This window comes from Jeotgalibaca caeni, assembly GCF_028863945.1.
Classification (GTDB): domain Bacteria; phylum Bacillota; class Bacilli; order Lactobacillales; family Aerococcaceae; genus Jeotgalibaca; species Jeotgalibaca caeni.
Window position 1 is genome coordinate 1 of the sequence record NZ_JARBEA010000014.1, and the last position, 50024, is coordinate 50024.

Genomic DNA, 50024 nt, shown 5'->3' on the forward strand with positions numbered 1-50024 from the left:
TATTGAACCGCCGTATACGGATCCGTACGTACGGTGGTGTGAGAGGTCGGAGCCGTGAGGCTCCTCCTACTCGATTTATCTAAGTTCGATGAAGTGAAGGTGAAAACCAACTCCCACTTTAACGAACTAGAGCAAGTTCGTTAAAGTGAGCATCCAAAGAGCTCGCCACTTGTTCGAACTCAATCCAGTTCCTCCATCAATGCGGCGGCCTGCTCACGAATAAGGGCATTTTCATCAACTAAGAATAGCTGAATGAGTGTTCGTACGTCTGGAGGTAAGCACAAGCGGAAGAATAAGACTTGCGTCTCTAAGGCTTCTACGGCTGCCTGCCTTACCGATTCTTCTGGGTGTCGAGCGAAGCGATTCAGCCATTCCAAGTACCATACTTTATTTTCGGTTGCTTCCAGATGTAAAAATAGTTCCGCTATCCGCTCCGCATCTTCCGCCAATAAAAAACTATGTTCGGCTTCCCAACGAGTCATTTTCCCTTCTAGTGGCACTTCTACCAGCCCAGCTTCCAACTGCTCTAACAAACGAGTGAAATTGGGCGCCACGGTTTGCCAGTTATCTGTTTCAATATCCAAATGCCGGATAGCGGGTTCGCCTTTTTCATCCAGTGCAGAATAGTCAAAGGCAAAGAGTTGGTTCCCATTCACGCTAAAAATAATGAAGTAATCCGGTAAATCGGGTACTTGATGCTGGAAAAGGCTATAGGGCGTATGATGGTGGAGACCTAAAACATAGTGCAATAAAGCAAAATCCAATCCGTCTGAAGTAGGTTCTTCCGTCGCAATCCGCATATTTTGAAGATATCCGCCATTTTGATGCTGGATGAGATCTAGATAACTTTTAGGCAAGTCTGCCGTTGTGAAACGCGCCGTGATGGGTTGTGGCGCATCATCAATCGGGAAATTTTTTTCTATAGTTCGTTCGATCAAATACATAAGATGCCTCCTGAAAAAAAATTAATCAAAAAATTTCGACATTTTTATCAATACCATCTATAATAGATAGAGTGCTTCATTTGAAAGCCTTTACTAAAATATTGTGAAACATTATTGAATTCTTAAGCAAAATGAAGCTGAAATTTAACCGAAAAAGATATATAATTGTAATAATATTAACACGCGTTTGACATCGAATTTTTCATGATGAAGAGTACAATAGGTACGCAGTTAAGAAAGAAAGGGGGGACAAAGGTGCCAGAGCAAATTATTTACATTTATTACGACACAGTAGGAAACAACGTGTTGAGCAAGGGTATCGTCAATCAAAACAAAAAGACGCTTTGGAAACGCATCCCCAATAATTTATTATTAATTAAAGAACAAGCCTCAGTCGGAGTCTATGACAACTACACGGGTTTCCGCGTGGTAAAAGGGCAAGAAGAAGTGAAGCAATTTTTGGATAGCGGCATTGGCCAACCCTCACAGCTAGGTGCTTGGATTGATTTTTCAAGTGTGGATATGCTCCATCAGCTGACCCCCGTCGAGATTTCGGAAATTTTATATCTCGCCCATGCACACAATTATTTGCATTCTCCCTTCTATTATAAGTTACAGAACAATTATATCTATCTATCTTTGCCAAATAATTTCACTAAAATTTATTATCGATACTTAGAAGAGTTTTTAGATCAGTTTGCTGAATCCATTACCCAACGGATGCAGAACAAGGTGAACGAGAAGAAACGGTTCTTCCAAAAAGATCGCGTCATTGCGCCGTTTGATGTTGACAATCAATCAGATTTGGTTCCGATTTTCAGAGAAGGAGTCTGCTTGTCTTTCCGACAAATGAAAATCGAAAACGATGTTTACCGCGTTCCAATTTTTGTATGTGAAGATCAATTGTCTTTGCTAGAGAATCCTTTTGGAGAAGAGAAACAAATGGGTACGTTGAGCTACGATGCAACGCAAGAACGTTGGCATTTGGAATATCAATTCGAATAGAGTCACAACCAAAAATGGTTTCTGACTCTTTTTTTATATTGTGAACATCGGTTGTTGTGGTACAATAGCGGATGAAAAAAGAGCTGAATATATGTAGTTCGAACCTAAGGAGAAAATATATGAAAGTATTTTTAATATATGGTGGAAAAAGTGCAGAACATGATATATCTATTTTAACTGCTCACTCCATTGTAAAAGAGATTTATTATAACTATTATGATGTCGTTCCCGTTTATATAACACAAGCAGGCGTATGGCTTCAGGGTCAAACACTGACAGAACCAATCGCAGAGTCCGAATATTTGCGCCTGGAAGCCGGTTCTGAAATGAAGATGGCTCAAGAGGCTGGACAAACGTCTACTGGGATAGTGATTACACCTGCGGACATCAAAGCTGAAGATGCAGTGGTGTTCCCTGTACTTCATGGACCAAACGGAGAAGACGGCACGGTTCAAGGTCTATTCGAAGTGCTGGACATGCCGTATGTTGGTTGTGGTGTTCTAGCCAGTGCAACTGGGATGGACAAGATTACCAGTAAACATCTATTCCAGCAAGCAGGTTTGCCGCAAGTTCCTTACGTCCCGGTGTTCCACTTTGACTGGGAAAACAACCAAGAAGTGATTTTCATGCGTTGCGAAGGTTCTTTGATTTATCCGATGTACGTGAAACCAGCGAATATGGGTTCCAGCGTAGGCATCTCAAAAGCTACCAATCGGGAAGAATTAATCGAAGCCATCAATCAAGCCTTCCGTTATGATCACCGCATTGTAGTTGAACAAGGCGTGGAAGCACGTGAGATTGAAGTGGCGATTCTTGGAAACACAGATATTCATACCTCTGTGCCAGGAGAAATCATCAAGACGCAAGACTTCTATGACTACGAAGAAAAATACTTGAAAAATGACGTAGAGTTACAAATCCCGGCTGACCTTCCAGATGCTTTAGTGGAGAAACTGCAACAATATGCTGCCGGTGCGTTTCGTGCATTGGCAGGAAGTGGTTTAAGTCGTTGTGATTTCTTCGTTACGAGCAGCAACGAGATCTACATCAATGAAGTAAACACCATGCCTGGTTTCACCAAGTTCTCCATGTACCCATTATTGTGGGAATACACGGGTCTGAAATACAGTGATTTGGTAGAAGAATTAATTCAACTCGCGCTGAAACGCCATCGAGGTAAAATCACCTATACAGAAGTAAAATAAAAGAGGCGGGAGCAATCCCAGCCTCTTTCCATTCGTTGAAAGGAATGAAGGACATGAAGCCCATTCGCATCATAGATATTGTGAAAGCAGTAAGAGCGATTGATTACAGCTCGCCTAATCGATTTGCAGAAGTAGAATCAGTCGTGTTTGATTCGCGGGAAGCGACACCGAATAGTTTGTTTGTACCCTTAAAAGGAGAAACAGACGGACACGATTACATCCAATCGGCAATTGCTAAAGGTGCCATTGCCACATTATGGAGCCGCCCAGAATCGGAAGCTCCTGAAGGAATTGCTGTTATATTAGTGGATGATACGCTGGAAGCTCTGCAAGATTTAGCGAAAGCATACTTAGAAGACATCCAACCAAAAGTTGTAGCGATCACCGGAAGTAACGGAAAAACAACAACAAAAGACATGACAGCGGCTGTTCTGAGCGCCCGTTACCGCGTCCACAAAACAGCTGGCAATTATAACAATGAGATTGGTTTACCGATTACCATTTTGAATATGCCCGAAGATACTGAAATTTTAGTTTTGGAAATGGGGATGTCTGGTGCTGGTGAAATTTCACTACTAAGCCGTCTGGCACAACCAGATGTTGCCGCGATTACAATTATTGGCGAGAGCCACTTGGAGTATCTTGGAAGCAGACGAAACATTGCGAAAGCAAAACTGGAAATACTGGAAGGGTTGAAGGCAGATGGCTTGTTCATCTACCCGATCAACGAACCGTTGATTCGCGAAGAAATGCCGATTGATGGAGCCTATGCGAAGGAAACATTTGGTGTTGATAAGACCGCGACGATTTTCGCTTATGCTATTGAATCCAGTAAGGAGCGGACTTCCTTCAAGGTAAATGTGGACGATACAGCAACGCTCGACATCCCAGTGATTGGTACGTATAATGTTCAAAATGCCTTGATCGCCGTAGCGATTGCCCGTCACTTTAACCTTTCTATGATTGAAGTAAAAGGATATCTGGAAAACTTCAAGCTAAGTGAGAATCGCAACCAGTGGCTAGCAGGCGTGAATGGTGCTCAAGTCCTAAACGATGCCTATAATGCTAGCCCTACATCCATGACGGCAGTAGTAGAAGCGTTCGTCCAACTGGAAAAAGAAGGACGCCGCATGGTATTGCTGGGAGATATTCGGGAATTGGGAGAGAAGTCGCAAGAGTTGCACGCGAGCCTCGCATCATCCTTGAAGCCAGAGGAGCTAGACGTTGTTTATTTGTACGGGGAAGAAATGACTGCCCTATACGAAGCGTTGAAAGGTACATTTGAAGCCGAACGTCTACATCATTTTGCTGGAGACAAGGCGCCTCTCGTTGCGACCTTAAAAGAGAGTTTGCAAAAAAATGACCAAATTTTGATAAAATCAAGTTTTGGGACAGATTTGCTTTCTGTGGTAAAAGAGCTTATAAAATAAAGGAAAGGTGCCTCGTATATGAAAATACGGGCGCCTTTTTAAGTGTTTTCATTAATAAGTTGAAAGCTAAGATTTTTATTTTTATGAAAATAGTGTATACTAGTTAAATAAATTTTAGAAGAATAGAAACGACTACTCATTTTCTTTGTTCGCGCTCCATTTGTTTTTAGTATGAATAGAAAAGGAGGATTTTCTTATGCAAGAATTAATCCAATTTAAGAATGTAAACAAGTATTACGGTGAATATCATGCCTTACGTGACATTAATTTAACGTTTCATAAAGGAGAAGTGGCGGTTGTAATCGGGCCATCTGGTTCTGGGAAGAGTACGATGCTGCGCTGTATCAATGGGTTGGAATCAATCAACGAAGGCCAATTGATAGTAAACGGAACAGATCTGCATGCAAAAGACACGAATTTGACTGAAATTCGCAAGCACGTTGGAATGGTCTTCCAGCACTTTAACCTTTATCCGCATATGATGGTATTGGAGAATGTAACGTTGGCACCGATCAAGGTATTGAAAAAGGATCCTGCTGAAGCACGAAAAACAGCTGAATTCTTCTTGGACAAAGTAAATATGCTAGACAAAAAAGATGCCTATCCAGCACAACTTTCTGGCGGACAGAAGCAACGGATTGCGATTGCGCGTGGATTGGCGATGAATCCAGAAATCCTGTTGTTTGACGAGCCAACGAGTGCGCTCGATCCAGAGACCATCGATGATGTACTGGATGTTATGAAGAAACTAGCTAAAGAAGGCATGACGATGATTGTGGTCACGCATGAAATGGGCTTCGCACGTGAAGTTGGAGACCGGATTATCTTTATGGCAGAAGGTCAAGTCATTGAAGACCGAGAAGCGGTAGCCTTCTATGAAGGTGCCAAAGACCCAAGAGCTAAACAATTCTTGAGTAAGATTATTCATCAGGGATAAGGAGGAAGCGAGATGAAACGAATTAAATTATTCTTCCTTAGCTTTTTCACGCTGTTTCTCCTTGCTGCTTGTGCAGGGCCGAATCTAGCCGAATTAGACATTACCCAACGTATCGAAGAATCAGAGAGCCCAAAAATTGTGTGGGGTGTAAAGGCCGATACGAACTTATTTGGTCTCTATAATATTGAAGCAGGGGAAATTCAAGGCTTCGATATTGATATTGCCAAAGCATTGACGGAAGAAATCACCGGTGACGCAGCGAATGCTTCCTTTGTTGAGGTAACATCAAAAACACGGATTCCTTTGATTAAGAATGGGAATATCGATGCGATTATTGCTACCATGACGATTTCCGAAGAACGGATGAAGCAAGTGCTGTTTTCTGAAGTGTACTTTGCTGCGGGGCAATCGCTGCTCGTAGAAGAGGGTAGTGATCTTCAAGGAGTAGAGGATCTTACTAGTGAAGACACGGTAATCGCGGTAAAAGGATCCACCTCGGCGATCAACATCCGTGAACACAGTCCAGAAGCTACCATTATTGAATTAGAAAATTATTCTGAAGCATTTACGGCGTTGCAATCCGGTCAAGGTGATGCCATGACAACCGACAATGCTATTTTGTTGGGGATCATTGACGAAAATCCGGGATACCGTTTAGCAGGTGCACCGTTTACGGATGAACCGTACGGCATCGCGATTAATCATAGACAGGAGAACTTCCAGGCTCAAGTCAATGAGGCGTTATCGACAATCATTGAGAACGGAACCTATGCCGAAATCTTCCATAAATGGTTCCCAGAAGAAGAGCTGCCTGACTTGGGTTGGGCAGCTCCAAAAGAGTCTGCGGAATAATGACGATTGAAAGAGGTGAATGACATGGTAGATGTACTTGTCAATTATTCAGATATTCTCTTGGAAGGATTTATCAATACCATGATTGCCAGTGTGATTGCGCTCTTCTTGAGCATAGTCATTGGTACATTATTTGGTATTTTCCAAGTCTCCCAAAGTAAAGTATTACAACAAATTGCTCGTATCTACGTTCAATTGTTTTTGAATCTGCCGTTATTGGTCATTGTATTATTTTTCTATATTGTATTTCCCATGTACGTGATGAGCGTGAACGGCTTCACTGCTGGAATCATCGGGCTGACTATTTACACGTCCGCTTTCATTGCGGAAACGGTACGTGCCGGTATTCAGGGCGTGCCAACTGGGCAAATGGAAGCTGGTCTATCTACTGGCTTCACTTATTGGGAAACGATGCGCTACATCGTCTTGCCCCAAGCACTTAAAATTGTTATTCCACCATTGGGCAATCAATTCATCAACTTGGTGAAAAACTCATCGATCCTTGCTGTTGTAGCAGGACTGGACTTGATGTATTACGGAGACTTAATTGCCAGTGAAACGTTTAATACATTTGATACATATATCGTGATAGCGTTGTTCTATTTAGTGATTACTCTGCCATTAACATACTTCATGCAGTACTTAGAACGCCGTCTCGCAACGAACCGTTAGGAGGGAACGTATGGACTTTATTGGCGCATACTCGTGGATGAACATCCGCTTTTTATTAGAAGGATTATTTTTAACCTTGCAAGTAGCTTTGGTTTCAGGCGTGCTGAGTTTCTTAATTGGCGCGGTTTTAGGACTATTGCGTTATCTGCAGTTACCCGTTTTTTCTAAAATAGTTGGTGGACTTATTGATGTGATCCGCAATCTGCCGCTGCTCTTAATTATTTTCTTTACCTATTTCGCACTACCACAAATTGGCGTGCGTTTATCTATCTTTTGGTCTTCAGTAGCAGCGTTGACAATTTTTGAATCAGCCATGTTGTCAGAAATTATCCGCGGTGGATTGAACTCTATTCCGAAAGGCCAAACCGAAGCAGGGCTTTCAACCGGTCTTACTTATGGTCAGACACTCTGGTATATCATCATCCCACAAGCATTGCGCGCGATGGTACCGCCCATTGTCAGCCAGCTCGTTTCCCTAATCAAAGATACATCCTTAGCAACCATCATAACCTTGCCGGAACTGACCCATCACACACGAATTGTCTACGGACAAGATACGAATTATGTGATCCCGATGTTCTTACTGATGGCTTTCTTCTATTGGGTGGTCTGTTATTCACTTTCCCGATTCTCCCAACGCTTGGAACAAACACTATAGGAAAATGGCTATCAAAATGTAAAAAGTGCAATATAATTTATCTTTTTTCAAAATAAAAGGCTATAAAGTTTGTAAATAATTGAAAAGCATGGTATGATTACAGATGTTAAAAATTAGAGGAATAACAGAGGGTTTTTCTTTATAAAGAAAGAAACCAATAAACTTACGATTCGCCCGAACAGTGAATCATTTGTAGATAATAAATTGACATTCACCAATTAGAGGATTAGAAAGATTATGCTTATTTTGAGTAAATAATCTTTTTACGATTTTACAGAGGTTAAGAAATGAACTCTCTAATGTTTCTCAAAAATTAGGAGGAAACATGAAATTTACTGAATTGGGACTAGCTCCTGAACTACTAAAATCCGTTGAAGCGATGGGTTTTGAAGAAGCAACACCGATCCAAGAACAAACAATTCCATTGGCACTAGAGGGCAGAGACGTAATCGGCCAAGCACAAACAGGTACTGGTAAAACAGCTGCATTTGGTTTGCCAATGCTCCAAAAAATCGACACGAACAAACGTTCGATTCAAGGGCTTGTTATTGCACCTACGCGTGAATTAGCAATCCAAACTCAAGAAGAACTATACCGTCTCGGACGCGACAAACGTGTAACTGCACAAGTTGTATACGGTGGAGCAGACATCAGCCGTCAAATCCGTGCACTTAAAAACAATCCACATATCGTAGTTGGTACACCAGGACGTATGTTGGACTTAATCCGTCGTAAAGCATTGAACTTGAACAATGTAGAAACATTGGTCTTGGACGAAGCAGATGAAATGCTAAACATGGGCTTCTTGGAAGACATCGAAGCAATCATCAGCGAAACGAAAAAAGAAGGCCGTCAAACGCTTCTATTCTCTGCTACGATGCCTCCAGCAATTAAACGCATTGGCGTTCAATTCATGGAAAACCCTGAACACGTACAAATTAAATCATCGCAAATGACTGCGAACTTGATTGACCAGTACTTTGTAAAATGTAAAGACTTCGAAAAATTCGATAACATGACTCGTTTGTTCGATGTTCAAAACCCAGAATTGACTATTATCTTCGGACGTACCAAACGTCGCGTTGATGAGTTGGCAAAAGGTTTGGAACTACGTGGATACCGTGCAGAAGGTATTCATGGCGACTTGACGCAGAAAAAACGTATGAGCGTATTGAATGACTTCAAGACTGGTGGCTTGGATATTCTTGTAGCGACTGACGTTGCTGCTCGTGGATTGGATATTAGTGGTGTTACACACGTGTACAACTACGATATTCCACAAGACCCAGAAAGCTATGTTCACCGTATCGGCCGTACCGGTCGTGCAGGGAACGAAGGAATGTCCGTTACATTTGTAACTCCAAACGAAATGGACTACTTGCGTACAATTGAAAAATTGACTCGCACTCCAATGACTCCACTACGTCCGCCTTCTGATGAAGAAGCAATGCTTGGACAAATGAAGAACGCAGTGGATTCAATCGAAAGCATGGTTTCTGATATCCAAGTGGATAAATTTGAACGTGCGACCCAACACTTGTTGGACAAATACACACCTGAAGAATTGGCTGCTGCATTCGTGAAGAGCCAATCCAAAGATGCGACCGATATTCCGGTTAACATCACTCCTGAGCGCCCACTACCAAACCGTAACAAAGGCGGCGGTGGCGGCTACAAAGGAAAAGGCGGCGGTGGCGGCTACAAAGGCAAGAGCGGACGTTCCGGCGACCGTCGTGGCCAAAGTAGCGGCGGAGACCGTAACTTCAAACGTTCACGTAACGCTGAAGGCAGTGCTGGTGGCGGCGGAAAACGTCGTGATGACCGCAAACGCTCCGGTAGCAAAGGTGGAAAACCTGGTTTTACCATCCGTAACAACGACTAATACGTAATAGAAGGAGGCCTCGACATTGTCGAAGCCTCCTTTTTTGTTGGCGTGGGATGGTTTTGGACAAGTCAGGGGTAAAAAAGTAGTCCACTTGTCCAAAAATGTCAAAAATGGACAAGTGAGAGCTAAAATAACAGTCTACTTGTCCAAAATTAGTAAAAATGGACAAGTGAGGTTAAAAATTCCATCTCACTTGTCCAAAGTGTAGTTGTTCTCCTTTTTAAGCGGGTATTGTGCTTCCGTTTTCTCCGTTTTCCCACAGCCTTGCTAGGCAGAAGGATATCAAACAGTGAGAAATACAAGTTTCCGCTGTAAAGAGAGCGGGGATGAAAAATCCTAAATAAAAATAAACGAAATGATTTGAAAATTTTCCTTTCGTTGCGTTACCTGTTTTTTTCTGCAATAATAGGCGCAATGAAATGCAAAAGAGGGACTGAATAGAGTGAAAAAAGGAATTCAATTGATCTGCCTGCTCTTTGCAGGAACGGTTCTTTCTAGTTGCGACGAACCAAATGAGTCGACGTCGGTCGTTCAAACGATAGCGCCACTTGTCGCCGAGGAAGAGGAATTCGCCATTTGGATGGTGACCGATCCGCACTACTTGGCGCCTGAATTGTTTGACGATGGGGAAGCTTTTAGAAGAATGCAAGCTACCTCAGCGGGGAAAGACCTAGCCCGCATGCCCCAGATCATGGAGGCGTTAGTATGGGAAGCGGCCAAGGAGCAGCCGGATCTATTAATTGTCAGCGGCGACTTAACCTTTAACGGTGAGTATCAAAGTATGAAAGAAATGGCGGACTTTTTCCGTCAGATTGAAGAAAACGGTACGCAAGTCAGTGTCATTCCGGGAAATCATGACATCCATAGTGGATGGGCACGTAAATTTGAAGGCGAAGAAATGGAGCCTGTTGAACAGGTAACTCCGGATGATTTCAAGACGCTCTTTGCTGATTATGGGTATGACCTTGCTGTATGGGAAGATCCACATTCACTGAGCTATGTGATGGAACCGAAAGAAGGCTACCCGTTCTTGATGATTGACACCAATCGCTATCCGGATACGAAGAGTACCGAGGCTCCTTTAGCAGAGGGAGCGATCAAAGAAGAAACATTTGCGTGGCTCGATGAGTATTATCAAACAAAGCCAGCCATTACTGAGGCATATATGATCGGACATCACCCGCTCCTCAACCACAGTGGTTCGGAGGGGGGACGCTTTTCTTTGGAGAACAGCGAGGAAGCCTTGGCGTTCTTTACTGGAAAAGGAGTACGAACTGGATTCGCTGGACATATCCATGCGCAAAATATCTCAGCAGAAGATTCCTTCCATGAAATAGTGACGGGAGCATTGTCCATTTACCCGAACAGTATCGGCACGATGCGCTTAAACGAAGAAGGGTTGAGCTACGAACGAAAGAAACTCGATGTTTCAGGATGGGCCAAAGAAACGAATCAGCCGGATCCTGCTTTGCTGGATTATTTACAAACGACATATGACCTCTTCAAAAATGACGGAGAAACGTTAGCACTTGGGATGATGTTTGAAGAGCAATGGTATGAAGAGGCGTATGAAACGGCAGTCACAGAATTTGTTGGGGAGTTAAATGTGCGCTACTTTGCTGGTGAGGACTTCGTAACAGATGAGAATGACGTACAAGCATTACTAGAGCACCCAGGCTACCAGATTATTCAAGAAAACAGCAAGACGTTCCTGAAGCGATATACGACGCAGCTCTTGGAAGATGAGAATCTGGATGACCGCACCATCTTCATTCCAAACAACTCTGCGCAAGAATGACACTTCTTGTTGTTTTTGGTAAAATAAAAGAAGTGAAAGAGGAGGGGAAGGACGAGATGATTATCGGAATTGGGCTGGATGTGACGGAACTAGACCGCATCACGCTGGCATATACCAGAAAAGCTGCCTTCGCCGAACGAGTTTTGACCGAGAAGGAGCAAGCGATTTTTCATCAGCTGACCGGAACTCGGCAGATGGAATTCCTCGCCGGCCGGTTTGCCGCGAAAGAAGCATTTTCCAAGGCATACGGTACAGGGATCGGCAAACTGTCCTTTCAGGACATGGAAATTTTGCCCGGGGAAAAAGGGAAGCCGGAAGTAACCCATTCGCCATTTGATGGAAATGTTTGGGTATCCATCTCCCACTCTTCAAATATTGTAGTTGCACAAGTCATTTTGGAAAAATAAGGGGATTTTGACACATGGTACGAGGCGTACACCGACCAACTGTCGCAACCATTGATTTAGGGGCGATTAAAGAGAATATTCAACAAATTCGCAGACAAATTCAACCGCATAAGAAGCTCTTGGCTGTCGTAAAGGCAGATGGGTACGGGCATGGTGCCGTTCCAGTTGCCAATGCTGCCAAGGAAGCAGGCGTGGACGGTTTTTGTGTAGCGATTCTAGATGAAGCTCTGGAGCTGCGCGAGAGTGGTTTCACGGAAGACTTCTTATTGGTAATGGGTCTGACGGAAGTGCGGGATGTTGCATTGATGGCGGATCAAAACATCAGTGTTACCGTATCGTCACTAGATTGGCTGGAGGATGCCTTACCGCTACTCGCATTAAGGAAGACCAATCGGCCGTTACGCATTCACCTAGCTGTTGATACAGGGATGGGGCGCATCGGTTTACGTACAAAGGAAGAGATTCAGCGGTTTGAAGCGTTCTGCAGCGAGCAAGAGGAATTACACTTTGAAGGAATTTTTACGCATTTTGCGACAGCCGATGGAGAAGACAATGACCAAGTCGAACGGCAATACGCGATGTTTAAGGAAATCGTTCAGGGGTTAAAAGAGCGTCCTGAAATAGTCCACCTAGCGAATTCTGCCATGACGTTGTGGCATGAAGATTTCGAAACCGATGCGGTCCGCATTGGTATTGCGATGTATGGGTACAACCCCTCTGATCAAACCTTGCAGGTTCCATACCCACTGAAGCCTGCTTTCACCTTGCGGACAGAATTGAGTTATGTGAAGCAAATGCGGGCAGGGGATACGATTAGTTACGGAGCTCGCTACCGCGCCTATGAAGGAGAATGGTTAGCCACGTTGCCGATTGGTTATGCAGACGGCTTGCGTCGTGACTTAGGGGGACAAACCTTTCTTGTTGAAGGACACCGTTGTCCCGTTCGCGGTGTGATTTGTATGGATCAATGCATGATTAGTTTACCTCATGCATTTCCGATTGGAACGAAGGTGACCATTCTAGGGGAAGACCATGGTGAAGTGAACAGTCCTTCTGCGATGGCAGTGGAAATTGGCACAATCGGCTATGAAATTTTGTGCGGAATCAGCCAGCGCGTGCCGCGTGTCTACATCGATTCAAGAAATGACGAATCATAGCCTGCTACTCAGGCTTTTTTCACAGAGGGGTGTCCGATGTTAAAGATCATGATTGTAGAAGACGACCAGACAATTGCTTCCGTTTTGGCAAGAGAATTGGAAAAGTGGAATTATGAGCCGGTAGTCACTGAGAATTTTACGCAAGTGATGGAGACCTTTCATCAGGAAATGCCCCAACTTGTATTGATGGATATTCAGTTGCCGGCGTTCAACGGGTACTATTGGTGTCAATAAATCCGTAAAGTTTCGCAAGTGCCCATTATATTTGTCTCCAGTCGCAGCGAAAACATGGATATTGTCATGGCTATTCAAATGGGCGGGGACGATTACATCCAGAAACCATTCGATTTGACGGTAGCTTTGGCAAAAATTCAAGCGCTTCTTAGACGCACGTATGATTTTAATGATACGGATAATTATTTGCTAGTAGGGGAAGTGGTCTTGAAGCCGGGAGAATCGAAGCTATTATTTCAAGACGAAGAGATTGATTTGACTCGCAATGAATTGAAAGTGTTGGAATTGCTTTTTCAACAGAAGAAGACCTTTGTTTCTCGTGAGGAGATTATGGTGCGTTTGTGGGAAGATGAGTCATTTATTGATGACAACACCTTGGCTGTTTTGATTGCTCGGTTGCGTAAGAAGTTGAATCAAATTGGTTTGGAGCACTTTATTGTTACGAAGAAAGGGCTTGGCTACTCGATTCAGGAGGACGAATCATGAAGCAGGACCGTAGAGTCATTATCCGAGCGTTTTTACGGAGTATGCGTCCAGCGTTTACGATTTATGGGGTAGCGCTGTTCAGTTTCGGTATGATTGCTTTCTTGACGCGCTTTCCATTTGATTACTTTTGGTATAGTGTGTTTGTTTTCAGTGTCATTTGTGCGATTTATAGTGGGTTTCAGGGATATGGTTATTATGGCCGGTACCGGGACATTGAACGGTTGCCACTGACACAGATTACCGAAATAGAAAATTTTCCAGAAGGGCATGATCCCAGCGATCAGCTCTACCAAGATAAATTAGTAGAGTTAGCCGAGCTGTATTATCGCGATATGCAGAAAAACCGGGAAGCTCAGCAAGAGCAGCTGGATTATTTCACCTTGTGGCTGCACCAAATTAAAACACCGATTGCGGCGATGAGCTTACTCAATCAAGGAATGCCGGATTCAAAACAGAAAAGGCAGTTCGAACAAGAGTTGATTCGAGTTGAAGACTACACGCATATGGCGCTGAGTTATTTGAAGCTGACCGAACACAGCCAAGAACTGGATGTGGAAACAGTTGAGATTGATCGGGTTCTTCGCAGAGTCATCAAGAAATATGCGGTTCTCTTTATCTATAATCAGATTCAACTGGATTACCAGCCAACAGGTCTTCAAGTGGTGAGCGATGAGAAATGGTTGGAAGTGCTGTTTGAACTGATTTTGTCGAACAGCTTGAAGTATGCACCGAAAGGGAAAATACGAATCTTCGCTCAAGGACAGACCTTGGTGATGGAAGACAGCGGGATGGGGATTCGCGCAGAAGACTTGCCTAAAATTTTCGAAAAAGGGTATAGTGGAATGAATGGGCGGCTGAAAGAGAAGTCGACCGGTCTCGGGCTTTTCCTTTCGCGTAAAATTTGTCAGCGGTTGGGGCACGATATTCATGTGGAGTCCGAATTAAATAAATATACAAAAGTATCCTTTGATTTATCACGCAAAGAGGTACCCTTATTCGACTAAAAGTGGAATCTTACAAAAGTGTAAGGTTCTACTTTTTGTTTGTAAGAGTAGATAAAGGCTCCAAATGGGATTTTGGAATAGAATATAGAAAAGGAGGAATTACTATGACATTTCTAGAAGTTAAAAACTTAAAAAAAGTATATCGTGCAAAACAAACCCTTAAAGGTACCGAGGCTTTATCTGATGTAAATTTTTCCGTAAACAAAGGTGAATTCATTTCGATCATGGGTGAATCCGGATCGGGGAAAACAACACTCTTGAATATTCTTTCCACATTGGATCGACCAACAGAAGGGGAAGTTTACTTAGACGGACAACCGCTCTCGCAAATTAAAGATAAAGAAATTTCGCGCTTCCGTCGTGACACGCTAGGTTTCGTATTCCAAGACTTTAATCTACTGGACACCTTTAGCTTGAAAGACAACATTTTCTTGCCGCTTGTATTAGCAAATACGCCGGTAACGGAAATGGATCGTCGCCTTCATCCAATTGCACTAAATTTAGGTATCCAAAACCAACTGGATAATTATCCATATGAAGTTTCTGGGGGACAAAAACAACGGGCTGCCGTAGCGCGTGCACTCATCACCCAACCGAAAATATTACTGGCTGATGAGCCGACCGGAGCATTAGATTCCAAAGCTTCACAAAACCTACTAGAGACTTTTGAAAAAATCAACGAAGAAGGACAAACCATCGTTATGGTCACACACAGTGTGCAGGCAGCGAGCCACTCGAACCGTGTACTCTTTATCCGCGATGGAATTGTGTATCATGAAATCTACCGAGGAGACTCGAGTTCAGAAGACTTCCGCGAAAAAATTGCCCAGTCTATGCTAGTCATCACTAATCGAGGTGAGCAACATGCGCTTTAATTACTTTTACAAAATGGCGATGCGAAACATCCAAGCAAATCGCCAACTCTACTTTCCCTATGCCATATCTGCCGTTCTAACCATTGCGATGTTCCTGCAGATGATGACACTGGTCGGAAACGACTTTGGCCTCGTTCGCGGCGGTACTACCGTAGATTTGTTGCTTCGATTCGGTGTGATCATCATTGGAATGTTCTCGCTGGTCTTCCTGTTGTACGCCAATAGTTTCTTGATTAAAAGACGGAAAAAAGAAATTGGCTTATATGGCATCTTAGGACTAGAAAAGAAGCACGTTTCCAAAATCCTTTTCGTTGAAACGAGTATTATTGGAATCGTAAGTATTGGTTTTGGACTTTTAATTGGAACGATTTTTGGCCGTTTATTCTTTCTCTTGTTGAATTACCTGTTGCAGTTACCGAGGGACATGGAGTATCAATTCCAGCCACTGAACTTATTGCTGACAGCGATGCTATTTGCAGGAATTTTCTTACTGGCATACTTCTATAATCTAAGCCAAGTAACGTTCGCAAACCCGATCACTCTATTAAAAGGGGAAAAAGAAGGAGAACGGGAACCGAAAAGTAATATCGTCATGTTTCTATTGGGACTTGTTTCCCTTGGAGCCGGTTATTGGATCTCGCTCACAATTGCTGATCCTGTAGCTGCACTGACCCAGTTCTTCTTGGCAGTATTGTTGGTTATTGTAGGTACCTACTTCTTGTTCACATCAGGATCCATCTTTATCCTAAAAATGATGAAGAAGAACAAAAAGCTATACTACCAACCGCGTGCCTTCATCTCCATTTCCGGTATGCTGTACCGTATGAAGCAAAACGCAACTGGATTGGCGAATATTGCCATCCTATCCTGTATGGTTATTATCGCTCTTGGTACGACCATCGCAATTTATGCTGGTGCGGAAGCATCCATTGCGGACCGCTATCCAGCTGAAAATAATGCTACTGTTTACTATCAAGAAGAAATTTCTGTACCTGCAATAGAAGAGGACATGGAGATCGCCATTGACCACCTGGTAGCAGAAAGAGGTTCCCTGGAAGTTACTGATTTCATCAGTTACCCGTATGCAAATATCTTTGGACGAGTGGAAGGGAATTCTGTTCAAGGTAATGCAGACTACTCAGACAGTATGAAAACCATTTATATGATGTCTGTTGATGACTTTAATGAGTTAGAAGAAGACGACTTGCAAGTAGGGGAAAATGAAATTTACATTCATGAGACAGCTAACTATGGTCATGACACAATCGATTTAGGCGGCATCGAATTCGCTGCGAAGGAATTTGATAGTCCTGTTTCAAGTTTCTCCCTCGAAGAATCTTATGGCCGCATGGTTTTAATTGTTTTGCCGAATCGCGAAGCAATGAACCAAGTGTTGCAAGGATATCAAGATGGCGGTTATCCGTCTGTCAGCGTCACCGGTACCATCCGTTGGAATACAACCGGTACAGAAGAGGAAAAACAAGCATATGCAGAACGCTTGCGACCTGTATATGAAACGGACGATGTGATTGTTCGTTATGAGACAAAAGTAGAAGGTAGCAAAGAATGGTATACGATGAATGGCGGCCTTCTGTTCTTAGGGATTTTCCTAGGCATGCTGTTTATCTTAGGCACCATTTTGATTACCTACTTCAAGCAAATTTCAGAAGGATATGAAGACCGTTCCCGTTTCAATATTATGCAAAAAGTGGGCTTGTCTAAAGAAATGATCCGCAGCACAAGTCGGAGCCAAGTGGTTTGGATGTTTATGCTTCCACTGCTTGTTGCAACCCTCCATACAGCCTTTGCTTATCCAATTCTGCGTAAACTACTATTTATCTTTGGGCTTAAATCTCAATTTATTCTCTTATCGAGTATTGGCGGCGTCGTTATTGCCTTTAGCCTATTGTACTGGCTCATTTACCGCCTTACCGCAAAAGTTTATTACTCAATCGTGCAGTAAAAAGGATGAAAAACCGAATAGCGTGCAAGTGGAGCAGAAAAAAAGGCTCACTTGCACGCTTTCGGCTATTTTGGTATGAGTGAGAGTTTTTTTTGACCTCACTTGCACGTTTTTCGCGATTTTGGTATAAGTGAGGTTATTTTTGAGGCTCACTTGCACGTTCTCACTTTTTTGCAGAAAAAAAGGGAGCTTGCTCCGCCATTCTTGATGTGATACACTAATCAGGCTGTTAAAAACAGCGCGTGGTTCGTCGACCATCCCACGTAAAAAAACTAGGAGGAATACAAAATGAATACAAGAAAAATGGTGACTAACACCATCGTGGCAGCCCTGTATGTGGCGATGACAGGGGTTTTTAGTTTTATGTCGTTTGGAGCGGTTCAATTCCGTGTATCGGAAATGTTGAACCATTTAGTAGGCTATCATCGTTCTTACAAGTATGGTGTGTTAGCCGGCGTTTTTATTTCCAATCTGATTTTTTCAACGCTTGGCGCGTGGGACTTGGTGTTTGGCTTTGGACAAACATTGGTGGCGTTCCTTATTTTAGAACGATTATTCAAACCAAGCGATTCCGAAATGAAAAAAATGATGAAAGTTACCGCAGTATTTGTCAGTACCATGTTCTTCGTAGCCGTTGAGCTGTACTTGGTGCTAGACTTACCGTTTTGGTTCTCTTTCGCAACAGCAGCATTTGGAGAAGCAGTGGTCTTGCTTGTTTCTGCTCCGTTGATGCAGTACTTAAACAAAATTATTAAATTTACTGAACGAATGCACTAATAGAGAAAAGGCTGGAATAAAATTCCGCCTTTTTTATTTTGTGTGGTATCCTTAATTTCAATGAAAGAGAAGAACGGAGGAATAAAAAATGGAATTACTAGCTCTTACAGTAGGCAAGATTGAAGAGAATTGTTATTTCTTAGTCGGTGAGAATCGCGACACGATTATTTTTGATCCAGGTGCGGAACCCGATGAAATAAAAGATGTAATTGAAGTAAACAACTTGAAACCTTTTGCTATCGTGCTGACCCACGCCCATTATGATCACATTGGAGCAGTTAACGAGATTCGTGCTACATACGGTGTGCCGCTCTACCAGAGCTCCATCGAAAAAGACTGGCTCGTTGATCCGATGCAGAATGGTTCTGGCAGACATCCAGAAATGGAAGATGTCATCATTGAGAAACCAGCTGATTTTTACTTAGACACAATGGGAACAAACCAAATTGGCGAGTTTACCTTTGACATGCAACACATCCCAGGACACTCTCCAGGAAGTTTAGTCTTTCTATTCAAGGAAAGCGGCTTTGGAATTGTGGGCGATGTTATCTTCCAAGGAAGCGTAGGCCGTACCGATTTCCCTTATGGCAGCCATGAGTCTTTGATGGAGGGAATCAACAACCACATTTTGCCGCTGCCGGGTGATTTTGTATTATTCCCAGGACATGGCGAACCAACGACGGTTCAACAAGAAAAAGATACCAATCCATTCTTAAACGGTAGAATGAGATAAAATAAGAGGCTGGACTTTTGTCCCAGCCTCTTATTCTTCTTATTGATCTTGCAAATTTTCAATTGAAATAACGCGAAATTCTTGTTTTTCCAGACCTTGGATAACTTGATCCAATTCAGCCTTGGTCGTGTCAGCCGGTAAGGTTAGAAGTACGCGGCGCAATACATCGTCCCGTGTAACATCCAGCGTGATCAAGCTGGCGATGGAGGTAACTTTATTAACGATTTTCGTGATTTGGAATAAGTCACCACGGCGGCTCGGTGCCACAATCGTCAATACATAACTCCCTACATCCACACTCCATGATTGTGCCAACATGTTCAACAAGCTACTGTGGGTTAAGATACCGAAGAAGGTCATGTCCTTGTTGAGGACTGCGATATAAGGAAGCTCCTTGATGGTAAAGAATACTTTGAAGAAAGAGCTGTCGATTGAAATGAATTTTGTTGCGTTTTTCAATAAGTGCGTTACGGGCAAGTTCATATCTCCGCCATTAGCTTTGTGGCGGTAAATGTGCATTTTATAGACATTTCCCCGAAAGAGTGTGCCTGTTTCATCTAAAATAGGAACACAGCGGAAGCCTGACTCTTCCAAGATGTCGATTGCCTCTTGTAAGGTGGCAGATTCCTTTACCACCGTTAAGTCTCTCTTTGGGATGGCAAGCGAACGAATAAGCATAGGTTGTTCCTCCTAATATAAAATAAATATCTTTTAAACAAATGATAACACTAAAATGAGAAAATGCAATGAAAAAACAAAAAACATGTCTAATGTGAAAATAGCGTAACCACAATAACGAGAGCACTTTTCCAGTCAAATAGATTTTCGTAAAATTAAAATCAGATGATAAAAATTCACTAAAAAAAGATAAGGATTTCTAAAGTATCTTGATTTTCTATGAATAATTCACTATCATATAAAGTACAATACACATATTGTAACAAAAAATAAATGTTGAAAAAGGAGAAATACTTAATTATGAACCCAGACCCCGAAGGCCAGAGTTTGCTCGTATACCTAATGATTGTCCTCGTATTAACTCTGTTGAATGCTTTTTTTGCTTCTGCTGAATTAGCTTTTGTATCCATTAACCGTCAGAAAATGGAGACGATGGCCGGCGAAGGTGATAAAAAAGCGAAGAGAGTGTTGAAGTTATTAGAGGAGCCAGATGACTTTTTAGCAACCATTCAAGTTGCCATCACGTTGGCTGGATTTTTCAATAGTGCTGCGGCTTCTTCAAACTTTGTGCCTTACTTGGAACCGTTACTTGGAAGTATTGCAGGGTGGGAAACCATCGCAACGCTAATCATCACGGTTATTTTATCTTATGTTACCCTTGTCTTGGGTGAGCTTTATCCGAAGCAAATCGCCTTACAAATGCCTGAACAGATTGCTCGCTTGACTTCAGGAACCATTTCAGCTGTAAAAGTAGTCATGAAACCATTTATCTGGTTGCTGTCTGCTTCCACGAATATCTTGAAAAAAATCTCGCCGATTGATTTTACCAAGCAAGAAGAGAAGGTAACACGGGATGAAATGCGACAAATCTTAGCGCAAAGTTCGGGACAAGGTGCTATCGATCCTTCTGAATTTAACATGATGGAAGGCGTGCTTTCGTTAGATACACGATTGGCGCGTGAATTGATGGTTCCACGTACGGATACACTAATGATTGATTTAGAAGATGATTTGAGTGATAACCTAGAATTGGTTCTGGAAAGTCCTTTTTCTCGTATGCCGGTATATGAAGGTGATAAAGACAACATTATCGGTGTGTTACATATGAAGAACGTTTTGAAAGCTTCAAAAGAAGTTGGTTTTGAACGCTTAGACTTTAGAAATTTAGTGAATGAGCCATTATTCGTTCCGTCTACGATTTTTATTGATGATTTACTGGTAGAATTCCGGAAGCAACATACCCACATGGCCATCTTGAAGGATGAGTATGGCGGAGTAGAAGGGATTGTAACACTGGAAGACTTGTTGGAAGAAATCGTCGGTGACATTGATGATGAGTACGATGAGATTCAACGTCTCTCTCGGAAACTGGATGACAACAATTATGTGGTCAACGGGAAGATGAATCTGCAGAAGTTCAACCAATTATTTGATACCGAGTTGGAGTCCAATGAAGTGGATACAATTGGTGGGTATATAATAGAAGAAATCGGTCATTTCCCAGATGATCATGAGCAAGTTGAAATCAAAATCGACGGGTATTTATTGACTACTACGAATGTGGAGAGCGGCAGAATCCGTTCCATCCACGTTGTGCGTCAAGAAAATTCGAAGCTAGAATCTTCTGGTAACCAATCAGAAGAATAAAGAAAGAAATCCAGCCGATGTTGCATAGGAATGTGCACCTTGGTTGGATTTTATTTATGGAGGTAAGGATCATGAAAAATGAAATGATGGAGCGGCCAGTTGTACAGAAAGAATTGGTCACATTTATGCGCGAAGGATTAAAAGCATTCGATGGCAAGCTTGGAGAAGTCGAGGCATATGCAAATGAAAGACGAATTCCCATTATCCCACACGAAACAGCAGTATTTCTTAATTTAATCGTAGGTCAACTAAAACCAAAGCAAGTTCTTGAAATCGGAACAGCAATCGGCTTCTCCGCGAGTCTTTTAGCCCAGCATGTTGGTGAAGACGGTCATGTCACAACGATTGACCGTTTCGACATCATGATTGAGCGGGCAAAGGCGAACTTCAAAAAAATGGGCTTCGAAGACCGCATCACCTTATTGGAAGGAGATGCGGCAGATATTTTGCCAACTTTACAAGGACCCTACGACCTCATCTTTATGGATAGCGCGAAGTCCAAGTACTATGAATTCTTCCCGTATTGCATGGATCTATTGAAATTGGGTGGCATGCTGATTATTGATGATGTGTTCCAAGGAGGAACGATTCTGCATGACGAGAAGGAAATTCCGAAACGGGTGCGGAAGATCCATCGCCGTCTGAATCTGTTGCTGGACTTAGTTATGGATCACCCTGCTCTTGAAACTTCCTTAGTGCCGCTAGGGGATGGGTTACTTATGATTGTTAAAAAAGAAGCGTTCGATTTCTTTTCTATCTTAGAAATTGAAGAAAATTAAGCAAAAATATAGCCAAATCGACCGATTTGCGTTACAATAGGCAAAGTAACGAATCATGTAATGTAACTGTAATGTAAAAGTAACAATTCGCAATGAAACATTTAAATGGAGGAATACGTTTGAAGAAAAAAACGATTGTCATTGCTAGCATCAGCGCATTTGCTATTATGCTAATGGGATATATTAGCGGCGGAATGTATTATCAAGATCATTTCTTGCCGAACACAACAATGGGAACGTTAGATTTGTCAGGAGACACCGTAGCAGAAGCCAATCGTAAAATCGCTAAAAATCTTCATGCAAAAAATATTGAGATTGTTGAAAATGGCAACACACTTGCGACTTTTACACCCGCTCAACTAGAAGCCAGTGTAGATGGAGAGTCTTTCTTAAAAGAAGAGAAAACCAAACAAGGTGGCTGGAAGTGGCCGATTGCCTTCTTCCAAGATTCAGAACTTGCACTTTCCAACGAAGCAGTCACTTATAATCAAGAAGCACTGCAATCACTCGTTGATTCCTTATCTTTAGAGAGTGGAGAACGAGCCGTACCGCAAAATGCCCAAGTAAAGAGCGAAGGGGATACCTTTGTAATTGAAAAGGAAGTACTGGGTACAGCAGTGGACCGCGCTAAATTGGAACAAAACCTTGTTGCTTCCATGACAGACGGTAAGAGCGAAGTGAAAATAGAAGAAGCGTACCAACAACCAACCTTAACTAGTGAGAGCCCTGAATTAAAGACAGCACTTGAGAAATTGAGTGACTTGGCGGATACCGTCATCACGTATCAAATTTCTGGCGCAGAAGAAGTCGTGCCGAAAGAAAAGATTGTTACTTGGTTGAAAGTAGACGGAGAAGGAAATCCAACGGTTGATCAAGCAGCGGCCAAAGAATACTTGGATACTTTGCATGACAAATATGCTACTTACGAAAAGACCAGAAGTTTCAAGAGCACCAATCGCGGTACAGTAGAAGTACCACCTGGTGAATATGGCTGGTCCATTGCTACCGAAGCAGAATCCGAAAAACTAGTAAATTACTTGTTGGCAGGAGAAGATGTAGACGTTCAACCGACCGTTCTCGGTTCTGGTTATCACGAAGATGGCACAGATATTGGCGGAACATATATAGAAGTCGACCTGCAAGCACAAACCATGTACTATTACAAAGACGGGAAGAAAGTGTTCGAAACTCCAATCGTATCAGGTCATCAACAAACCCCAACCCCAATCGGTGTCTTTTATGCTTGGGATAAAGTAGAAGATACAAAATTAGTCGGCTACAATCCAAGAAGAGAAGCGGACTACGCAACACCAGTTGAATATTGGGTTCCATTAAACTGGGACGGAATTGGTATCCATGATGCGAATTGGCAAGCTTCCTTTGCGTCTGATCAATGGGTGGCAAATGGTTCAAACGGCTGTATCAACACACCACCTGGAGCTATGGCAGAACTATTCTCCATGTTAGAAGTGGGTACGCCAGTTGTTTTATTTTAATAATCGAAAAAAGGGGCTGGGATGAAAATCTCAGCTCTTTCAACATAAGGAGACGCTTACAAAAAGTGTTTTACACAATTTGGTAATTAGCTGTATAATGAAATAGAATCACAAATAAGGAGAATATCCTTCAAGGAGATAGAAAATCGATGAAAAAAATTCTAGTAGTAGATGACGAAAAGCCGATTTCAGATATCATCCAATTCAATCTCACTAAGGAAGGTTTCGAAGTGGTAACGGCCTTTGACGGGGAAGAAGCACTCGCACGATTTGAAGAGACAAACCCGGACTTGATGTTATTGGATTTAATGTTACCCAAAGTAGACGGTCTAGAAGTTTGTCGACAAATCAGAAAAACAAGTGACATTCCGATTATTATGTTGACCGCGAAAGATTCCGAGATTGATAAAGTACTCGGCCTTGAGTTAGGGGCAGATGATTATATCACGAAGCCTTTCTCCAACCGAGAATTGGTGGCACGAGTAAAAGCAAACTTACGTCGTATCAGTGCTGTACCTGCAGCTGAACCAAAAGATGCAGTCAACGAGATTCAAGTAGGCGTTTTAACCATTCACGAAGATGCATATGTCGTGACGAAGCGCGGAGAAGAAATTGAACTGACTCACCGTGAATTTGAGCTGTTGCATTATCTAGCCAAACACTTAAGCCAAGTGATGACGCGCGAGCATTTGTTGCAAACCGTGTGGGGATATGATTATTTTGGTGATGTCCGTACCGTTGATGTGACGGTCCGCCGCTTACGGGAGAAGATTGAAGATACCCCAAGTCATCCAACCTGGCTCATGACACGTAGAGGAGTAGGCTACTATTTGAAAAACCCTGATCAGGAGTAATCGTTGATGAACAAAAAAATCAAATGGATCCAATCCATACATTTTAAGATACCAATGCTGTTTATTTTTCTGCTATTGGTATCTTTACAAATTATTGGGGCCTATTTTATTCGTCAATTGGAGACGAATTTAATTAATAACTTCGATAACCAAATGAGCCTAACGGTCCGTTTGCTAGAAAATACACTCAACCCTATTCTGGATGAAGAAGAGCAAGCCTCCATGGAGAGCTCCATCCAGAATGTGTTGCGTGATTATATCGGCGGCGATTTCTTAGAAATCCAAGTAATTGACGAACATGGGTATATCCTGGGGACGAACGACCAAACGAGACAATCGATTGTCGGATTGAAGTCGACAGACCGCGATGTACAGCAAACGTTGTTATTGGAAAACAGCCGCAAATATCAATATTTAGATGAGAGCCGGAACATCCGTGTCCTCAAGAATGTGTCACCGATTTTTTCCGAGGATCACGCTGGAGAAACGATCGGTGCTATTATGATGGAATCGAATATCGAAACGGTATACAACCAAATTCAAGGAATTGTAACGATTTTCTTGAACGCGTCTTTCTTTGCGATCGGAATCACCATTGTCCTAGCAGTTATTATCTCACGTGGGTTGACGAAGCCCATTTCCGAAATGCGTAGTCAGACCATGAATATTGCGCAAGGAGATTATTCAGGAAAGGTACGAATTTACGGAAACGATGAGCTGGGTGAACTCGCAGAAACCATCAATGATCTCTCCCTGAAGGTAAAGGATGCCCAAGAAACGACGGAAGCAGAACGGCAGCGGTTAGACAGTGTCTTGAAGCATATGTCTGAAGGGGTATTGGCGACCGATCGCCGTGGAAAGGTGATTATCATCAATACACGGGCGCTTGATTTACTAGGGATGAGTCAGGAAGAAGCAGTAGGCAAATCCATCATGAAGGTCTTGCGGTTAGGTTCAAAATTCAGCTTCCGCCAACTCTTAGAAACAACAGATGATTTAATTTTGAATTATGAAGATAAAGAAAGTAAGGAAACGAATATCCTACAAGGGAAATTCTCTATCATCCAACGGGAGACTGGTTTTATCAGCGGTCTAGTCTGCGTGCTCTCTGATATTACGGAACAAGAGAAAGTAGAGCAAGAACGTCGCAACTTCGTATCAAACGTGTCGCATGAGTTGCGTACTCCGCTTACGAGTATTAAGAGTTATGTGGAATCCTTGCAGGAAGGTGCATGGAAAGATGAGTCTATTGCTCCAAACTTCCTCCAGGTCATTTCCACCGAAACAAACCGGATGACTCGGATGATTGGCGATTTGCTTAATCTTTCCCGTATGGATCAAGGTAGGATGCAGTTGGAGCTGGAGTACGTTAGTATGAATGCTTTGTTCTCTCATATTTTGGACCGCTTTGACATGATGCTCCAAGCGGAAGAATACCGAGACAAAAATTATAAAATTATCCGTGATTTCACCCAACGTACGTTGTGGGTGGATATCGATCAAGATAAAATGACCCAAGTAATTGATAACATCCTAAACAATGCCTTGAAGTATTCACCCGATGGAGGGGCGATTACGTGCCGCTTGATGGAGACGCATAACAGTGTCGTCATCAGCATCACGGATGAAGGGCTAGGTATTCCTCGTAAGGACTTGCAGCACGTCTTTGAGCGGTTCTACCGCGTTGACAAGGCACGCGCACGTTCCATGGGAGGCACCGGATTAGGGCTGGCGATTTCTAAAGAAGTGCTGACCCTCCATGGTGGAAGAATTTGGGCTACGAGTGTGGAAAATAAAGGGTCGACCTTTTTCATTTCCTTGCCATATGAATCATTTGAAGAGGAGGAATGGGCATGAAGCAAAACCAAGCAAAATGGATTTCCTTTGTTTTATACGCTTTAGTATTCCTCAGCTTGTATTTATCATGGCGGATCCTGATTGTACCCTCCAGTATTGTGAGTGTGCAGCGGGTAGACCCGTCCAGCCAAGGAACGTCTGTACCAAGTACAAACGTCAAGAGTTTGGAAGATCTGTTTGCACCTTATCAGCTGGCCGTTCATTCCAATATGAATACCTATGTTACCCAAGAGCCAACTGTTATGAGTGATGTGAACAAATTTATGATGGAATGGAAGATGCAGGAGCTGCAGTTTGAGAGGCTCTACCCAGAATCGGCGTACCGTGAATTGTTATTAGAAACGGGCAGGGTGGAAGTTAAATTTCCAGCAGCCATTCATTTCGCTCTATTGACCCAATACTTTGACTTTATGCCAGAAGAATTAATGGATCGTCAGATTAATCGAATCCTGATTTCAACGGATTTATCGCAGCCCATCTATTTGGTCAACGACGCCGATCGCAATGTCTATATTGCGAGCCGTCCTGAACAGAGTATGCAGCCGCTCATTTCTCTTTATACAGAAAATCAAGAAGCTTTTCGTGTGGCAGATGCCTATGCTTTCCAAGAAGGAATTTCCTTTTTACCACGCGATCCGGTTGAACTCTCTAGCTACTCTTATTTAATTGAGAAGCAGCCGAACAGTTTCTTCATCAATCAGTTGTTCGAAGATACAACGGAATTGCGGGATGGCAGTAATGAATTTGTTACAGCTTATAGTGACAACATTTCTGAACTGCGAATCAATAAAGATACGGGATTACTGTATTACTATCGAAACAACTTAGATCCAACCAATATTCCAACTTATCAACAAGTTAAAGATAGTTTTCATTCCTTGAAATTTATTGATACGTGGACGCAGAATTCTTATTTTGTCGGATACAACAGTGACATCAGTGAAATTACGTATCGCCGCTTCCTCAAGGGCTTGCCTGTTTTCAACGTTCAAGAACGCGGTATCGTTCGAATGGAGATGGGAAACAGCTATCCGATTCGGATTCAATACCCTACCGAAGTCATCCAGACTCCGCTGGAAGATCGTGAGGCCGTCATCGAATTGCCAAGGACACAGGAAGTAATCAATATGTTGACCGAGAATGGCTTTGCTTTCTCCGAGATAGAAATGCTTCAGTTGGGCTACGAGTGGAGAAGCAGTGAAGAGAGTACCAGAATTACCGAAATGACTCCACGCTGGTTTGTTAAAATCGATGGCACGTGGAAGACCGTAGAATCATGGCTGACGGTGATGGAGGAGAGTCAATATGGATTATAAACGAATTCAGATCATCTTGATTATCACTTTCTCCATTCTTAATTTGTATCTCATCACTGTTTTGCTGGAAAAGGACAAAGAGTTGAACGCAGGTGATCCAAGTACAACGGTTCGGTTAGAGGAAGGAATGCGTAATGACAACATTGAGGCGCCAGAACTTAGCGATGAACAAATCCGCATCCCCATCCTTAAAGCAGACAAAACGGACTATCTAGCTGAACATGCAGGTACGTTGAGCAATCAAACGACTCGCATGGAAAACAATAAGCTATGGAGTGTACTGACGAATCCGATTGAATTAGATATGAGTCCGTCCGTACCTTTGGAAGAACGATTAGCGCCGATTGAGACATTTATGAAAGATGGGAATGTTTTAAAAGCACAAGATTATTCGTTCCTAACCTATCAAGAAGCCAACCAGCGGATTATCTATGTTCAACATGCGGAGGAGTATCCCATTGCGGATGGAACGGCTTCTCTAACCTTCCACCTTAATCCGGATGGGGAAGTGGTTTCCTATGAACAGACGTATATCGGTCTACCCGAAGCGCAAGGAAAGAATCGAATGGTTATCTCGGAACAAGCTGCAATTGAAGCACTGTATTTGAATAATCAGATTCCTAACAACTCTTCTCTGCGCAGAATCAACTTAACGTATTACCAAACACTCAGCTTACAAGACATGAATATTTACAGTCCGATGTGGTACGTAGAAATTGCCCGCGACGATGTACCCATTCAAGTGAAGTACGTGGATGCATTAACAGGAAACTTGATCTCCGTTCCTTCCATCATGAATCCAAATTCTAGCAGCAAACCCGAAGAAGACAGCGTAGAAAGCAGTATCGAAGATGCTGTCCTTCAAACCAATGAAGCATTGGATGCTAATTTGAATGTGGATTCTCACAGTGATCGGATTTTGATTGCAGAATAAAAGAATTGTACGTGCAAAATTGTGATGGTTGCCTTTTGTGTCCAAGACATGTATGATTAATAAGTAAAAATTGAATAACCTTGTTAGGTGAGGCGTCTGTATGAGAGACACGCTACTGCCCAGAAATGTCGAAAGACACCAATGGGTTACCAGGAACTTTCGAATTAAGGGAGTTCTTAATGTAGCTGGGTTTAAGTCCCTATGCTCTACAGTGCTAAAACTCAATGAAGAGGACATTAACACAAAATAATTTAAATGGTATTTTATGTTTTACGGTAAAGCCCTGCTTCTTTGAGCGGGGCTTTTTTCATTTTTTACGAAACTATTATTGACCTGGGGGTGGTTGGGTGAATCCGGATCCGAGTTTGACGCAATTAATGATGAATGAAGGGCAGGACGATTACCTGCTGCTTCAAAAGGGAGAGATAGGGAATGGCAAACAAAACAAGACATCTTGTTGTAGAAAAAAAAACAAAGAACAGTGAGTTAGTAAGATTAGGTGGCTTGGCAAATGACACTGTATTAAAAGAATTACAAACAGATTTACGAGGAATTAGCCAAGGCGAAGCAGAAATACGCTTAGATACTTATGGTTTAAACGAAGTAGCAATTCAGAAGCCAATACCATGGTCGAAGTTATTATTGCAAGGCTTCAAAGACCCCTTTATCTATGTATTAGCCCTCTTGATGGTTGTATCAGCAGCCACTAAAGATTATGATGCGAGTATAATTATGGGACTCATGATTTTCTTTAGTGCAATGTTACACTTTTTCCAAGAATATCGGTCACAGCAAGCGAGCTTGGCTCTAAAAGGGTTGATTGAAACAACTTGTTCTGTCACACGAGAGAATGTCACTAAGGAAATTCCTATTCATGAAGTAGTTCCTGGTGATATTATAAATTTATCAACCGGTGATATGATTCCAGCTGATGGACGTCTTTTATGGGCGAAAGATTTATTCGTTAATCAATCTTCACTAACGGGTGAGTCTTTACCGGTTGAGAAGTACGTTTTCGCTCAACTAAACAATCATGATCCAAGCATGGTGACTGCTTTAGATTTTGAAAATTTAGTATTTATGGGGACAGATGTATTGAGTGGGCAAGGGAAGTTACTCGTTCTAAAAACCGGTGAATCTACCTTTTTCGGTGATATTGCCTCAGAATCAACACGATCGAGAGGAGAAACAAGCTTTGACCGTGGTGTGAAAAATGTTAGTAAGTTGTTACTGCGCTTTATGGCGGTAATGGTTCCTATTGTTTTCCTAATTAATGGGATTTCAAAAGAGGACTGGGCAGGAGCATTTTTCTTCTCCATTGCGATTGCTGTTGGTTTAACACCTGAAATGCTACCGATGATTGTAACCAGTAATCTAGCAAAAGGAGCAATCACAATGTCTCGTAAAAAAGTGATTGTGAAGGAACTGAATGCTATTCAAAACTTAGGTGCCATGGATATTTTATGTACGGATAAAACGGGAACCATTACAGAAGATAAAGTTGTTCTTGTTCAGCATTTAGATGCTCTCGGAAACGAAAGCAATGATGTATTGAAGCTCACTTATATGAACTCCAATTACCAAACTGGTTGGAAAAATGTGATGGATCATGCGATTTTAGATTATGTTGAAGAAAATCGTGATCACATTAATTTTGCACCAGCAGAAAAAATCGATGAAATTCCTTTTGACTTTTCCCGCCGTCGCCTGACTGTAGCTGTTAAGACAGCTGACAAACAGTTAATGATTACGAAAGGTGCAGCTGAAGAGATGATGGGTATCTGCAGTCACGTGGAAATTCATGGTGTTGTGATTCCTTTAACGGAGGAACTACGTCAGAATATAGAAGCGATTAGCACAAAAATGAATATGAAAGGCATGCGAGTCTTAATTGTTGCATATAAAGAAAATGTTCATGACTCAGCTATTTATTCAGTGAAAGATGAGCAAGATATGATTATCTCAGGGTTTATGGGCTTCTTAGACCCGCCGAAACAATCCTCTATTACAGCTATTCAATCGCTGCATGAACATGGGGTAAATGTAAAAGTTCTGACCGGTGACAATGAAATCGTAGCGCAAAAGATTTGTAAAGATGTTGGTATCATGGTTAACCGCGCTATTTTAGGAACAGAGCTAGATCAAATGAACGATGAAGAATTAACAAATGTAGTTGAAGAAGTTAATCTTTTCGCAAAACTAAATCCAGCTCAAAAATCCAGAATTTTAAAATCGTTACAGGCGAAAGGTCATACTGTTGGTTTTATGGGAGATGGTATTAATGATGCACCTGCTCTTCGTACAGCAGATGTAGGAATCTCTGTTGATAATGCGGCAGATATTACCAAGGAAGCTAGCTCCATTATTCTGCTAGAGAAGAGTTTGACAGTCTTAGAAGATGGTGTACTCGAAGGACGTAATGTGTTTGGAAATATGATGAAGTACATCAAGATGACTGTCAGCTCTAACTTCGGGAATGTTCTTAGTGTCTTAATTGCGAGTGCTTTTTTACCGTTTCTACCGATGTTGTCTATCCAGTTGCTTGTTCAAAACTTGATTTATGATATTGCACAACTAACAATTCCATGGGATCGTATGGATGAAGAAGATTTGATGAAACCTACCAAATGGGGAACGTCAGACTTGCTGAAATTTACGCTAGTAGTTGGACCGATTAGTTCAATTTTTGATATCTTAACATTTCTATTAATGTGGTTTGTTTTCCAAGCTAATACAGTACAAGATGCAGCATTGTTCCACAGTGGTTGGTTCGTTATTGGCTTAATTACTCAAACACTCATTGTTCATGTTATTAGAACGAAGAAAGTACCCTTTATCCAAAGTAGAGCAAGTTTTGCGGTTACGTTATCGACTTTTGTGGTTGTTATAGCAGCAATATTAGTTCCTGGAAGCCATTTTGGTACGTATATTGACTTAGTAGCTCTACCATCGAGATATTGGATATGGGCATCTATTATTATTGTAGGTTATATTATAACGACGCAAATCGTTAAAATGATTTATGTAAACATCAATAAAAAATGGCTATAAAGTATGAACAAGTTGATGGGGCGGACGCGCTAACTTAAACTTGAAGATATAAAACTATTTTATCCTATAAAAGAAATGAACGATAATAAAGGAAGTGGAGGTGCTTGAATGAAAAAGATTGGACTGTGGATTGGGTTGATTTTCACCTTTTTCTCCTCAGTAGAAGTTGTGGAGGCTTCAGATCGTTATTATGAAATTATTGATTATGATGTAGTAGTAGAAATTGAAGCAGATGGGAGCGCGTTGTTTACTGAAAAAATCACCTATGACTTCGATGGTGCCTTTAATGGGGTGAACTACCGTTTAGATGTTCGAGGTATTGAAGCGCCCACCGATCTGTCCGTTTTTCTACAAGGGGAAGACGAAGAAACACCGACGGAAATGGATGCCGAGAATTCGCAAGAACCTGGTACCTATCAAGCGCAGATGGAAGGTGATTACGTAGCCTTCACCGTTTACCAACCAATTGAAGATGCGGAACAGACCGTTATCTACAGCTACCGTTTGCCGGAGATCATTACAAACTATAATGATACAGCTGAATTAAACCGAAAAATTATTGGTGTGGGATGGACCGATCCGCTAGAAGATATCGATATTACCATTACCTTGCCAACGCCGGTATCAGACGGCGAGCTGCAGGCATGGGCACATGGGGAGCGCACTGGAAACGTGGAGGTCGAAGATAACCAGAAGGTAACCTTAACCTTGGATCAAAATCCGCCGAACCAGTTCGTTGAAGCGCGCGTTCTTTTTCCCACTTCGGTCACACCAAACAACCCGAATGTGGTAAACGAAGACAAATACGAAGAGATTGTAACGTATGAAGCTCGTCTAGCCGGTGAGAAACAAAAGAGCAATCGGACTATGTTCGCAGTAGCAGTAGGCTTTTCCTTGGTTGGTCTGTTGGTATCTATCTTGGTTTATATTTGGCTGGTCACGAAAACACGAGCTGCCAATCCCAACCCAACAGAGGGACCTGACTATCTCTATGAGCCACCTGCTGCGATTCCACCTGCAGTGATGAACGTTGCCGTTTTTGGCCGCACTCCGAGCCACGCAGACGTCTCTGCCACCTTAATGAACTTGGTGCGGAAGGGATACCTTCAGATGGAAGAGGTGCCGAAGAAGAAAGATTATGTCATTACTAAAGGGGAAAAAGCTGATGAAACATTGATGGAACACGAAGAATTGTTCATTGACTGGTTTATCCATGTCGCCGGAAATGGTGAAAGAGTGACCTTTAGCGATATCGAACGACTGCATCGCCACGAGAAAAAGGCACAGCGCTTTTACAAGAAGTGGTCCGATTGGCGGATAACCGTCATTCAAGATGCCCAGCCTTACGTGGAAAGATATCTAGCCAAGCACGCAAAGAAAGCCACCATATGGGTTGTTCTATCAGTAGTGGTAAATCTGGTTTTTCTAGGAATATCGATTGCGAGTGTACTTACTACGGAAGTGACCCGATTGGTTTTCTTACTGCCGGCAATGGGTGTGATCGTAACGGCTCTCTTGTTGCGCTACTACCTTAAACATCCGACGCTTACCTCAGAAGGAGACCGAGCGCAGAAAGAGTGGTCCGCATTTGGCCGCATGTTGAAGGAAGTGGATCACTTTACCATGAGTGATATCGCTTCGGTTGAGCTCTGGGACGAATATCTAGTCTATGCGATTGCATTTGGAACGGCGGACGAAGTAATGGAGCAGATGCGCATTCAATATCCGGAAGAAGAAATCAGAGCCAGTTCTTTTGGCAGCTACTATTATTACAATCCGTATTATTTATCTACAATCGATAACCAAATCAAGAATGGAATTCAGTCTACCACTCCAGCTTCCCATTCCAATTCCAGTGGATCTGGTGGTGGATTCAGCGGCGGCTCTTCTGGAGGAAGTGGCGGCGGTTCAGGTGGCGGTGCCTTTTAGAAGATAATGGACACTCGATGGGGCTGCATTTTTCGTCTGGATGCGTTAAAATAGGAAGAGATTCTGGAGGGATAAAAGTGATGGATGTAGAGAAGAACACAGAATTCCGTGTCAGTATGCTGGCAAGCGGAAGCTCCGGTAACTGTACCTATATTGAGACGCCTAAACGAAAAATTCTAGTTGACTGTGGTCTCAGTGGCAAGAAAATTCAAGAATTAATGCAAAAAATCGATCGAAATCCAGCTGATGTGGATTCCATTCTCATTACCCATGAGCACCGGGATCACGTCCATGGACTTGGTGTTCTGGCACGCAAGTACGGGATGGATATTTATGCCAACGAAGCAACTTGGAAGGCATTGCCCCCTTCTGTAGGAGCGATAAAAGTAGAGCAGAAGCACATTTTTGAAATGGGTGAGGTGCTGACTTTAGGGGACGTAGATATTTTGAGTTATGGTGTTTCCCATGATGCTGCAGCGCCGCAATTTTATTCGTTCCAATTTGAAGGAAAACAATTTGTGATGCTGACGGATACAGGGTATGTGAGCAATCGGCTGCGAGGATTGTTGAAGAATGCAGATGTTTATTTAATAGAGAGTAATCATGATTTAGAACTGTTACGGATGGGACGCTATCCATGGTCGTTGAAGCAACGGATTCTAGGTGATAAGGGACATTTATCGAATGATGACGGCGCTGCTGCAGTAGCGGAGATGGTAGGAAACAATACCAAACGGATTTATCTCGGACATTTGAGCAGGGACAACAACATGAAGCAAATTGCGCGCGATACAGCGGGCACCATTTTAACAACAAAAGGGTTAGGCGTGAACAGAGATTTCCATCTGTATGACACCGATCCTACTGAACCGACAGAGTTGTTTCATATTTAAGAAGGAGACAGGAAATACGCCAGATAAGGCATATTCCCTGTCTTTTTGCGTCGTTTGGTATAAAATAAAACTACCAAGTTTCTTCATATTTTTTTCAAAATGGTTGTGTATAATCATTCTTGAAAGTGAGTGTGGCTTAATGAGTCAACATCATCCAAATCAACAAAAGTAGAAAGGAGAAAACGTATGAGTCAGCAAAAAAATAGAAACAATCGGAACCAAAAATCATCGAATCTGAAGAGTGGAATCATTGGCGGCCTTCTTGGCGGCGCAACGGTTGCTTTATTAGGTGGCGGCCTTTTGTTTGGCAGCGGTGTGTTGGATACCGATTCTGTGACAGAACCACAAGTAACGCAGGAAGAAAATGAGAACAACAACGAGGTCAGCAACGTCAGCGTTAATGTAGAAACCGCAACAACAGAGGCGGTTCAAGAAGTTCAAGAAGCGGTGGTTTCGGTTATTAACCTGGCAGAGAGCAACGGCAGTATCTTTGGCTTCCCAGTGCCTCAAACCGAAAACCCAGAGGAAGAAGATTACATTAGCCAAGGAACCGGTAGTGGTGTGATTTATAAAGTAGAAGGCGACATTGCCTATGTAGTGACGAACAATCACGTAATCGACGGAGCGGATGCGCTAGAAATCTTGATGAAAGACGGCACGAAGAAAGAGGCGCAAGTAGTCGGTAGCGATGTGTGGACCGACTTAGCAGTGCTATCGATTCCAGCTGAAGGGATTGAGGTGGTCGCTGAATTTGGCGATTCGAATAACTTAAATGTTGGGGAACCAGCTATTGCGATCGGGTCACCACTCGGCACTGAATTTGCGACTTCTGTGACTCAAGGAATTGTTTCCGCAACAGAGCGTACTGTAGAAACGGATATTGACGGCGATGGAATTGTCGACTGGGACGTTACGGCTATCCAAACCGACGCCTCCATTAACCCAGGGAACTCCGGTGGGGCGTTGATTAACATTGCGGGCAAGGTTATTGGTATTAATTCCATGAAAATTGCTTCATCAAACGTAGAAGGAATGGGCTTCGCGATTCCAAGTAACGACGTCGTTCAAATCATTGCCGAACTAGAAGAACACGGCGAAGTCATTCGTCCGGTCCTTGGCGTCAGCATGATTGATTTACAACAAGTTTCCGCTTCCCAACAACGTTCTACACTCAATGTTCCGGAAGACTTGACGAACGGGGTAGTAGTCGCGGAAGTCCAAGAACTATCCGCCGCAGATGCTGCCGGATTAGAAGCTTACGACATCATCGTTGAAATGGCAGGCGAAGAAGTTGGTAACATGGTTGAACTACGAAAGATTCTTTACCAACAAAAAGTAGGCAGCACGATTGAAATCTCATTCTATCGTGACGGCGAATTACAAACACTTGACGTGACCTTGACAGACGGTCAACCAAGCTTATAAGAATAGAAAGAGTTGGGACTATCCCAGCTCTTTTTTGTTACAGTTTTCCAGTTCGGACAAGTGAGAAGTGAAAAAGGTATCTACTTAGCCGAACTTAGTCTAGTTCGGACAAGTGAGAAGTGAAAAAGGTACCTACTTAGCCGAACTTAGTCCAGTTCGGACAAGTGAGCGGTAAAAAAGATACCTACTTAGCCGAACTTAGTCTAGTTCGGACAAGTGAGCGGTTTGCTTTACTGAGCGGCTGTTCTGTATTAACTGGTGGCATAAATATTGTTCAGTTGATACATAAAACACTTTTATGTATCAAGTAAGAGACCAATCAGACGAAAGGAAGTCATCAGATCGATAAAATGAGTGTAATTTTTTTATATTTAATAGAGATATGCTATAGTATATGTGAACTAAATAACAAACTGAAAGGATGATTCAAATGGTAAAGTACATTTTTCAATCTCCCAGAAGGTATGTCCAAGGAAATGGTGTTATTGCTGATTTAGGTGAGGAAATCAAGTCGATTGGAGCCAAACCGTTGTTATTGTCAGATGCAAGTGTATGGGAAATCGTCCAGGAGCCAGTTGAAAAAAGTTTAGCAGAAGAGTTCGAGTATCATTACGAGGAATTTAGTGGAGAATCGTCCAATCAAGAGATTGAACGATTAGCTGAGGTAGGGAAAGAGAAGAAGAGTGATCTGGTCATTGGTTTAGGTGGTGGGAAGACGCTGGATACTGCAAAAGCGGTAGCGGATCTTTTAGGAGTGCCTATTGTAATTGTACCAACTGCTGCCTCTACTGATGCGCCAACAAGTGCACTCTCTGTTATCTACTCGGATGAGGGAGTATTTGAAGGATATAAATTCTATGATAAAAATCCTGACTTGGTGTTGATGGATACAGGAATTGTCGTCCATGCTCCAGCCAGCATGTTTGCAGCGGGAATGGCAGATGCGATGGCCACCTTAGTTGAAGTAAAGGCGGCGATGAAAACAAATGCCGACACGATGCTAGGCGGGAAGACCACGCTAGCCGGCAGAGCAATTGCTGAAGCAGCAGAGAAAACGTTGTTCGAACATGGAATTGCCGCTTACAAGGCTGTGCAAAAGCAATTGGTGACTCCTCAAGTGGAACGTGTAGTGGAAGCAAATACTCTTTTATCCGGGTTGGGCTTTGAGAATGGTGGGTTGGCTGCTGCCCATGCCATCCATAATGGCTTCACTGCACTGAGTGGAGACATTCACCACCTATCCCACGGTGAAAAAGTAGCGTATGGTATTTTAGTACAACTTGTGTTGGAAGGATACGGTGGAGAGTATATTCAAAAGTATATAACCTTCTTCAAGGAAATTGGAATGCCTGTAACATTAGCAGAGTTGCATCTAGAAGAAGCGACTTTTGAAGATTTGCTAGAAGTTGGTAAATTAGCCACATCTAAAGGAGAAACGTTGCGCAATATGAATCCAGAAACAACACCAGAAGAAGTCGCAAATGCGATATTGGCGGTGGATCAACTTAGTAAATAGTAAAAGACTGCCCTTCAAATTGAAAATTTGAAGAGCAGTTTTTTATATTTTCGATAAGAAAAATGCAAATAGACAAAAAGAGATTCTAGTCTCCTCTGTTCATTATTTCCCCAATTCTCTATAATAAGGAAGAGGGGTGAAGAGGATGCAAAGTTATACAGTAGCGATTTGTGAAAATGAAACCGTACAGGCACTTCTCCTGAAAAAGGTGCTGGAGGAATATGGAGCCGAACAGGACATCCATTTTCGTATGTCTATTTTTGAGAGCGCAGAGGCTTTTCTTTTTCAATATGAGGAAGAGAAGAACGTCGACCTCATCTTGCTGGATATTCAAATGAATGAGATGGATGGGCTGACGATGGCTGAGAAGTTGCGTGCAGTCCATGATCAGGTGAAAATCATTTTCATTACCGGGATGACCGAGCACATTGGGGCAGGATACCGGTTAGAAGCAAGCGATTATTTAATTAAACCAATAAAAAAAGAGCAATTATTTGCGGTGTTAAAAAGGATTCTGGCAGTATTCCCCCAAGAGGAGCGTTATCTCATTCTCTCTACCGAGGAAGGGCAAGTGAAGGTTGCTGTTGATTCCATTATCTGTGCAGAAGTTTTAGGACGTGAACTTACCCTTACGACGACGACAGGGACGCACCAATTACGCTGGACCATGCAAGAATTAAAAAACCAGTTGCAAGATGAAGCGTTCATTGTACCAGATCGAAGCTGGCTGGTGCATTGTGGGCACATGGAGCGAGTGGGGAAGAATGACATTTTAATGGATAACGGAATCTCGGTGCCTGTTTCACGGCGCAATGCCAAGGCCGTGACCCAAGCATTCATTGAGTATTATCGGAGGTAAAGATGGAAACAGCACTGATTGTGGGACTTATTCTTTTAGCGGCGCTCGTTATCTACTTTCAGCAGCGTCGTTTTCAAAAAAATCTGATTCAAACCCAGGCAGATTTGTTAAAAGAGCATGCAGAAGAAGTAGAAAATATTTACCGTCAAATGCGTGGTTGGCGGCATGACTATAAAAATCATATCCAATCCATGAAGGCTTATCTCGAGTTGAATCAATTAGACCTGCTGAAAAATTATCTAGCAGAATTAGATGAAGATCTAGTCGAAGTGGATATCAGTATTCGTACCGGCAATATTATGGCTGACGCGATCCTGAACAGTAAGCTCTCGATCGCAGAATCAAGGGGCATCACCTTGCATGTGAAAGCTGCCATTCCGGCTGACTTGCATATTCAAAATGTCGACTTAGGAATCATAATTGGGAATCTCATCAGCAATGCCATCGAAGGGTGCATGACGGTAGAGAACCCCGATGAAAGGTTCATCCGAGTCTATATTGCGGAAATGAAGCAGCAACTCTATATCGCAATTACCAACAGTATGAATCAGCCCATCCGTAAAGCCTTTTCCGGATATCAGACAACAAAATCTGGAAAAGAACACGGTTTTGGCTTAAAACGAATTGACCAAACGGTGCAGAAGTATGACGGGTATATCAACCGTCAACATGAAGAAGGCGTCTTTGCGACCGAAATTTTATTGCCGCTGTGACCGTTTATGCCAGAAAAATGACCACTCGTGGTCATTTTTTAATAGGCGCAAAAATACTTGGTAAACTAATGGCGAGGTGAAAGAGATGAAAACCATACAAAAGAAAAAATATCGGCTCACAGATCACTTTCAGTATTTAATCCGAGATATGTGGCAAACGGACCGCAACTATCTCTTCAGTGTTGTGATTCAAGCATTGGCGGACATGGTGCTCCCGCTCCTGTCTGCAGCGACGGTGGCAGTATTGGTATCGATTGTCAGCCAAGAGAATGGTTGGGAACAGTTTCAAGTACAGTTTATGACATTGGTTGGATTAACCCTTATTTGTACTTGCTTCTCCCAAGTGTTGCAAGGGTATGCCCAACAAGCAGGTAATTCTTACCGAATCGACAAAATGATGCGAGTGTTATTCAAATTCATCCATATGCCGTTTTATCAAGTGGAGAAAAAGCACACCATGGATTTATTTGACCGCACCAAACAGATTACCGCTAACCCGAATCGCCTTTTTGACCAAAGCTTCACGGTTTTCTATAGCTTTTTACGGAATATGTCGGGTCTGCTTCTTTACAGCTATTTAATCGGAAATGTGCATCCCATCCTCCTTGCTATGATTATTGTGTTCTCGCTGCTTCAATATGGCTACAGCCTAGGAACCAATAGGATTGAAAAAGAAAGCCGCGACAAGCAGGCACCGTTGGAGAAGAAAACAGAATATCTGACCGAGTACACAGGTGATTTCAAATCTGCAAAAGACATGCGCTTATTCCATATGGAGCCGTGGTTCAAAACGGAGTTCGATGATATGTACGCAACCCGTTTTCAATTGATGGAAAAAGTGTTCCGCCGCAAGTTTAATGGGACGCTCTTATCCAGTACCTTCAACTTGTTGCGAGATGGACTGGCGTACACGATCCTCATCAATCAAGTAATAAACGGATCCTTATCTGCCGCTGATTTCACTTTTTACTTCGGGATCATTGCCAGCATTTCACAGTGGACATCCGGTTTAATGGGAGATATCGTTGGATTCCGCTATATGGCAAGTGAATTGGACGACTACCGGGAATATCAAGAGATTGGCGAGCAGGAGAAAGAATCGTATCGCTCGATTGACGAGCTACAATTTCCGCTAGAGATTGAATTCCAAAACGTTAGCTACCGGTATGACGGCGCTGCTAGAGACACCATCCACAACTTGAACTGGCATATCCAGTCAAAGGAAAAGGTGGGGATGATCGGGATCAATGGTGCCGGGAAGTCCACCATTATCAAAATGCTCTGTGGCCTTTACAAGCCAACTTCTGGGGTGATTTTAATCAATGGCATCCCGCAAGAGGAATTTCATCCCGAAGAATATTTTGAGTTATTTGCACCGGTATTCCAAGATTATTTTGAACTACCGATTACCTTGGAAGAGACCGTCAAGCAAGGAACCAACAAGCACATGATGGATTACCAAACCGCCCTTGAACGAAGTGGAATGTTGGAAGAATTGCAAAAATTCCCAGCAAAAGACCAAACAAAACTAGTAAAACGAGTGAATCCAGAAGCGGTTGACTTGTCTGGCGGGCAAAAACAAAAATTGCAGCTTGCGAGAGCCATCTATAAGAATGCACCGATTCTCATATTGGATGAGCCGACTGCTGCGCTCGATCCGATTGCAGAGAGCCAAGTTTATCAAAGGTATAATCAGATTGCCGAAGACAAGACAGCGATTTTTATCTCGCACCGACTCTCTTCCACGAAATTTTGTGACCGCTTGGTTTATTTGGAAAACGGCACGATTGTAGAAGCCGGTACGCACGAAGAGTTAATGGCATTAAAAGGAAAGTATGCCAAAATGTATGAAGTTCAAAGTCAATACTATCAAGAAGAATGGGAGGGGAATCTGGATGAAGCGTATGTATGAGATTATTTCATTGAACCGAAAAGGCTTTGCCTTGATGCACCAGCTGGAACCGAAACTATTTTGGGCGAATATTGTTCAAGGTATTTTTGAAGCGGTATATCCGTTTATTCCATTCTTTTTCACCAGTCGAATTTTGTCGCTTTTGTTAAACGGGACGATTAATGAACAACTGCGAAATTGGATTATTGGAGCGCTGGTTAGTTCATTCGTATCGACGGTTATCGCGAATGGCTTGTCGCACTTTCGTTCACCTTTGTATTGGCGGGCGAGCAGCAAAAAGGAAATGCTCTTAAATAAAAAAGTGATTGAGATGGACTATGAATTTGTCGAAGACACCACCGTTCATGAGAAACTCAGCAGCATTCGGATGAATGAAATGACGGGCGGTATGGGTATGCACCGATTGTTCGATTCTAGTAAACACTTGGTGAAGCACACTACGAGTATTGTCGTTTCCATTCTATTCTTGTGGTCGCTCTTCACATCGGAGTCTACACGGCAAACGGTCGCCCTGAATGTTGATTCAGGTTGGATTAGTCTAAGCTTTGTTGGAATCATGGCTGCCTATATCGCATCCATTATTTTAATCAACCAAAAAGTTGCTAAAATAGTATCCTCTTTTCTACAAAAAGGAGCAACGTTGAACAATGCTGGTGGGTTCTTCTTTCAATTGATGCATAACTACAATTCTGGGAAAGAAATCCGGTTGTACAACCAGTATCCTTACTTGCATCGTTTACTGACGCACTTTAATGACTTTACCAAGGAAACGCTGATGGGGATCCATAAATCAACAAGCAGAACGACCATCCTGTCTAATACGCTGTCCTATGGGATTTTAACACTGGGGTATCTATGGGTGCTGGGGAAGGCATTTAATGGAGCAATCCCAGCCGGAACGGTCATTCAGTACGGCGGTGCGCTTAGTCTCTTCATCATGGAGTTTCCTCAACTGTTGGAACAAGTAACAGACTTCATCAACAATTCAGAAGCATTGAAGAATCTCTTCGAATTCTTGGAGATGAAAGGCAACCGCCACGAAGGGACCTTGCCGGTCGAAAAGCGTCTGGACCGCGAATACACCTTAGAAGCACGCAATGTTTCGTTTGCCTATCCGGGTAGCGATGAATACGTGTTGAAGAATGTGAACCTCAAGCTCGATATCGGCGAGAAGCTGGCCATCGTTGGCATGAATGGTTCAGGGAAAACAACCTTCATTAAGTTGCTGTGCCGGTTATACGACCCGACTGAAGGACAGATTTTACTAAACGGAATTGATATCAGGAAATATGATTACCAAGAATATCTGCGTTTGCTTTCGGTTGTCTTCCAAGACTTCCAGCTCTACTCCTTCCAGCTGGGCGAAAATGTCGCTGCCAGCAAGGAAGTACAAGAAGGGGAAGCGATGGATGCATTAAAAAAAGCAGGCTTCAGCGAACGTTACCATACCTTAAAAGAAGGGCTGGACACCTACCTCTATAAAAACTACGATGAATCGGGTATTGAAATATCAGGTGGGGAAGCGCAAAAGGTTGCGATGGCACGTGCCATCTATAAGCAAGCTCCAATTGTCATTCTGGATGAGCCGACTGCGGCTCTTGATCCCTTATCGGAGTATGAAATGTATACCAGCTTTGCGGAAGTGGTTGGCAACCGAACGGCTATTTACATCTCGCACCGCCTGTCCAGTTGCCGCTTCTGTGACACGATTGCCGTTTTCGATAAAGGAGAAATTATCCAAAAAGGCTCCCATCAAGAGTTGGTTCAAGAGAAAGATGGCAAGTACTACGAACTTTGGAACGCTCAAGCGCAGTACTATACCAAAGATGAAGCGGGTGAAGTGAAGGAAGTAGCACTGGCCTAGTCGATAAGTCAGAATAAGCTAATCTTAAAACCAGTTATCTAAAAAGATAACTGGTTTTTGACTGTTAATATTATGCTATTGCCAAAAGGGTTTTAGTGTGCAAAAATACGCTGGTTGTACCATAATTATAGTAATTCGATAGGAAAGGACGTTTGACATGAAAATTATCATTGCGGGCGGCGGCAAGGTTGGTTCGGTCCTCTGTGCAGAGTTGTCTACAGAGGAAAATGATATCATTTTAGTGGAGAAGAATGAGACTCGTTTGGAGAGTTTAATCAATATGAATGATATCTCTGGAATTGTCGGTAATGGCGCCAGCTACGATATCCAACAAGAGGCCGGTGTGAGCAATTGTGATATTTTTATTGCCGTAACACCCGAAGATGAAGTGAATATTATGGCTTGTATTTTAGCGAAGAACCTAGGTGCAAGTTACACGATTGCCCGTGTACGAAATCCAGAGTACTCCAATCACTTCCACTATGTACGGGAGAGCTTAGGAGTTAACTTAATGATTAACCCAGAACTAGAATCCGCACGAAGCATTGCACGGCTTATTAAATATCCGACTGTCCTAGGTATTCAGTCTTTTGTGGACGATAAAGTCGAGCTGATTGAAATAGAAGTTGGTGAGCAAAGTCCGTTGGCGAATCTTCCTTTAAATGATTTCCGTCCAAAATATGGTGATATCTTAGTTGGAGCTATCCGTCGTAAAGAAGAAACGATTATTCCTTCTGGACAGGACCGGTTACAAGTTGGAGACCATGTTTACTTAATGGGTGAATCATCTATATTACGGAAGTTCTACCGGAAAGTACGCTCTCAAAAGAATCAAATTCAATCTGTTCTCATCATCGGTGGAGGTCGATTGACCTATTACTTGTTGGAACTCTTGGAAGAATCGCGGATGGATATTAAAGTCATTGAAAGAAACCGGGAAATCGCGGAAGAATTAAGTGCAGAGTTCCCAAATATGGAAGTCATTCTAGGAGACGGAACGGATCAAGAAGTTCTCCAGCAAGAAGGAATTGAAAATTATGATGCATTCATCTCCTTGACAGGTGTGGATGAAGAGAACATTATTGCTTCCTTATACGCTGCTCAACAAAAAGTAGGCAAAGTGATTACCAAAGTAAACCGCGAACTGTTGCTGAAAATTTTTGATTCAATTGGTATGGAGAGTATCATTACACCAAAACGAGTCATTGCCAATACCATTCTTCAATTTGTTCGTAGTTTAGGTAATACGTCTGTTTCGAATGTAGAGGCATTGTATCGTTTAGCAGATAATCAAGCAGAAGCCATTCAGTTTAAGGTAAAGGCAACAAGTCGTGCTACAAACATTCAACTTGAAAAACTGAAAACAAGAGAAAATTTGTTGATTGCCTATATTATTCGCGATAAGAAACTAATTATTCCTTCTGGTCAGGACGTTATTAAACCAAATGATCGTGTCATTATTATCACTAAAGAGAAGTACTTTGATGATATTGATGACATCTTGAAATAGGGGGGATTAGATGAATATTGGAATGGTCCGATATGTTACTGCTCGGCTATTGCAAATTGAGGCCTTGCTCTTATTGTTTCCATTAATAGTCAGCTTTATTTATCAAGAAACACTACGGCACAAAATGAGCTTTATTATTGTCATTATCATCTTAGTTCTACTTGGACAATTATTTAGCTGGAAGAAGCCAAAAAATAAACGGCTCACTCCAAGAGAAGGATTTGTGATTGTAGCCCTTTCGTGGGTGTTGTTCTCTTTCTTTGGTGGCTTGCCGTTTGTGTTCAATGGCGATATTCCTTCTCTGGTAGATGCTTTTTTTGAAACGAGTAGCGGGTTCACGACAACGGGGTCGAGTATTTTAGTGGACGTAGAGGCTTTGGCTCACTCCAGCCTTTTCTGGCGGAGTTTTACCCACTTAACTGGTGGAATGGGGATACTAGCTTTTGCCTTAGCGGTCTTACCGCAGATGGATTCTCAGTCAGTTAACATTATGAAGGCGGAGACGCCTGGTCCTACTTTTGGAAAGTTGGTTTCCAAGCTATCTTCATCAGCGCGGATTTTATATATCATTTATTTAGCAATGACAGCTACCGTAGTTATTTTATTACTCCTTGGAGGAATGGAATTATTCGATGCCTTGCTGCATGCTTTCGCAACAGCGGGTACTGGAGGGTTCGGAGTTCGAAATGGCAGTATTGCCCCTTACCAAAATCCGTACATCGAATGGGTCATAAGCTTCGGTATGTTGGCCTTCGGAGTGAATTTTAATTTATATTATTTAATTTTAATCGGTCAAGCAAAACAGATTTTCAAGAGCGAAGAGTTGAAGTGGTATTTGCTGATTGTAATTGGAGCAGTAGGATTAATCAGCTTGAACATAGGAGGAACCTATACATCAATTTCAAAACTAATACGAGATGTATTTTTCTCCGTCTCTTCTGTTATCACGACAACAGGATTTTCCACAGCTGACTTTGGAACTTGGCCGCTGTTTTCCCAGATGGTTCTGCTCTTGTTAATGTTTATTGGAGGAAGTGCAGGGTCTACAGCAGGTGGTTTGAAAATTTCCCGAATCGTAATCTATGGGAAAATCTTTATAGCTGAAATTAAACGGGTTGCTCAACCAAATCGAATTGTGACCATTCAATATGACCGCAAACCATTAAGTAAAGTTGTGAAACATGCTGTATCAAATTACTTTGTCATTTATATGGTGTTGTTTACTATTTTAGTTATGCTCATCAGTCTGGATGCACCCGACTTCTTGACCGCATTCAGTGCTGTAGCCGCAACATTTAATAATATTGGACCGGGTATAGGAGCGGTAGGACCGGCATTTAGCTTTGTCGAATTAAGTGATTTTTCTAAAGTACTCTTATCCTTTGGTATGCTAGCAGGGCGTTTAGAAATTTTTCCAATCTTGATTTTATTTGCGCCACGCACATGGAAAAGATAAATGAAAGCAGCTTTTTCTCTTTTAACGAGAAGGGCTGTTTTTTTTATGTGGATAAGAAATGGGGAAAAAGAAAAAGGGGTGTCGATAACTCCTCAAAATGCTGGTTTAACAGAAGAAATGACCTTGTTAGTTATCCACAGTTATGCACAGGTCATGTGCGCAACTTTTTCTATTTTGTGAAAAAACATAAAATAACTTATGTTTGAATGGTTTTCTATTGTGAAAATAGGGTGTGCGTAACTTTGGATATCCTCTGGATGTCAATTTTTATATAAAAACTACATTTAGTGGATAAATGAAAGAGACATCTAAATGTGGGTGCGAACGTGTGTACATGTGGATAACTTTTGGGGATAACCTGTGTCTTTTAACTGAAAAGTGGGCATAACTATATTTTATAGCACAAAGCGTGCAAGTGATCGCTAAAAAAGCTGTCACTTGCACGCTTCTGTTTTCAATCATAAGGCTGTTGGAAATAATCTTGCTTCTCAAACAGTGTTGATTCTGTAACGCCAAAGAAGAGGACACCTTCTCGGACAATGGTCTCAGCGGAAATGGCAACAGAGAAGGGGGCATCTTTGTGTTCGCGCATGCCAATAATGTTCAGCTCGTAGCGATTGCGCAAATCAAGATCTCGCAAAGGCTTGCCAACCCAATTTTCTGGCGCATAGAATTCAACGATGGAAGTTCGCTCGTCTAGCATCACAATATCTTCAATCCGATTCCGCATGATATTTTTAGCTACTCGAATTCCGGTCTCGTGTTCCGGAAGAATTACGGTGTGAGCGCCAATTTCTTGTAACACATCACGGTAAATCTGACTCTTGGCTTTGGCAATGATATGGGGGATGCCCAAATTCTTGCAATGCATCACAGCTAAAACACTTGCCTCCAAAACGGTGCCTGTGGAAATCACAACCATATCACAATCACCAATTCCAATAGTTTTCAAGAATTCAAAGTCCGTAATATCGCCAACGACTCCTTTTGCGATATAAGGGTCTAGCTGATTGACCAATGCGATATTTTTATCTACCGCAATCACTTCATGCTCATGTTCCGCTAAGGTTTGTGCAATGGCGGAACCAAAAATTCCTAAACCTAATACTCCAACAATTTTTTTCATGTGGTCCTCCTCGCTAACCGATGATAATTTTTCCAGCTTTGTAAGTAAGGTTGGTTGTTTCCCGGTCTTTACGTGCCAAGCTTTCTGCTAGGGTAATCGGACCGATTCTACCAACAAACATGAGAATCATCAACGCAATGTGACTTGTCATTTCAAGTGACGAAGTCAAATTGGCGCTCATCCCAACCGTTGTGATTGCGGATATAACCTCAAACATCAAAACAATAAAATCAACTTCTGGATTCAAAATAGATAAAATTCCCGTTCCCCCTAGAAACGTAGCTAGGAAAATAATAAAGATAACCAATGCACTCCGAACGAGTTGGTCTGGAATCGTATGGTTCCATATATGAACATTCTTTTGCCCACGGAGCTCGTTATAAATCAATAATACCACCATCGCAAACGTCGTCGTTTTCAAACCTCCCGCCGTACTCCCAGGCGAACCGCCGATAAACATCGAGAGGATAAAGGAAAATACTGTAAACGGATAAACTTCCGTGAAACGAATCGTTGTCAGCCCAGCTGTACGCATCGTTACCGTCTGGAAGAAACTCGCCAACAACTTTTGACCGAATGAGAACGGCCCAATGGTGTCGGGGTTGTTGTACTCTACCAGAAGGAAGAGAAGCGTGCCAGAGACAATCAGGAGAAGACTCACAATAATGGCTAGCCGACTGTGGAGGGATAAGTTGCGGAAGAAGTAGCGGAATGTTTTCTTCCCAGAATGCTTATGCCACTTACGACTAATGGATGCAACGTCAAACCATACATGAAACCCAATCCCACCTAGAATGATAAGGGCAGAGAGCACCATATTCACCAAAGGGTCATGCACATAAGCTGTGAGTGAGTTGGTTCCTAGATTGTCAAACCCACCATTGGTAAAACCTGAAACAGATAAATAAAGAGCCGTAAACAACCCTTTCCCCCAGCCGTAATCAGGCACGAAACGGAAGGAGAGAAGAAAGAATCCAACCCCCTCGATCACTACCACATAGCGGATAATATTCTTAAGAAAGGTACGAAAATCTGTCGAATCATCTCGATTGATTCCCTCTAACACCGCCAACCGATTCCGCAGCGCCATCTTGCGCCCAAACGCAGTCACGATACTTGCAACCAACGTCATCAAGCCTAACCCACCCACTTGCATAAGGAATAAGGTAACGACCTGTCCGAAAGTGGAATAGGTCGTACTTACTGGATGAATCACTAACCCTGTCACACTCACCAAAGAAACCGAGTGAAAGAAATGATCGAAGTACGTTGCTTCCGAACCAGGCGCCTGACTAATCGGCAAGGAGAGGAAGACGAACCCAATCACGATCACCACCGCAAAACTCGCCACAATTTTTTGCGAAGGATTCCACTTATTAAACCATTTCCACACAGAATCACTTCTTTCTATTATAATAAAAGAAAAACAAGGAGCACGTTCATGAATATAAAAATTATTACAGTAGGTAAACTAAAGGAGAAATACCTCAAGCAAGGCATTGCCGAATACACTAAGCGCCTTGGCAGTTACTGCAAACTCGAAATCATTGAAGTAGCCGACGAAAAAGCCCCCGAAAACCTAAGCGATAAGGAAATGGAGATGGTCAAAGACAAAGAAGGAGAACGCATCTTAGCCAAAGTCAGCGATCAAAGTTACGTGTTCGCCCTAGCCATTAACGGCAAGCAGTACGATTCCGTCGAATTTGCCAACAAGATCGAACGCCTCGGCATCACTGGTAAAAGTAACCTTACCTTTATTATCGGTGGTTCCCTAGGATTAAGCAAGAATGTACTCAAACGTGCCAATGAAGAGATATCGTTTGGGAAGCTGACCTTCCCACATCAGTTGATGCGGTTGGTGTTGGTGGAGCAGATTTATCAAGCAGTGAGGGTGAATAAAGGAGAAGTGTGAGATGACTGTGTACGACTTTCAAATCAGACCGATTCGAGAAAACGACTTTCCATATGTTCTCGCTTGGAGTCAGGATGAAGCATTTTGCCTGGCTAATGGTTGGGAAGTCAACCGCAATGAGCAAGAACTATATAACTGGTGGTTGCACTGCGTCAATCACCAGTCGGAAAAACTTCTGCGTGAAGGGGTCGAATTTGAAGGCCGCTTAATCGGCTACGTGGATGTAGCTGATTGTACCGATATGGCTGAAGTAGGAATTGCTATCGGTGACCGGACCTTGTGGGGGCAGGGTATGGGAACGCATATCCTCCAACGTCAAATGAACCACACCGCAAAAGTTTTTGGTATTACTGTGTTCTACGCAGAAACCCATGAAACGAATATACGATCAAGACGGATGCTTGAAAAAGTGGGCTTCGAAGAAGTGAGCAGGGTCGGAATGGAAGCATACCTTGGAACTGAAGTCCCACTCATCCAATACCGATTCAATAAGGAAGTGACAAAGTGAAAATCTCAATTATCGCCCCAGAAAAAATCCAAACCAAATACAGCAAAGACGCCATCAAAGAATACAACAAACGCCTGGGCGCCTTTACCAAAGTGGATTATAAAGTAACCAAAGACGTTCCCAAAAACGCCTATGTCATTCAGATCGACCCAACAGGAGAGAACATCTCCTCCGAAGAACTCGCACAAAAGATTGACCATTTGACGATTCATGGCAACAGCCATATTGCTTTTATCTTGGATGCGGAGTCTGAGTATCCGGCTGATTGTACCTTGTCGTTGACGATGATGGACTTGGATGCGGACCTTCTGACGGTGATTTTGTTTGAGCAGGTTTATCGGGCTTTTACTATTATTCATAATCGGACGTATCATAAGTAAATAAAGTTTTCATCAAAACTTTACAAGACTGTATAATTTTAGTCTATGCATAGTGTATGAGAATTTGAAATGAAATTTTTCATATGTTTTGAGGAAACAGTCACTACTTTAAAGAGAAAACTGATTAATAGAAAGGAAGAATAAATATTAATAAAGTGGGAAGAAATGATAGATGTCCTTGTGGAAGCGGTAAAAAGTACAAAAATTGTTGTATTGATAAGGGAGTAAAAGAAAAAAGTAAATTCAAACTAACTAAAAAAATCTATGAGAGAGATTTTTTACCAGTTTATGGTGTTGAAAAAGGATTTGTTGTTTGTGGCAAGATAAACGTACATACAATTGCAGCGCAAAAGTACATAGCTCCGCAAGCAGCTTAGGGTAAAATAA

General features: G+C 42.4%; 42 protein-coding genes, 2 pseudogenes and 2 riboswitches. Of the genes and pseudogenes, 40 read left to right on the forward strand and 4 right to left on the reverse strand.

The annotated features are described in order from the left end of the window. Nucleotides 1-179: 179 nt before the first annotated feature. Nucleotides 180-944, reverse strand: a complete 765-nt coding sequence (locus tag PVE40_RS04470) for an SMI1/KNR4 family protein (protein ID WP_274730691.1) — start codon at nt 942-944, stop codon at nt 180-182. Between the two features lie 255 nt (nt 945-1199). Here PVE40_RS04470 and PVE40_RS04475 point away from each other — a divergent pair, with 255 nt between their 5' ends. The 17 genes and pseudogenes from PVE40_RS04475 to PVE40_RS04555 all read left to right on the forward strand — a co-directional run bounded on the left by PVE40_RS04475 (nt 1200) and on the right by PVE40_RS04555 (nt 19022). Further along, nucleotides 1200-1949: a hypothetical protein gene (locus tag PVE40_RS04475; RefSeq protein ID WP_274730692.1), complete on the forward strand. Its 750-nt coding sequence runs from the start codon at nt 1200-1202 to the stop codon at nt 1947-1949. Between the two features lie 119 nt (nt 1950-2068). After that, complete coding sequence (locus PVE40_RS04480; RefSeq protein ID WP_274730693.1) at nt 2069-3154, forward strand: D-alanine--D-alanine ligase; 1086 nt, start codon at nt 2069-2071, stop codon at nt 3152-3154. A gap of 53 nt (nt 3155-3207) precedes the next feature. After that, nucleotides 3208-4584, forward strand: a complete 1377-nt coding sequence (locus PVE40_RS04485) for a UDP-N-acetylmuramoyl-tripeptide--D-alanyl-D-alanine ligase (protein ID WP_274730694.1) — start codon at nt 3208-3210, stop codon at nt 4582-4584. A 196-nt stretch (nt 4585-4780) separates the two neighbouring features. Beyond that, a complete protein-coding gene (locus PVE40_RS04490) occupies nt 4781-5521 on the forward strand; it encodes an amino acid ABC transporter ATP-binding protein (protein WP_274730695.1) in 741 nt (246 codons plus the stop codon). Nucleotides 5522-5533: 12 nt separating this feature from the next. Continuing rightward, on the forward strand, nt 5534-6373 hold the full coding sequence (locus PVE40_RS04495; RefSeq protein ID WP_274730696.1) for a glutamate ABC transporter substrate-binding protein: 840 nt from the start codon (nt 5534-5536) through the stop codon (nt 6371-6373). A 24-nt stretch (nt 6374-6397) separates the two neighbouring features. Next, nucleotides 6398-7045, forward strand: a complete 648-nt coding sequence (locus tag PVE40_RS04500) for an amino acid ABC transporter permease (RefSeq protein WP_274730697.1) — start codon at nt 6398-6400, stop codon at nt 7043-7045. Between the two features lie 10 nt (nt 7046-7055). Further along, entirely contained in the window at nt 7056-7703 is a 648-nt protein-coding gene (locus PVE40_RS04505) for an amino acid ABC transporter permease (RefSeq protein ID WP_274730698.1), read from the forward strand. A gap of 325 nt (nt 7704-8028) precedes the next feature. Then, nucleotides 8029-9585: a degradosome RNA helicase CshA gene (gene cshA, locus PVE40_RS04510; RefSeq protein WP_274730699.1), complete on the forward strand. Its 1557-nt coding sequence runs from the start codon at nt 8029-8031 to the stop codon at nt 9583-9585. A 445-nt stretch (nt 9586-10030) separates the two neighbouring features. Next, complete coding sequence (locus PVE40_RS04515; RefSeq protein WP_274730700.1) at nt 10031-11386, forward strand: metallophosphoesterase; 1356 nt, start codon at nt 10031-10033, stop codon at nt 11384-11386. Between the two features lie 56 nt (nt 11387-11442). Further along, on the forward strand, nt 11443-11793 hold the full coding sequence (gene acpS / locus PVE40_RS04520; protein ID WP_274730701.1) for a holo-ACP synthase: 351 nt from the start codon (nt 11443-11445) through the stop codon (nt 11791-11793). A gap of 14 nt (nt 11794-11807) precedes the next feature. Beyond that, complete coding sequence (gene alr / locus PVE40_RS04525; RefSeq protein WP_274730702.1) at nt 11808-12950, forward strand: alanine racemase; 1143 nt, start codon at nt 11808-11810, stop codon at nt 12948-12950. A gap of 36 nt (nt 12951-12986) precedes the next feature. Then, nucleotides 12987-13670: pseudogene (locus PVE40_RS04530) on the forward strand (response regulator). After that, nucleotides 13667-14674, forward strand: coding sequence for a sensor histidine kinase (locus tag PVE40_RS04535; RefSeq protein ID WP_274730703.1), 1008 nt, complete (start codon nt 13667-13669; stop codon nt 14672-14674). Before PVE40_RS04530 ends, PVE40_RS04535 begins: the two are co-directional and overlap by 4 nt. A 104-nt stretch (nt 14675-14778) precedes the next feature. Further along, nucleotides 14779-15549 carry an ABC transporter ATP-binding protein gene (locus PVE40_RS04540; protein ID WP_274730704.1) on the forward strand — a complete coding sequence of 257 codons (771 nt, stop codon included), beginning with the start codon at nt 14779-14781 and terminating at the stop codon, nt 15547-15549. After that, nucleotides 15539-17512, forward strand: a complete 1974-nt coding sequence (locus PVE40_RS04545; RefSeq protein WP_274730705.1) for an FtsX-like permease family protein — start codon at nt 15539-15541, stop codon at nt 17510-17512. The genes PVE40_RS04540 and PVE40_RS04545 overlap by 11 nt, the downstream gene beginning before the upstream one ends. A 236-nt stretch (nt 17513-17748) precedes the next feature. Beyond that, nucleotides 17749-17794, forward strand: a riboswitch (PreQ1 riboswitch). A 6-nt stretch (nt 17795-17800) separates the two neighbouring features. Beyond that, a complete protein-coding gene (locus PVE40_RS04550; protein ID WP_274730706.1) occupies nt 17801-18289 on the forward strand; it encodes a QueT transporter family protein in 489 nt (162 codons plus the stop codon). An 88-nt stretch (nt 18290-18377) separates the two neighbouring features. Then, complete coding sequence (locus tag PVE40_RS04555) at nt 18378-19022, forward strand: MBL fold metallo-hydrolase (RefSeq protein ID WP_274730707.1); 645 nt, start codon at nt 18378-18380, stop codon at nt 19020-19022. A 39-nt stretch (nt 19023-19061) separates the two neighbouring features. Here the strand turns inward: PVE40_RS04555 and cbpA are convergent, their stop codons facing one another. Continuing rightward, on the reverse strand, nt 19062-19700 hold the full coding sequence (gene cbpA, locus PVE40_RS04560; protein ID WP_274730708.1) for a cyclic di-AMP binding protein CbpA: 639 nt from the start codon (nt 19698-19700) through the stop codon (nt 19062-19064). 300 nt (nt 19701-20000) lie between these two features. On the opposite strand from cbpA, the gene PVE40_RS04565 reads away from it, so the two are divergent. From PVE40_RS04565 to PVE40_RS04655, 19 genes are all read left to right on the forward strand, one after another. Beyond that, nucleotides 20001-21347 (forward strand): hemolysin family protein, encoded by a 1347-nt coding sequence (locus PVE40_RS04565; RefSeq protein ID WP_274730709.1) that lies wholly within the window; start codon nt 20001-20003, stop codon nt 21345-21347. A gap of 71 nt (nt 21348-21418) precedes the next feature. After that, entirely contained in the window at nt 21419-22126 is a 708-nt protein-coding gene (locus tag PVE40_RS04570) for an O-methyltransferase (protein WP_274730710.1), read from the forward strand. Nucleotides 22127-22245: 119 nt separating this feature from the next. Beyond that, nucleotides 22246-23622 carry a L,D-transpeptidase family protein gene (locus tag PVE40_RS04575; RefSeq protein ID WP_274730711.1) on the forward strand — a complete coding sequence of 459 codons (1377 nt, stop codon included), beginning with the start codon at nt 22246-22248 and terminating at the stop codon, nt 23620-23622. Nucleotides 23623-23771: 149 nt separating this feature from the next. Continuing rightward, a complete protein-coding gene (gene yycF, locus PVE40_RS04580) occupies nt 23772-24476 on the forward strand; it encodes a response regulator YycF (protein ID WP_274730712.1) in 705 nt (234 codons plus the stop codon). A 6-nt stretch (nt 24477-24482) separates the two neighbouring features. Then, nucleotides 24483-26333: a cell wall metabolism sensor histidine kinase WalK gene (gene walK / locus PVE40_RS04585; protein WP_274730713.1), complete on the forward strand. Its 1851-nt coding sequence runs from the start codon at nt 24483-24485 to the stop codon at nt 26331-26333. Continuing rightward, the gene (locus tag PVE40_RS04590) at nt 26330-27649 is read left to right on the forward strand and encodes a YycH family regulatory protein (RefSeq protein WP_274730714.1); all 1320 of its coding nucleotides are present in this window, start codon (nt 26330-26332) and stop codon (nt 27647-27649) included. The genes walK and PVE40_RS04590 overlap by 4 nt, the downstream gene beginning before the upstream one ends. Continuing rightward, nucleotides 27639-28583 carry a two-component system regulatory protein YycI gene (locus PVE40_RS04595; RefSeq protein WP_274730715.1) on the forward strand — a complete coding sequence of 315 codons (945 nt, stop codon included), beginning with the start codon at nt 27639-27641 and terminating at the stop codon, nt 28581-28583. Before PVE40_RS04590 ends, PVE40_RS04595 begins: the two co-directional genes overlap by 11 nt. 72 nt (nt 28584-28655) lie before the next feature. Then, nucleotides 28656-28822, forward strand: a riboswitch (M-box (ykoK) riboswitch). Between the two features lie 193 nt (nt 28823-29015). Beyond that, nucleotides 29016-31634 (forward strand): magnesium-translocating P-type ATPase, encoded by a 2619-nt coding sequence (gene mgtA / locus PVE40_RS04600; protein WP_274730716.1) that lies wholly within the window; start codon nt 29016-29018, stop codon nt 31632-31634. Nucleotides 31635-31742: 108 nt separating this feature from the next. Next, on the forward strand, nt 31743-33563 hold the full coding sequence (locus tag PVE40_RS04605) for a DUF2207 domain-containing protein (protein WP_274730717.1): 1821 nt from the start codon (nt 31743-31745) through the stop codon (nt 33561-33563). Nucleotides 33564-33643: 80 nt separating this feature from the next. Continuing rightward, nucleotides 33644-34456: an MBL fold metallo-hydrolase gene (locus tag PVE40_RS04610; RefSeq protein ID WP_274730718.1), complete on the forward strand. Its 813-nt coding sequence runs from the start codon at nt 33644-33646 to the stop codon at nt 34454-34456. Between the two features lie 186 nt (nt 34457-34642). Beyond that, nucleotides 34643-35881: a S1C family serine protease gene (locus PVE40_RS04615; protein WP_274730719.1), complete on the forward strand. Its 1239-nt coding sequence runs from the start codon at nt 34643-34645 to the stop codon at nt 35879-35881. A gap of 430 nt (nt 35882-36311) precedes the next feature. After that, on the forward strand, nt 36312-37397 hold the full coding sequence (locus PVE40_RS04620) for a glycerol dehydrogenase (RefSeq protein WP_274730720.1): 1086 nt from the start codon (nt 36312-36314) through the stop codon (nt 37395-37397). Between the two features lie 145 nt (nt 37398-37542). Then, a complete protein-coding gene (locus tag PVE40_RS04625) occupies nt 37543-38256 on the forward strand; it encodes a LytR/AlgR family response regulator transcription factor (protein ID WP_274730721.1) in 714 nt (237 codons plus the stop codon). A 2-nt stretch (nt 38257-38258) separates the two neighbouring features. Next, nucleotides 38259-38969: a sensor histidine kinase gene (locus PVE40_RS04630; protein ID WP_274730722.1), complete on the forward strand. Its 711-nt coding sequence runs from the start codon at nt 38259-38261 to the stop codon at nt 38967-38969. A gap of 85 nt (nt 38970-39054) precedes the next feature. Then, nucleotides 39055-40881, forward strand: coding sequence for an ABC transporter ATP-binding protein (locus tag PVE40_RS04635; RefSeq protein WP_274730723.1), 1827 nt, complete (start codon nt 39055-39057; stop codon nt 40879-40881). Further along, complete coding sequence (locus PVE40_RS04640; RefSeq protein ID WP_274730724.1) at nt 40865-42745, forward strand: ABC transporter ATP-binding protein; 1881 nt, start codon at nt 40865-40867, stop codon at nt 42743-42745. The genes PVE40_RS04635 and PVE40_RS04640 overlap by 17 nt, the downstream gene beginning before the upstream one ends. 157 nt (nt 42746-42902) lie before the next feature. Continuing rightward, complete coding sequence (gene trkA, locus PVE40_RS04645) at nt 42903-44255, forward strand: Trk system potassium transporter TrkA (protein ID WP_274730725.1); 1353 nt, start codon at nt 42903-42905, stop codon at nt 44253-44255. A 10-nt stretch (nt 44256-44265) separates the two neighbouring features. Next, a complete protein-coding gene (locus PVE40_RS04650; RefSeq protein ID WP_274730726.1) occupies nt 44266-45711 on the forward strand; it encodes a TrkH family potassium uptake protein in 1446 nt (481 codons plus the stop codon). Beyond that, entirely contained in the window at nt 45712-45891 is a 180-nt protein-coding gene (locus PVE40_RS04655) for a hypothetical protein (RefSeq protein WP_274730727.1), read from the forward strand. A 274-nt stretch (nt 45892-46165) separates the two neighbouring features. Here PVE40_RS04655 and PVE40_RS04660 read toward each other — a convergent pair whose 3' ends face one another. Next, on the reverse strand, nt 46166-46837 hold the full coding sequence (locus tag PVE40_RS04660; RefSeq protein ID WP_274730728.1) for a potassium channel family protein: 672 nt from the start codon (nt 46835-46837) through the stop codon (nt 46166-46168). A 13-nt stretch (nt 46838-46850) separates the two neighbouring features. After that, complete coding sequence (locus PVE40_RS04665; RefSeq protein ID WP_274730729.1) at nt 46851-48230, reverse strand: TrkH family potassium uptake protein; 1380 nt, start codon at nt 48228-48230, stop codon at nt 46851-46853. Between the two features lie 48 nt (nt 48231-48278). Here PVE40_RS04665 and rlmH point away from each other — a divergent pair, with 48 nt between their 5' ends. From rlmH to PVE40_RS12965, 4 genes and pseudogenes are all read left to right on the forward strand, one after another. Next, nucleotides 48279-48749, forward strand: a complete 471-nt coding sequence (gene rlmH / locus PVE40_RS04670; protein WP_274730730.1) for a 23S rRNA (pseudouridine(1915)-N(3))-methyltransferase RlmH — start codon at nt 48279-48281, stop codon at nt 48747-48749. A 1-nt stretch (nt 48750) separates the two neighbouring features. Continuing rightward, nucleotides 48751-49257 carry a GNAT family N-acetyltransferase gene (locus PVE40_RS04675; RefSeq protein ID WP_274730731.1) on the forward strand — a complete coding sequence of 169 codons (507 nt, stop codon included), beginning with the start codon at nt 48751-48753 and terminating at the stop codon, nt 49255-49257. Further along, the gene (locus PVE40_RS04680; RefSeq protein WP_274730732.1) at nt 49254-49637 is read left to right on the forward strand and encodes a 23S rRNA (pseudouridine(1915)-N(3))-methyltransferase RlmH; all 384 of its coding nucleotides are present in this window, start codon (nt 49254-49256) and stop codon (nt 49635-49637) included. The genes PVE40_RS04675 and PVE40_RS04680 overlap by 4 nt, the downstream gene beginning before the upstream one ends. A 131-nt stretch (nt 49638-49768) precedes the next feature. Continuing rightward, nucleotides 49769-49858 (forward strand): annotated as a pseudogene (locus PVE40_RS12965) (SEC-C metal-binding domain-containing protein); the annotation flags it as partial. Between the last annotated feature and the right edge of the window lie 166 nt (nt 49859-50024).

Bases quoted from the DNA above. Each gene is read 5' to 3' on its own strand.
- PVE40_RS04660 (WP_274730728.1), bottom strand. From the start codon at position 46,837: ATGAAAAAAATTGTTGGAGTATTAGGTTTAGGAATTTTTGGTTCCGCC.
- PVE40_RS04555 (WP_274730707.1), top strand. From the start codon at position 18,378: ATGGAATTACTAGCTCTTACAGTAGGCAAGATTGAAGAGAATTGTTAT.
- PVE40_RS04605 (WP_274730717.1), top strand. From the start codon at position 31,743: ATGAAAAAGATTGGACTGTGGATTGGGTTGATTTTCACCTTTTTCTCC.
- PVE40_RS04650 (WP_274730726.1), top strand. From the start codon at position 44,266: ATGAATATTGGAATGGTCCGATATGTTACTGCTCGGCTATTGCAAATT.
- alr (WP_274730702.1), top strand. From the start codon at position 11,808: ATGGTACGAGGCGTACACCGACCAACTGTCGCAACCATTGATTTAGGG.
- cbpA (WP_274730708.1), bottom strand. From the start codon at position 19,700: ATGCTTATTCGTTCGCTTGCCATCCCAAAGAGAGACTTAACGGTGGTA.
- PVE40_RS04505 (WP_274730698.1), top strand. From the start codon at position 7,056: ATGGACTTTATTGGCGCATACTCGTGGATGAACATCCGCTTTTTATTA.
- PVE40_RS04610 (WP_274730718.1), top strand. From the start codon at position 33,644: ATGGATGTAGAGAAGAACACAGAATTCCGTGTCAGTATGCTGGCAAGC.
- acpS (WP_274730701.1), top strand. From the start codon at position 11,443: ATGATTATCGGAATTGGGCTGGATGTGACGGAACTAGACCGCATCACG.
- PVE40_RS04540 (WP_274730704.1), top strand. From the start codon at position 14,779: ATGACATTTCTAGAAGTTAAAAACTTAAAAAAAGTATATCGTGCAAAA.
- PVE40_RS04490 (WP_274730695.1), top strand. From the start codon at position 4,781: ATGCAAGAATTAATCCAATTTAAGAATGTAAACAAGTATTACGGTGAA.
- PVE40_RS04630 (WP_274730722.1), top strand. From the start codon at position 38,259: ATGGAAACAGCACTGATTGTGGGACTTATTCTTTTAGCGGCGCTCGTT.
- yycF (WP_274730712.1), top strand. From the start codon at position 23,772: ATGAAAAAAATTCTAGTAGTAGATGACGAAAAGCCGATTTCAGATATC.
- walK (WP_274730713.1), top strand. From the start codon at position 24,483: ATGAACAAAAAAATCAAATGGATCCAATCCATACATTTTAAGATACCA.
- PVE40_RS04485 (WP_274730694.1), top strand. From the start codon at position 3,208: ATGAAGCCCATTCGCATCATAGATATTGTGAAAGCAGTAAGAGCGATT.
- PVE40_RS04640 (WP_274730724.1), top strand. From the start codon at position 40,865: ATGAAGCGTATGTATGAGATTATTTCATTGAACCGAAAAGGCTTTGCC.
- PVE40_RS04550 (WP_274730706.1), top strand. From the start codon at position 17,801: ATGAATACAAGAAAAATGGTGACTAACACCATCGTGGCAGCCCTGTAT.
- rlmH (WP_274730730.1), top strand. From the start codon at position 48,279: ATGAATATAAAAATTATTACAGTAGGTAAACTAAAGGAGAAATACCTC.
- PVE40_RS04625 (WP_274730721.1), top strand. From the start codon at position 37,543: ATGCAAAGTTATACAGTAGCGATTTGTGAAAATGAAACCGTACAGGCA.
- PVE40_RS04480 (WP_274730693.1), top strand. From the start codon at position 2,069: ATGAAAGTATTTTTAATATATGGTGGAAAAAGTGCAGAACATGATATA.
- PVE40_RS04620 (WP_274730720.1), top strand. From the start codon at position 36,312: ATGGTAAAGTACATTTTTCAATCTCCCAGAAGGTATGTCCAAGGAAAT.
- PVE40_RS04495 (WP_274730696.1), top strand. From the start codon at position 5,534: ATGAAACGAATTAAATTATTCTTCCTTAGCTTTTTCACGCTGTTTCTC.
- PVE40_RS04675 (WP_274730731.1), top strand. From the start codon at position 48,751: ATGACTGTGTACGACTTTCAAATCAGACCGATTCGAGAAAACGACTTT.
- PVE40_RS04590 (WP_274730714.1), top strand. From the start codon at position 26,330: ATGAAGCAAAACCAAGCAAAATGGATTTCCTTTGTTTTATACGCTTTA.
- PVE40_RS04570 (WP_274730710.1), top strand. From the start codon at position 21,419: ATGAAAAATGAAATGATGGAGCGGCCAGTTGTACAGAAAGAATTGGTC.
- PVE40_RS04655 (WP_274730727.1), top strand. From the start codon at position 45,712: ATGAAAGCAGCTTTTTCTCTTTTAACGAGAAGGGCTGTTTTTTTTATG.
- mgtA (WP_274730716.1), top strand. From the start codon at position 29,016: ATGGCAAACAAAACAAGACATCTTGTTGTAGAAAAAAAAACAAAGAAC.
- PVE40_RS04615 (WP_274730719.1), top strand. From the start codon at position 34,643: ATGAGTCAGCAAAAAAATAGAAACAATCGGAACCAAAAATCATCGAAT.
- cshA (WP_274730699.1), top strand. From the start codon at position 8,029: ATGAAATTTACTGAATTGGGACTAGCTCCTGAACTACTAAAATCCGTT.
- PVE40_RS04635 (WP_274730723.1), top strand. From the start codon at position 39,055: ATGAAAACCATACAAAAGAAAAAATATCGGCTCACAGATCACTTTCAG.
- PVE40_RS04470 (WP_274730691.1), bottom strand. From the start codon at position 944: ATGTATTTGATCGAACGAACTATAGAAAAAAATTTCCCGATTGATGAT.
- PVE40_RS04535 (WP_274730703.1), top strand. From the start codon at position 13,667: ATGAAGCAGGACCGTAGAGTCATTATCCGAGCGTTTTTACGGAGTATG.
- PVE40_RS04500 (WP_274730697.1), top strand. From the start codon at position 6,398: ATGGTAGATGTACTTGTCAATTATTCAGATATTCTCTTGGAAGGATTT.
- PVE40_RS04545 (WP_274730705.1), top strand. From the start codon at position 15,539: ATGCGCTTTAATTACTTTTACAAAATGGCGATGCGAAACATCCAAGCA.
- PVE40_RS04595 (WP_274730715.1), top strand. From the start codon at position 27,639: ATGGATTATAAACGAATTCAGATCATCTTGATTATCACTTTCTCCATT.
- PVE40_RS04565 (WP_274730709.1), top strand. From the start codon at position 20,001: ATGAACCCAGACCCCGAAGGCCAGAGTTTGCTCGTATACCTAATGATT.
- trkA (WP_274730725.1), top strand. From the start codon at position 42,903: ATGAAAATTATCATTGCGGGCGGCGGCAAGGTTGGTTCGGTCCTCTGT.